52 protein-coding genes and 1 pseudogene (2 of these 53 running past the window's edge) are annotated in these 57,671 nt (G+C 72.1%); 40 read left to right on the plus strand and 13 right to left on the minus strand.

The window, feature by feature from the left end; genetic code table 11:
- The 6 genes from AC1WTP_RS23235 to AC1WTP_RS23260 all read left to right on the plus strand — a co-directional run.
- Window positions 1–187, plus strand: partial view of an MFS transporter gene (locus AC1WTP_RS23235; protein ID WP_481651385.1) — the final stretch only. It extends 1,154 nt beyond the left edge of the window; only the last 187 of its 1,341 coding nucleotides appear in the window; its start codon lies beyond the left edge, outside the window; the stop codon is at window positions 185–187.
- A 33-nt stretch (window positions 188–220) separates the two neighbouring features.
- The gene (locus AC1WTP_RS23240; RefSeq protein ID WP_481651386.1) at window positions 221–1,072 is read left to right on the plus strand and encodes a menaquinone biosynthetic enzyme MqnA/MqnD family protein; all 852 of its coding nucleotides are present in this window, start codon (window positions 221–223) and stop codon (window positions 1,070–1,072) included.
- Between the two features lie 97 nt (window positions 1,073–1,169).
- A complete protein-coding gene (locus AC1WTP_RS23245; RefSeq protein ID WP_481651387.1) occupies window positions 1,170–1,544 on the plus strand; it encodes a hypothetical protein in 375 nt (124 codons plus the stop codon).
- Between the two features lie 169 nt (window positions 1,545–1,713).
- Window positions 1,714–2,832 carry a hypothetical protein gene (locus AC1WTP_RS23250; protein WP_481651388.1) on the plus strand — a complete coding sequence of 373 codons (1,119 nt, stop codon included), beginning with the start codon at window positions 1,714–1,716 and terminating at the stop codon, window positions 2,830–2,832.
- Window positions 2,829–4,151, plus strand: coding sequence for a hypothetical protein (locus AC1WTP_RS23255; protein ID WP_481651389.1), 1,323 nt, complete (start codon window positions 2,829–2,831; stop codon window positions 4,149–4,151). Before AC1WTP_RS23250 ends, AC1WTP_RS23255 begins: the two co-directional genes overlap by 4 nt.
- A 227-nt stretch (window positions 4,152–4,378) precedes the next feature.
- The gene (locus AC1WTP_RS23260; protein WP_481651390.1) at window positions 4,379–4,753 is read left to right on the plus strand and encodes a hypothetical protein; all 375 of its coding nucleotides are present in this window, start codon (window positions 4,379–4,381) and stop codon (window positions 4,751–4,753) included.
- A 66-nt stretch (window positions 4,754–4,819) separates the two neighbouring features.
- Here the strand turns inward: AC1WTP_RS23260 and AC1WTP_RS23265 are convergent, their stop codons facing one another.
- Window positions 4,820–5,761 carry a serine hydrolase gene (locus AC1WTP_RS23265; RefSeq protein WP_481651391.1) on the minus strand — a complete coding sequence of 314 codons (942 nt, stop codon included), beginning with the start codon at window positions 5,759–5,761 and terminating at the stop codon, window positions 4,820–4,822.
- Window positions 5,761–6,750 (minus strand): hypothetical protein, encoded by a 990-nt coding sequence (locus AC1WTP_RS23270; RefSeq protein WP_481651392.1) that lies wholly within the window; start codon window positions 6,748–6,750, stop codon window positions 5,761–5,763. The genes AC1WTP_RS23265 and AC1WTP_RS23270 overlap by 1 nt, the downstream gene beginning before the upstream one ends.
- A 358-nt stretch (window positions 6,751–7,108) precedes the next feature.
- Between AC1WTP_RS23270 and paaA the strand changes: the two genes are divergently transcribed.
- The 26 genes from paaA to AC1WTP_RS23400 all read left to right on the plus strand — a co-directional run bounded on the left by paaA (window position 7,109) and on the right by AC1WTP_RS23400 (window position 34,347).
- A complete protein-coding gene (paaA, locus tag AC1WTP_RS23275) occupies window positions 7,109–8,179 on the plus strand; it encodes a 1,2-phenylacetyl-CoA epoxidase subunit PaaA (protein ID WP_481651393.1) in 1,071 nt (356 codons plus the stop codon).
- Complete coding sequence (gene paaB / locus AC1WTP_RS23280; protein WP_088997011.1) at window positions 8,176–8,463, plus strand: 1,2-phenylacetyl-CoA epoxidase subunit PaaB; 288 nt, start codon at window positions 8,176–8,178, stop codon at window positions 8,461–8,463. The genes paaA and paaB overlap by 4 nt, the downstream gene beginning before the upstream one ends.
- Before the next feature lie 76 nt (window positions 8,464–8,539).
- The gene (gene paaC / locus AC1WTP_RS23285; RefSeq protein WP_481651394.1) at window positions 8,540–9,265 is read left to right on the plus strand and encodes a 1,2-phenylacetyl-CoA epoxidase subunit PaaC; all 726 of its coding nucleotides are present in this window, start codon (window positions 8,540–8,542) and stop codon (window positions 9,263–9,265) included.
- A complete protein-coding gene (gene paaD, locus AC1WTP_RS23290) occupies window positions 9,262–9,738 on the plus strand; it encodes a 1,2-phenylacetyl-CoA epoxidase subunit PaaD (protein WP_481651395.1) in 477 nt (158 codons plus the stop codon). Before paaC ends, paaD begins: the two co-directional genes overlap by 4 nt.
- Complete coding sequence (paaE, locus tag AC1WTP_RS23295) at window positions 9,735–10,871, plus strand: 1,2-phenylacetyl-CoA epoxidase subunit PaaE (RefSeq protein WP_481651396.1); 1,137 nt, start codon at window positions 9,735–9,737, stop codon at window positions 10,869–10,871. The genes paaD and paaE overlap by 4 nt, the downstream gene beginning before the upstream one ends.
- A 171-nt stretch (window positions 10,872–11,042) precedes the next feature.
- On the plus strand, window positions 11,043–12,233 hold the full coding sequence (mqnC, locus tag AC1WTP_RS23300) for a cyclic dehypoxanthinyl futalosine synthase (RefSeq protein ID WP_481651397.1): 1,191 nt from the start codon (window positions 11,043–11,045) through the stop codon (window positions 12,231–12,233).
- A gap of 222 nt (window positions 12,234–12,455) precedes the next feature.
- Window positions 12,456–12,590, plus strand: a complete 135-nt coding sequence (locus tag AC1WTP_RS23305; RefSeq protein WP_481651398.1) for a hypothetical protein — start codon at window positions 12,456–12,458, stop codon at window positions 12,588–12,590.
- A gap of 206 nt (window positions 12,591–12,796) precedes the next feature.
- Window positions 12,797–13,993, plus strand: coding sequence for a cell wall anchor protein (locus tag AC1WTP_RS23310; protein ID WP_481651399.1), 1,197 nt, complete (start codon window positions 12,797–12,799; stop codon window positions 13,991–13,993).
- Window positions 13,994–14,133: 140 nt separating this feature from the next.
- Complete coding sequence (locus tag AC1WTP_RS23315; protein WP_481651400.1) at window positions 14,134–14,844, plus strand: demethylmenaquinone methyltransferase; 711 nt, start codon at window positions 14,134–14,136, stop codon at window positions 14,842–14,844.
- A gap of 226 nt (window positions 14,845–15,070) precedes the next feature.
- Complete coding sequence (locus AC1WTP_RS23320; RefSeq protein ID WP_481651401.1) at window positions 15,071–15,298, plus strand: hypothetical protein; 228 nt, start codon at window positions 15,071–15,073, stop codon at window positions 15,296–15,298.
- A gap of 170 nt (window positions 15,299–15,468) precedes the next feature.
- Entirely contained in the window at window positions 15,469–16,746 is a 1,278-nt protein-coding gene (locus AC1WTP_RS23325) for a geranylgeranyl reductase family protein (protein ID WP_481651402.1), read from the plus strand.
- Between the two features lie 138 nt (window positions 16,747–16,884).
- Window positions 16,885–17,250: an NADH-quinone oxidoreductase subunit A gene (locus AC1WTP_RS23330; RefSeq protein WP_111134310.1), complete on the plus strand. Its 366-nt coding sequence runs from the start codon at window positions 16,885–16,887 to the stop codon at window positions 17,248–17,250.
- 14 nt (window positions 17,251–17,264) lie between these two features.
- Window positions 17,265–17,945, plus strand: coding sequence for a NuoB/complex I 20 kDa subunit family protein (locus AC1WTP_RS23335; protein WP_481651403.1), 681 nt, complete (start codon window positions 17,265–17,267; stop codon window positions 17,943–17,945).
- A complete protein-coding gene (locus AC1WTP_RS23340; protein ID WP_481651404.1) occupies window positions 17,942–18,679 on the plus strand; it encodes an NADH-quinone oxidoreductase subunit C in 738 nt (245 codons plus the stop codon). Before AC1WTP_RS23335 ends, AC1WTP_RS23340 begins: the two co-directional genes overlap by 4 nt.
- Window positions 18,676–20,001, plus strand: a complete 1,326-nt coding sequence (locus AC1WTP_RS23345; protein WP_481651405.1) for an NADH-quinone oxidoreductase subunit D — start codon at window positions 18,676–18,678, stop codon at window positions 19,999–20,001. Before AC1WTP_RS23340 ends, AC1WTP_RS23345 begins: the two co-directional genes overlap by 4 nt.
- Window positions 19,998–21,128, plus strand: a complete 1,131-nt coding sequence (gene nuoE, locus AC1WTP_RS23350) for an NADH-quinone oxidoreductase subunit NuoE (RefSeq protein ID WP_481651406.1) — start codon at window positions 19,998–20,000, stop codon at window positions 21,126–21,128. The genes AC1WTP_RS23345 and nuoE overlap by 4 nt, the downstream gene beginning before the upstream one ends.
- Window positions 21,125–22,441 (plus strand): NADH-quinone oxidoreductase subunit NuoF, encoded by a 1,317-nt coding sequence (gene nuoF / locus AC1WTP_RS23355; protein ID WP_481651407.1) that lies wholly within the window; start codon window positions 21,125–21,127, stop codon window positions 22,439–22,441. The genes nuoE and nuoF overlap by 4 nt, the downstream gene beginning before the upstream one ends.
- Entirely contained in the window at window positions 22,441–24,921 is a 2,481-nt protein-coding gene (locus AC1WTP_RS23360; protein ID WP_481651408.1) for an NADH-quinone oxidoreductase subunit G, read from the plus strand. Before nuoF ends, AC1WTP_RS23360 begins: the two co-directional genes overlap by 1 nt.
- Complete coding sequence (gene nuoH / locus AC1WTP_RS23365; protein WP_481651409.1) at window positions 24,918–26,270, plus strand: NADH-quinone oxidoreductase subunit NuoH; 1,353 nt, start codon at window positions 24,918–24,920, stop codon at window positions 26,268–26,270. The genes AC1WTP_RS23360 and nuoH overlap by 4 nt, the downstream gene beginning before the upstream one ends.
- 1 nt (window position 26,271) lies before the next feature.
- Window positions 26,272–26,913 carry an NADH-quinone oxidoreductase subunit NuoI gene (nuoI, locus tag AC1WTP_RS23370; RefSeq protein WP_481651410.1) on the plus strand — a complete coding sequence of 214 codons (642 nt, stop codon included), beginning with the start codon at window positions 26,272–26,274 and terminating at the stop codon, window positions 26,911–26,913.
- Window positions 26,910–27,680, plus strand: coding sequence for an NADH-quinone oxidoreductase subunit J (locus AC1WTP_RS23375; RefSeq protein ID WP_481651411.1), 771 nt, complete (start codon window positions 26,910–26,912; stop codon window positions 27,678–27,680). The genes nuoI and AC1WTP_RS23375 overlap by 4 nt, the downstream gene beginning before the upstream one ends.
- Before the next feature lie 55 nt (window positions 27,681–27,735).
- Entirely contained in the window at window positions 27,736–28,053 is a 318-nt protein-coding gene (gene nuoK / locus AC1WTP_RS23380; RefSeq protein WP_481651412.1) for an NADH-quinone oxidoreductase subunit NuoK, read from the plus strand.
- Between the two features lie 11 nt (window positions 28,054–28,064).
- Window positions 28,065–30,023, plus strand: coding sequence for an NADH-quinone oxidoreductase subunit L (gene nuoL / locus AC1WTP_RS23385; protein WP_481651413.1), 1,959 nt, complete (start codon window positions 28,065–28,067; stop codon window positions 30,021–30,023).
- Window positions 30,024–30,087: 64 nt separating this feature from the next.
- Window positions 30,088–31,620, plus strand: a complete 1,533-nt coding sequence (locus AC1WTP_RS23390; RefSeq protein WP_481651414.1) for an NADH-quinone oxidoreductase subunit M — start codon at window positions 30,088–30,090, stop codon at window positions 31,618–31,620.
- Window positions 31,617–33,170, plus strand: coding sequence for an NADH-quinone oxidoreductase subunit NuoN (gene nuoN, locus AC1WTP_RS23395; protein ID WP_481651415.1), 1,554 nt, complete (start codon window positions 31,617–31,619; stop codon window positions 33,168–33,170). Before AC1WTP_RS23390 ends, nuoN begins: the two co-directional genes overlap by 4 nt.
- Before the next feature lie 91 nt (window positions 33,171–33,261).
- The gene (locus tag AC1WTP_RS23400) at window positions 33,262–34,347 is read left to right on the plus strand and encodes a polyprenyl synthetase family protein (RefSeq protein ID WP_481651416.1); all 1,086 of its coding nucleotides are present in this window, start codon (window positions 33,262–33,264) and stop codon (window positions 34,345–34,347) included.
- A gap of 134 nt (window positions 34,348–34,481) precedes the next feature.
- On the opposite strand, the gene AC1WTP_RS23405 is transcribed toward AC1WTP_RS23400, so the two are convergent.
- Entirely contained in the window at window positions 34,482–35,696 is a 1,215-nt protein-coding gene (locus tag AC1WTP_RS23405; RefSeq protein WP_481651417.1) for an MFS transporter, read from the minus strand.
- A gap of 153 nt (window positions 35,697–35,849) precedes the next feature.
- Here AC1WTP_RS23405 and AC1WTP_RS23410 point away from each other — a divergent pair, with 153 nt between their 5' ends.
- A complete protein-coding gene (locus AC1WTP_RS23410; RefSeq protein ID WP_481651418.1) occupies window positions 35,850–36,632 on the plus strand; it encodes an IclR family transcriptional regulator in 783 nt (260 codons plus the stop codon).
- A 112-nt stretch (window positions 36,633–36,744) separates the two neighbouring features.
- On the opposite strand, the gene AC1WTP_RS23415 is transcribed toward AC1WTP_RS23410, so the two are convergent.
- Window positions 36,745–38,871 carry a PhoX family protein gene (locus AC1WTP_RS23415; protein WP_481651419.1) on the minus strand — a complete coding sequence of 709 codons (2,127 nt, stop codon included), beginning with the start codon at window positions 38,869–38,871 and terminating at the stop codon, window positions 36,745–36,747.
- 224 nt (window positions 38,872–39,095) lie between these two features.
- On the opposite strand from AC1WTP_RS23415, the gene AC1WTP_RS23420 reads away from it, so the two are divergent.
- Window positions 39,096–39,611 carry a sigma-70 family RNA polymerase sigma factor gene (locus AC1WTP_RS23420; RefSeq protein ID WP_447135037.1) on the plus strand — a complete coding sequence of 172 codons (516 nt, stop codon included), beginning with the start codon at window positions 39,096–39,098 and terminating at the stop codon, window positions 39,609–39,611.
- The gene (locus AC1WTP_RS23425) at window positions 39,608–40,294 is read left to right on the plus strand and encodes an anti-sigma factor family protein (RefSeq protein WP_481651420.1); all 687 of its coding nucleotides are present in this window, start codon (window positions 39,608–39,610) and stop codon (window positions 40,292–40,294) included. The genes AC1WTP_RS23420 and AC1WTP_RS23425 overlap by 4 nt, the downstream gene beginning before the upstream one ends.
- A gap of 37 nt (window positions 40,295–40,331) precedes the next feature.
- Here AC1WTP_RS23425 and rarD read toward each other — a convergent pair whose 3' ends face one another.
- From rarD to eccE, 4 genes are all read right to left on the minus strand, one after another.
- A complete protein-coding gene (gene rarD, locus AC1WTP_RS23430; RefSeq protein WP_481651421.1) occupies window positions 40,332–41,267 on the minus strand; it encodes an EamA family transporter RarD in 936 nt (311 codons plus the stop codon).
- Entirely contained in the window at window positions 41,264–41,764 is a 501-nt protein-coding gene (locus AC1WTP_RS23435) for a GNAT family N-acetyltransferase (protein ID WP_481651422.1), read from the minus strand. The genes rarD and AC1WTP_RS23435 overlap by 4 nt, the downstream gene beginning before the upstream one ends.
- Window positions 41,765–42,009: 245 nt before the next feature.
- Window positions 42,010–42,396 carry a phage holin family protein gene (locus AC1WTP_RS23440; RefSeq protein WP_481651423.1) on the minus strand — a complete coding sequence of 129 codons (387 nt, stop codon included), beginning with the start codon at window positions 42,394–42,396 and terminating at the stop codon, window positions 42,010–42,012.
- A 67-nt stretch (window positions 42,397–42,463) separates the two neighbouring features.
- Window positions 42,464–44,404, minus strand: a complete 1,941-nt coding sequence (gene eccE, locus AC1WTP_RS23445) for a type VII secretion protein EccE (protein ID WP_481651424.1) — start codon at window positions 44,402–44,404, stop codon at window positions 42,464–42,466.
- 255 nt (window positions 44,405–44,659) lie between these two features.
- Between eccE and AC1WTP_RS23450 the strand changes: the two genes are divergently transcribed.
- Together AC1WTP_RS23450 and AC1WTP_RS23455 are read left to right on the plus strand one after the other, a co-directional pair.
- Window positions 44,660–44,980, plus strand: coding sequence for a WXG100 family type VII secretion target (locus AC1WTP_RS23450; protein WP_088997043.1), 321 nt, complete (start codon window positions 44,660–44,662; stop codon window positions 44,978–44,980).
- A 29-nt stretch (window positions 44,981–45,009) separates the two neighbouring features.
- Entirely contained in the window at window positions 45,010–45,303 is a 294-nt protein-coding gene (locus tag AC1WTP_RS23455; RefSeq protein ID WP_481651425.1) for a WXG100 family type VII secretion target, read from the plus strand.
- A 184-nt stretch (window positions 45,304–45,487) separates the two neighbouring features.
- On the opposite strand, the gene mycP is transcribed toward AC1WTP_RS23455, so the two are convergent.
- Window positions 45,488–46,786 (minus strand): type VII secretion-associated serine protease mycosin, encoded by a 1,299-nt coding sequence (gene mycP / locus AC1WTP_RS23460; protein WP_481651426.1) that lies wholly within the window; start codon window positions 46,784–46,786, stop codon window positions 45,488–45,490.
- Window positions 46,787–46,938: 152 nt separating this feature from the next.
- On the opposite strand from mycP, the gene AC1WTP_RS23465 reads away from it, so the two are divergent.
- Both AC1WTP_RS23465 and AC1WTP_RS23470 read left to right on the plus strand, forming a co-directional pair.
- Window positions 46,939–50,196 carry an SseB family protein gene (locus tag AC1WTP_RS23465; RefSeq protein ID WP_481651427.1) on the plus strand — a complete coding sequence of 1,086 codons (3,258 nt, stop codon included), beginning with the start codon at window positions 46,939–46,941 and terminating at the stop codon, window positions 50,194–50,196.
- Complete coding sequence (locus AC1WTP_RS23470; protein WP_481651428.1) at window positions 50,193–50,558, plus strand: hypothetical protein; 366 nt, start codon at window positions 50,193–50,195, stop codon at window positions 50,556–50,558. The genes AC1WTP_RS23465 and AC1WTP_RS23470 overlap by 4 nt, the downstream gene beginning before the upstream one ends.
- Window position 50,559: 1 nt before the next feature.
- Here AC1WTP_RS23470 and AC1WTP_RS23475 read toward each other — a convergent pair whose 3' ends face one another.
- The 4 genes from AC1WTP_RS23475 to AC1WTP_RS23490 all read right to left on the minus strand — a co-directional run bounded on the left by AC1WTP_RS23475 (window position 50,560) and on the right by AC1WTP_RS23490 (window position 57,237).
- Window positions 50,560–51,492, minus strand: a complete 933-nt coding sequence (locus AC1WTP_RS23475) for an alpha/beta fold hydrolase (RefSeq protein WP_481651429.1) — start codon at window positions 51,490–51,492, stop codon at window positions 50,560–50,562.
- A 76-nt stretch (window positions 51,493–51,568) separates the two neighbouring features.
- On the minus strand, window positions 51,569–52,069 hold the full coding sequence (locus AC1WTP_RS23480; protein ID WP_481651430.1) for a hypothetical protein: 501 nt from the start codon (window positions 52,067–52,069) through the stop codon (window positions 51,569–51,571).
- Window positions 52,070–52,194: 125 nt separating this feature from the next.
- Entirely contained in the window at window positions 52,195–54,585 is a 2,391-nt protein-coding gene (locus tag AC1WTP_RS23485) for an immune inhibitor A domain-containing protein (RefSeq protein ID WP_481651435.1), read from the minus strand.
- Window positions 54,586–54,906: 321 nt separating this feature from the next.
- Window positions 54,907–57,237 carry an immune inhibitor A domain-containing protein gene (locus tag AC1WTP_RS23490; RefSeq protein ID WP_481651431.1) on the minus strand — a complete coding sequence of 777 codons (2,331 nt, stop codon included), beginning with the start codon at window positions 57,235–57,237 and terminating at the stop codon, window positions 54,907–54,909.
- Between the two features lie 224 nt (window positions 57,238–57,461).
- Between AC1WTP_RS23490 and AC1WTP_RS23495 the strand changes: the two are divergent.
- Window positions 57,462–57,671, plus strand: a pseudogene (locus AC1WTP_RS23495) (transposase) (its annotated part continues 375 nt past the right edge of the window); the annotation flags it as partial.

A 57,671-nucleotide genomic window follows, 5' to 3' on the forward strand; every position in this document is an offset into this window, starting at 1 on the left:
GCTGGTGGTCGCCGCCATCGCGCTGCCCCTACGCCGGGCGCTCCGCGCGGCGGCTCCGCCGGCCGATCCGCAAGCGACCGGCGCAGGGCCCGCGCCGACCGGCGCGGGGACGGCCGGCGGGACCTTGGTTGGTACGGCGGCGGGCGGGGCGGATGCGGGGTTGGCCACTCCGGCGCCGACCCGCTGAGCTCCGGCCGGCGGGCCGGGATACGGTCGGGCCATGGTCGAGCATGTCGCGCGCCCCCGCGTCGGGCATATCCAGTTCCTGAACTGCCTGCCCATCTACTGGGGTCTGATGCGCTCCGGCGCGCTGATCGACGTCGACCTGCACAAGGACTCGCCGGACCGGTTGAGCGCCGCGCTGGTCGCCGGCGACCTGGACATCGGCCCGATCTCGCACGTCGAGTACCTGCGGCACGCCGACGACCTGCTGCTCCTGCCGGACCTGGCGGTGGGCAGCGACGGCCCGGTGCTCTCGGTGAACATCGTCTCCACCCGGCCGCTGGCCGAGCTGGACGGGGCCCGGGTCGCGCTCGGCTCGACCTCGCGGACCGGGGTGCTCCTGGCCCAGCTGCTGCTCGGCGAGCGGTACGGCGTCCGGCCGGAGTACTTCCGCTGCCCGCCGGACCTGACCCAGATGCTGCTGGAGGCCGACGCCGCGGTGCTGATCGGCGACGTGGCGCTGCGGGCACTCTACGAGGCGCCGAAGCGCGGGCTCGAGGTCACCGACCTCGGGCAGGCCTGGCGGGAGTGGACCGGGCTGCCGATGGTCTTCGCCGTCTGGGCGGTCCGCCGGGACTTCGCCGCCGCCCACCCGGGGCTGGTCAAGGAGGTGCACGAGGCGTTCCTGCGCTCGCGCGACCTCTGCCTGGCCGAGCTGGACCAGGTGGCCGAGGCGGGCGCCCGCTGGGAGACGTTCGACGCGGAGACGCTGGCCTCGTACTTCCGGGCGCTGGACTTCTCGCTCGGCGAGCGCCAGGTGGCCGGCCTGCGCGAGTTCGCCCGCCGGGCCGCGGCTCTCGGCGCGACCCCGGCCCTCCCCGCCGGCGGCCCCGCCTTCTTCTCAAGCTGACAGCTCAGGTCCGACGCGGCCCTCCGCTTCAGCTGGACGCCACGCATCTCTGGTAGCTCGGTAGGGTGCGTGCATGACGTTGGGTAGATCGGTCTCAATGCCGCTATTCGCGCTCGTGGCTGGCGTCGCGTTCGCTGCCGCCGTCGGCGGGGTGGTCACTCACGTCCTGCGCGGCGATGCTTCAGCCGCAACAGTCGTCCGAGGCACCGTGGTCGGAGTGAACGTGGCGGGAACGGCGATCGTCTTCCGTGAAGGTTCGGGCAGTACGTCCGGCGATGGCCGAAGCTACGACTTGCGGTCGCCAATCTGGATAGACCGCGACGGCGACATGCACGAAAGCGGGCACCCTGAGTGTGTGGAGCCGGGATCCAGCCGGCACCGACCAGCCGAACTTGGCCTCATCCACGTCGATGGCGCGCGGATCGGGGCGGGCGTTTTCCCCCATATCGTGTGGATCCGCTGCCTCGACTGACGGACGTCGATAAAAATTTCGAGGATGTAGGGGCAGGTCACGTCGACTTCTTCACCGTCTGTCACAAGTGCGGGGCAGCACGGAGCGGATGGCATCGTTACAGTCACATGCATCGTTGTCGCCAACTATCGCGATGCGGTTGGCATTCGTTCCGTAGACGGGGAGGAACATGTCTGAGCACGTCCATGCCTATGAAAGGGAGCGCCCAATCCGGCGCTCGCTCACGTTGGCGATTAGCGCCACGATCGTAGCCTCGGCATTGGTCGGATTCGGCAGTCCAGCGACTGCCGGGGCTCCGAAGGATGGCGACGTCAGAATCACCAAGTTCGACAGCAGTTCCTTGCTGGCCGCCCACAAGGACGCGAGCGCCGTGCAACGGTCGCGGACCAGCATCAACGACCGCGCGACGACGAGGATCAAGGAGCATCTGACGGAAGCGGCACGCGCCGGCCGTCTCGTGGACGAGCGGGCCGTCCACACCAGTTCCGTTCCGGATCCCTATGCCCCGGGTGCCGACATCACTCTGGTGTGGGATGGGCACAAGGCTCCGGAGAGCATGACCTACGCGCAGAAGGACTTCGGCGCGGAAGGAACCGCGGCGGCCGTCGGCATCCAGTACGGCGGGGGTGACTCCGCCCAGCTGCCGAGAGCGCGGAAATCGCAGCCGAAGGGCAGTTCCGGCTACGGTGCGGGCTTCGACGTGAAGAACATGTACAAGGAGGACAACGGGTGCACCACCACCTGGTTCGTCCCGGTGTACGCGCATGACCGCGACCACAAGATTGTCTCGTGCTATGAGGTCTGGGCGCAGGACAAGACGGTCCACTTCATCTACAACCGTTGGGCGTTGTGGACCCCTGCGCCCCTGAAGTTCGGTGGGAATGTCTACACCAACGACTTCTACGTTGCGGCCCGTCCCTGGAAGGGGCACGAATACAAGCTGGTCCGCCTGAACGATTGGGCGCCACGCTCGCCGAGCCGGGTCTGTGACAGCAACCAGAACTACACCCTCGGCGGTGGTTACGGCGGCGTGACCGGCAGCGTCACCTTCCCCATCAACGTCTGCCAGGACTACTGGCTGGACATCAACTCGAGCACTCGAAAGATCGGCATCGACTTCGACGGTAGCCGGACGGGTCAGATGTACATGGATGTCGCCGGCGACTACGACGCCGTCAACGCAACGGTGTTGCCGATCTGGGCAGACTACAACTGGGTCGAGGTCAGGCCGGGCTGCACCCAGGCGTGTACCACCGAGTACTGGGTGGCCAAGGACAGCGGCTGGTGAAGCGAGCCCACCCGACGGCCGGTGCTACCGGGAGGGCGTCGCGGTTCATCCGCGGCGCTCTCCGCCGCCCGGTCCTGACGACCGCCGTATGCCTGGCGCTGGCTGCCGCGGCCACGTTCATCGTGGTCCGGTCTGAAAGCAGTCCGGACGAACTGACTTCGGCAGCGAGCAGCGAGACGGCCGCGCCGCCGCTGGCGAAGACCTGTCAGGCGCGGCCCACGCGGGAGCCCTGCCGGGACATCACCATCGGCGGTCGAACCTGGCGGTACGCGCTGCTGGAGGCGCAGACCAAGACCACTGAGACCGTCGTCGTGGACTTCGGCGGACCAGGCCAGTCCGCACTGTCAGGCAGCGTGGGCCTGGCTGACTTCCGTGCCGCGTTCCCGGATCTGTCCAACCGTTTCAACCTCCTGGTGGTCGAGGAGCCTTGGGTCACCGAGGATCTGCCGGACGGGTGTGATGAAGCCCTGACCGCCTATTACCGCGCGCTGCGGGATTCAGTAGGAATCGACGACCGTGGGGCCGGGCTGGCGCGAGCGTGCGACATTGCTGGCGTGGGCCATCACTGGGGCTTCACTCCGGACACGTATCGCAGCCTGGTGAACGGAATACGACAACGAGATGGGCTGGATCTTCGGGGTTTCGTTGGCCGATCGTGGGCGTCTGCACGGCTGGGATATCTCGGTGCCGACGCAGTGGATTTCGCCGTTCTGGTAAGGCCCTACCCGGTTGGTGCGGATGTCACCCGCCTGGTGACTGAGCGTTTGCGACGAATCGGTGAGAGGAACCTTCCGTCGGCTCCGTTGGAGGCCGCGAGCATCGAGACGCGGTCACTGCCGGTAACCGAATTCGACCGGCGATCCGCCCTGGTCGAGTTGGGGTACGTGGATGACCGGTACTTCGCCGAGAACGTAGCGGCTGTGCGCCAGGGCACGGACAGGGAGGGGATTGGCACTCTGTCCGACCGGCTATGGGGGAGGTACGGGGTGGATTCGCTGTCGCCGGCAATTCTTGCTCAATTGCAGGAAATCTGTCCGGAGACCGGCGCGCTACCGGAACCGGGGCCGGCGACGGCCACGGTGGGAGGAGTTATCGCGGCCAGCTTTGCGCCGTGTCGTTCGATTGCGCCCAGGGATGCAGAACCCACCACCGCGCGCAGGACATGCATTGTGACCTCGCCCTCCGATTCAGTGGTGCCGGACACGCTCGTCAGGGCGGCGTTCGGACGGTCGAAGACGGTCCGGGAGGTGGTCGTGCGATCGCGATCTCACGGGTCCTTCGAAGGCCTCACGTCCTGCCTCAAGTCCGTCGATAAGTGATTGCGGGCAGTAAGGCGCGATAGCGGCCCCTGCGACCCACTGGGCCGCAACGAGTCGGTTGGTCGGCCGCATGCTGTGGCGACGATGGTGGCAGAAACGGAAATGCTCAATGGCGACGTTGCGTGACTGCAGGTACAGAGAGTCGCCCTCTGATCGCCGAGGCGAAAGCCTGCGACACTCGACATGAGATTGGAAACGAAATGATGAGACGAGTTTTCAGCGGCCTGGTGGTCGGTCTGTTCGGAGCTGCGGCGTCGATTGTGCTGTCGGCCGGGCCCGCGCAGGCGGCGACCTGCTACGGGGGAGCTGTGAGCTGGAAGACCGGAGCGTTTGGCCTGAGTAGCACGGCCACATTCGGGCCGTACTACACCAGTTCGCGCTGCGCGGACATCAACCTGCGCGTCACCAGCGCACCTGACGCCGACGTCCATTCGGCCTGCGTGCGGTGGGGGTCGCCGACCGCGCCGTGCAACTACAACACCATCGTGGCTGGCGGGTCGTGGCGGGTGATCGCGACGAACGTCAAGGACGGGACGAAGTTCTACTTCTCGATCTTCAACGGCAACGGCGGCAGCCCCGTTTCGGGGTTGGTCGCCTACTGACAGCGATCGTCAGCGGTGGTTGCCGGGCAGAGGTCGCTGGACCTTCACCCGGCGACCACCGCTCGATTACGTGGTGGACCGGAGGAGAGCTGTCGTGATCTTCTGGCAGTTCTTCATGCCGTAGTCGTAGCCCATGCCGATCGGGTAGCGGACCATCACGCCCATCGTCCAGGTGTCGCCGATGGCCAGGCAGTTGATGTGCATCTCCTGCTCTTTGGTCCGGTCGATCCACCCGTTCTTGATGGCGATGGACTTCCGCTCGGCGGCCGGGAACGCCTTGCGGATGCCGAAGTCACCGGCGCCGCGGACCTGCCGCATCTCGCTGAGCAGCCACTTGGTCCACTTCGGCCCGGCCGCCCGCCCGTCGGCGATGCAGTTGCCCAGCCGGGCGGTGTCCCGCGGCGACAGCTTGGTACGGCTCCAGCCGCCGTCGCTGGCCACGCTGCTGTCGGTCAGCTCGCACATCGAGAGCAGCCGCTTGATCGAGGCGGACCCGCCGATGGCGTTGTAGAACTGCTGCGCCCGGGTGTTGTCGCTGTCCCGGATGATCTTCGTGGCGTCGGCCAGCTTGGCGTCGCTCGGGGTCTGGCCCTTCTCGTCGGCCCGGCGCAGGTAGTCGGCGACGATCCAGGACTTGATCATCGAGGCGGTGGTGCTGGTCTCGTCCATGTTGTCCGAGCCGATGATCTCGCCGGTGCGCCGGTCCAGCACGCTCCAGGCGTACCAGCCCTCGATGTCCAGGTCGAGGTCCTTGGCCTCGAACGGCAGCGGCTCCAGCGTCTCGCTGGGGCTGGGCGTGGGCGACGGCCGCGAGCTGCGGTCGGTGGGCGTACCGGTGGAGCGATCGCCGGAGCCGCCGCCTTCGCCCCACCGGGCGGCGGCCCGGGACTCGAACGGCGAGCCGGGGAGCAGCCGCAGGGACACCAGCACCAGGCCGATCAGGATCACTGCGACGGCGATCAGCCTCAGTGGTGAGGCGTCCCGACGCTCGCCCCGGCGGCCGGCCATCAGAGCTTTCCGACCGGCTGCTGCGGCACCTTCAGCGCGGCGCCGGGCTGCGGGGTCACCAACTGGCTGGCGACGCTGGCGCAGACCTGCGCGCCGTACTTCAGCCCGCTCTTCACGGGGTAGCGCAGGAGCACGGCGAGGCTCCACCGGTCGGTCACCGCGAGGCAGCTGACGTGCCAGTTGCCGTCGTAGCTCAGCGGGGTCCAGCCGTTCTTCATGCTCACCGGACCCTGGCTGGTGATCGACTTGGGCAGGCCGTCGATGATCCCCCAGCGGCCGCCGCCGGACTTGGCCTTCTGGTCCTTCGCGGCGGTGGTGCCCCGGACCTTGCTCATCTCGTCCAGCACCCACTTGGTCCACTTCGGCCCGGCCGCCTTGCCGTCGGCGATGCAGTCACCGAGACGGACCGCGTCCCGCGGGGACATCCGGGTGAAGCTCCAGTAGCCCTCGTAGCCGGCGACGTCGCCACGCTTGGTGTCCGTCAAGCCGCAGATGCTGATCGCTCGCTTGATCACCGGGTTCGGCTGGCCGTCCGCGGACTTCCGGTAGGAGCCGCCCGCGGCGTAGTAGACCTTGTTCGCCGCGTCGTCGTTGCTGTCCCGGATCGCCACGCTGGCGGCCTTCTTCATCTCCGACGACGGCTCCTTGTCGCCGAGTTGGCGCAGGTAGTCGGAGACGATCCAGGCTTTGATCATCGACTCGGTGGAGCTGGTCGAGGCCATGTTCTTCGAGCCGGAGATCTTGCCGGTCTCCCGGTCCATCAGGGCCCACGAGAAGAACTCGCCCTTGAAGGTCACCGCGACCGGTCCCGCCGCGAGGGTCGGCGGGGGCGGTGGCGTCGGTTCGGGTGCCGCGACGCTGCCCGCGCCGCCTCCGCCGCCCCCGGCGTCGCCGTCACCGGCGAGCCGCGCGTACGCGGCGGGGACGAGCAGGACGCCACCGAGGAGGACCGCCACGAGGGCGAGCACCATGGTCACGCGGGATCGCATGAGTGGGTGAGCTCCAGATGTCAGGGCCGGGGGGAACCGGCTTGTTGCCCGGACGGATCGGCGGACGGCCGAGGCCGGGGGGACGGCCTCGCTGGCTGACGATCGTCGGCAGCCGATCGGTGTGACGGCGAAAGTCTACGTCCGGATCGGCGACGCGCCAGAACCCCACACCTGGCAACTTGCCATGAAGACGGGATATCAGACCGGTATGCGTTTTCTGGGGGGATTCATCTTTGCCGCGTGACCCAAGTCATAGTTTGAACCTCCACGGGGAGCGGTCGGCCGGTGACGAAGGGTGCCGGCAGAATCCTGTTACACCCTCTGGTTTCTTGAGTCGACAGCTGTAACACTTGACCTCATGTATGGCAACGACTTCCCCGCCGAGGACGCGCCCGGCGGCGGTGGCCTGCTCGGCGAGGTCGAGGCGGCCGAGGCGGCGCTGCGGGAGGCCGCCGAGCGCGGGCGCCGTGGCGGGCCCGCCCCCGACGAGGACCTGGCGGCGTACTTCGCCGCGGTCGTCGACGCCGACCAGAAGATCGAGCCACGCGACTGGATGCCCGAGGCGTACCGGAAGACGCTGATCCGGCAGATCGCCCAGCACGCCCACTCCGAGATCATCGGCATGCAGCCGGAGGGGAACTGGATCAGCCGGGCGCCGTCGCTCAAGCGCAAGGCGATCCTGCTCGCCAAGGTGCAGGACGAGGCCGGCCACGGCCTCTACCTCTACGCCGCCGCCGAGACCCTCGGGGCGAGCCGGGACGAGTTGGTCGAGCTGCTGCTGGACGGCCGGCAGAAGTACAGCTCGATCTTCAACTACCCGACCCTCACCTGGGCCGACGTCGGCGCCATCGGCTGGCTGGTGGACGGCGCGGCGATCGTCAACCAGGTGCCGCTGTGCCGCTGCTCCTACGGCCCGTACGCCCGGGCGATGATCCGGGTCTGCAAGGAGGAGTCGTTCCACCAGCGGCAGGGCTACGAGATCCTGCACACCCTGGCACACGGCACCCCGGCGCAGAAGGCGATGGCCCAGGACGCCGTCGACCGCTGGTGGTACCCGTCGCTGGCGATGTTCGGCCCGCCGGACACCGACTCCACCCACTCGGCGCAGTCCATGGCCTGGAAGATCAAGCGCTTCTCCAACGACGAGCTGCGCCAGCGCTTCGTCGACATGTGCGTGCAGCAGGCCGAGGTCCTCGGCCTGACCATCCCCGACCCGGACCTGCGCTGGAACGACGAGCGGCAGGCGTACGACTTCACCCAGCCGGACTACGCCGAGCTGATGCGGGTGATCTCCGGCGACGGGCCGTGCAACCGGGAGCGGATGGCGCACCGGCGGGCCGCGCACCGCGAGGGCGCGTGGGTCCGCGAGGCCGCCGCGGCGTACGCCGCCAAGCGCGCACAGCAGCAGAAGGAGAAGGTGGCCGCGTGAGCAAGGAACAAGCACCGCTCTGGGAGGTGTTCGTCCGGGCCCGGCGCGGGCTGTCCCACACCCACGTCGGCAGCCTGCACGCGCCCGACGCCGAGCTGGCCCTGCGCAACGCCCGGGACCTCTACACCCGCCGTCAGGAGGGGGTGTCGATCTGGGTGGTCCCGGCCGCCGCGATCACCGCGTCCAGCCCGGACGAGAAGGACGCCTTCTTCGACCCGGCCGCGGACAAGGTCTACCGCCACCCCACCTTCTACGAGGTGCCGGACGGGGTGGCCCACCTGTGAGCGAGCGCAGTGAGCGAACCATCCGGCTCAGCACCGGGGCGCGTCGCGCCGCCGCCGAGCGGAGCGAGGTGGCGGCGTGACCGGCCCGTTCGACTTCACCCTCGCCCTCGGCGACGACGCGCTGATCGCGGCGCAGCGGCTCGCCGAGTGGACCACCCGCGCGCCGGAGATGGAGGAGGACATCGCGCTGGCCAACATCGCCCTCGACCAGCTCGGCGCGGCCCGGCTGCTGCTCACGTACGCGGGCGAGCTGGAGGGCGCCGGCCGCGACGAGGACGCTTTGGCGTTCCGCCGCGACGACCGAGAGTTCCGCAACTGCCTCCTGGTCGAGCTGCCCAACGGCGACTTCGCGGTGACCATGGCGAAGCTGTTCTTCCTCGCCGCCTACCAGCTGCCGCTCTACACCGCGCTGGCCGGCTGCGCGGACGAGCGGTTGGCGGCGATCGGCGCCAAGGCGCGCAAGGAGTCGGCCTACCACCTGGACCACGGCTCGCTCTGGGTGAAGCGGCTCGGTGACGGCACCGAGGAGTCGCACCGCCGGATGCAGGACGCGGTGGACCAGGTCTGGCCGTACACTGCGGAGCTCTTCGCCCCGGACCCGGCGGCCCCGGTCGACCCGGCGACGCTGCGCGACCGGTTCGACGCCACCGTGACGGCCGTGCTCGACGAGGCGACGCTCACCCGGCCGGAGACCGCATGGGCGCCGGCCGGCGGGCGGGACGGCGTGCACACCGAGCACCTGTCGTACCTGCTCGCCGAGATGCAGGTGCTGCACCGCGCCCACCCCGGGGCGGCGTGGTGACCGATCCCAGGACGGCCGTGGCGGCGGTGGTGGACCCGGAGATCCGCGTGGTCACCATCGACGAGCTGGGCATCCTGCGGGCGGTCGACGAGGATCCGGCCACCGGCCGGGTGGTCGTCACCATCACCCCCACCTACACCGGCTGCCCGGCGATGGACGTCATCCGGGCCGACATCCGCCGGGCGCTGGCCGCCGCGGGCCATCCGGACGCCGAGGTCCGCACGGTCTACAGTCCGGCGTGGAGCACCGACTGGATCTCCGCGAGCGGGCGGGCCAAGCTCGCCGCCGCCGGTATCGCCCCGCCGGCTCCGGTGCGCGCGGCCGGCGTCGTGCCGCTCACCCTGGCGGTGCGCTGCCCGCGCTGCGGTTCCCCGGAGACCGAGCAGGTCAGCCGGTTCGGCTCCACCGCGTGCAAGGCGCTCTGGCGCTGCCGCTCCTGCTCCGAACCCTTCGACCACCTGAAGGCGCTGTGACAGTCACCATCACCCGCCCGGTCCGCCGCCGGCCGGTCTTCCACCCGCTGCCGGTCGCCGCCGTCGACCGGCTCACCGACGACGCCGTGGCGATCACCTTCGCCGTACCCGAGGAACTGCGGGAGACCTTCGCGTTCCGGGCCGGCCAGCACCTGACCGTGCGGCTTCCCGCCGGAGCCGGGCTCACCGGCTCGGCCGGTGCGGCCGGCGAGGACGTGCGCCGGTCGTACTCGATCTGCTCCACTCCGGACGACCTGGCCCGGCGCGGCCGGCTGCGGATCGGGGTGCGGGAGATCCCCGGCGGCGCCTTCTCCGCGTTCGCCTGCGGCGCGCTGCGCGACGGCGACACGGTCGAGGTGCTCCCGCCGCTGGGGCACTTCACCACCGCGTTCGCCCCGGACCGGGTCCGCCACTACGGCGCGGTGGTCGCCGGGTCGGGCATCACCCCGGTGCTCGCGCTGGTCGCGACCGCGCTCGCCGTCGAGCCGGCCAGCACCTTCACCCTGGTGTACGGCAACCGCACGGCTAACACGGTGATGTTCGCCGAGGAATTGGCCGACCTGAAGGACCGCTACCCGACCCGGCTGCACCTCGTGCACGTGCTCTCCCGGGAGCAGGGGGAGTCGGCGCTGCTCTCCGGCCGGATCGACGCCGAGCGGCTGGGTCGGCTGCTGGACACCGTGGTGCCCGGCGAGGCCATCGAGGAGTGGTTCCTCTGCGGCCCGTACGGCATGGTGGTGGACGCGAAGGCGGCGCTGACCGGGCGCGGCCTGCCCGAGTCGGCGGTGCACACCGAGCTGTTCCACGTCGACGCGCCGCCGGAGCCGCCGCGCCGCGCCGCCGACGAGTCGGGCAGCGGCACCGAGGTGACCATCCTGCTGGACGGCCGCTCGTCGAGCTTCACCATGGGCCGCCACGAGCGGGTGCTGGACGCGGCGCTCAAGGTGCGCGGCGAACTGCCGTACGCCTGCAAGGGCGGGGTCTGTTCGACGTGCAAGGCGAAGGTCGTCGACGGCGAGGTGACGATGGCCCGCAACTACGCCCTGGAGCCCGACGAGCTGGCCGCCGGCTACGTCCTCACCTGCCAATCCACCCCAACCACCGACAATCTCACCGTCGACTACGACGCATAGCCCCGTCCACCTCCCCTCGGCGATCTTGCAGTTGTGGTCCCGACTTATGCCGCTTATCGGACGGACAGCGGGCCGAAAGTGCAAGATCGCGGGAGGAAGGGGCGTGGGATGGGTGACAGGGGGCGGGGCACCCGGGGGTGGGGGTGCGCGGGGGGACGTAGGCTCGGGGGCGTGACGGTGAGCCGGGAGATCGACGACATCCTGCAGCGCGGCGCGGACGGCGGGCGGATCACGCCCGAGGAGGCCCTGCTGCTCTACACCGACGCGCCCTTCCACGCGCTGGGCGAGGCGGCCGACGCGGTACGCCGGCGGCGCTACCCGGACGACATCGTCACGTACCTGATCGACCGCAACATCAACTACACCAACGTCTGCGTCACCGCGTGCAAGTTCTGCGCGTTCTACCGCGCGCCGAAGCACAAGGAGGGCTGGACCCACCCGACCGAGGAGATCCTGCGCCGCTGCGGCGAGGCGGTCGAGCTGGGCGCCACCCAGGTCATGCTCCAGGGCGGGCACCACCCGGACTACGGCGTGGAGTACTACGAGGAGCTCTTCTCCGCGGTCAAGCAGGCGTACCCGCAGCTCGCCATCCACTCGATCGGCCCGAGCGAGATCCTGCACATGGCCAAGGTTTCCGGCGTCAGCCTGGACGAGGCGATCGCCCGGATCAAGGTGGCCGGGCTGGACTCGATCGCCGGAGCCGGCGCGGAGATGCTGCCCGAGCGGCCCCGCAAGGCGATCGCCCCGCTCAAGGAATCCGGCGAGCGCTGGCTGGAGGTCATGGAACTGGCCCACCGGCAGGGCCTGGAGTCGACCGCCACGATGATGATGGGCACCGGCGAGACGAACGCCGAGCGGATCGAGCACCTGCGGATGATCCGCGACGTGCAGGACCGCACCGGCGGCTTCCGGGCGTTCATCCCGTGGACGTACCAGCCGGAGAACAACCACCTCAAGGGTCGGACCCAGGCCACCACCCTGGAGTACCTGCGACTGGTCGCGGTGTCCCGGCTCTTCTTCGAGACCGTGCCGCACCTGCAGGCGTCCTGGCTGACCACCGGCAAGGACGTCGGCCAGCTCGCCCTGCACATGGGCGTCGACGACCTCGGCTCGATCATGCTGGAGGAGAACGTCATCTCCTCGGCGGGTGCCCGGCACCGCTCCAACCTGCACGAGCTGATCGGCATGATCCGGTCGGCGGACCGGATCCCGGCCCAGCGGGACACCCTCTACCACCGGCTGGCGGTGCACTGGACCCCGGCCGACGACCCGACCGACGAGCGGGTGGTATCGCACTTCTCCTCGATCGCGATGCCGGGCGGCGGCGCCGGGAAGTCCCTGCCGCTGGTCGAGGTCAACTGACCCTGGCCGGTTGGTCCTGTTCCGGGCTTTCCGGTGGGGTCGGTCGGCGCGGTCCGGGTTTCGGGCGGACAGGCAGGACACGACGGCCCGGCGTGGGGGGTGGCGACGGTAGTCGTCGATCGCTAGCATCCGCTCGGCGCGAGGCGATGTGGATGACAGCGACAACACCGACGGCGTCGCGGTGATCGTGGCGGCCCGCACGGCGGCGGTGGCGGGCTGCGGGTGACCGGCCCGCAGGCCGGCCTGATCGGCGGGATCGGCCTGGCCGTGCCGGCCGCCGGTGGTGTGATGTTCCTGGTCGCGCGGCGACGCCGGGTCGTCCTGGTGACGCCGGGCGACGAGCGGCCGGCGGCCTGAACGCCGTCCTCCATCGGCCCGCGCGGGCCGTTCACATAACGCACGGCGGTGCGGGCGGGACGGGTGACCAACCCGCCCGCACCGTCCATGCCGTCCGGGCCGGACGGATGAAAACCGGCGGGCGGAACTGGCGTGCCGCATCGACCTTCGATAACGTCCGCTCGGTTCCGCAACCATCAGTTTCTTTCCCTAACCCCGGGGGATCGATGACACCGTTCCACCGTTCCGCGCTGGCGCGCGCCGGCGTCGCAGCCCTGCTCGCCGTCGGCGGCGTGACCGTCGCGGCGGCCCCGGCCCAGGCCGCCGACCAGGCGGAGCTCCAGCTGATCCCGCTGAGCTACGAGCTGGCCAAGGGCGTCAAGGAGGCCAAGGCCAAGCCGTTCAAGTTCCAGGTCGTCAACACCACCGCCGTCGACGCCGAGGACGTCCGCGTCACGGTGGACACCAAGGGCCTCAACCCCAAGAAGCCGAAGGTCGGCGTGGTCGTGCCCGAGGGTTGCGAGGTCGACGGCACGACCTTCAGCTGCCTGCTCGGCGATCTGACCGGCGGCACCACCGAGGACTTCGGCATCCCGATCTTCTCCACGGGCGGCCGGGGCGCGGCGGGCACGCTGGTCGTCACGATCAGCGCGGCCAACGCGAAGGGCGACAGCGTCGAGCACGACATCACCGTCGCCAAGCCCGGCTACGACCTCACCACCTGGGTGCAGGACGTCTACGCCGACGTGCAGGTCGACGGCGACGAGGCCGGCGAGAGCGGGCTCAAGCCCGTCCGCCCCGGAGACACCGCACCGCTGGACTGGGCGGTCTACAACGGCGGCAGCCGCAAGGCGACCGGAATCGCGTACGGCATCACCCTGCCGGCCGACGTCACCTTCGCCGAGCTGCCCGAGGGCTGTGTCGAGCAGACGCTGGGCGGCTTCGCCCATGCGTACTGCGAGGACTCCGGCGCGGTGTTGAAGCCGGGCCAGTTCTACACCGCGGACGTGCGGGTCAGGGTCGGCGCAGGCGTCACCGAGCCGGTGCTGCGCCCCGGCTTTCTCTTCGCCGCCGGCCTGGACGCCGCCGAGGGCACGCCGGAGGAGACGCCGCGGATCGCCAGCGGAGCGCAGCGCAAGGCGTTCACCGAGACCGACGACGGCGACAACACCGCCCAGTTCGACGTCTTCGTCGACCTGAGCGCCCAGCCCACTCCGACGCCGACCCCGAGCGGCGAGCCGACGGTGACCCCGAACCCTGGCACCGGCGGCGGTGGCGGCGGCCTGCCGGTGACCGGTGTGCAGGCCGGCCTGATCGGCGGGATCGGCGCGGCCGTCCTGCTGGTCGGTGGCGCGCTGCTGCTGATCTCCCGGCGGCGCCGGGTGGTCCTGGTGGCCCCGGGCGACGAGACGTCGACCGACTGACGGGTGACACGCGGCGGGCGGGGTGGGTGACCACCCCGCCCGTTCGCATGTCCGGGGGGCGGCCGGGCGCACGCCCGCCCGGCCGGGACCGCGGCCGACCCAGCGGTCCGGTGCGGGCGCCCGGCTGGCAGAGTGGAGGGGTGAGCCGTACCCCCCAGGGCCAGCGCGCCAGCCTGGACAAGCAGCCGCACGAGGTCGCCGCGATGTTCGACGGCGTGGCCGCGCGGTACGACCTGACCAACACGGTCCTCTCCTTCGGCCAGGACCGGTCCTGGCGCCGGTCCACCCGGGCCGCGCTCGGCCTGCGCCCCGGCGAGCGGGTGCTGGACGTCGGCGCGGGCACCGGCGTCTCGACGGAGGAGCTGGCCCAGTCCGGGGCGTACGCGGTCGGGGCCGACCTGTCGCTCGGCATGCTCCACGCCGGCAAGCGTCGCCGCCCCCTGGTGCCGCTGGTGGCCGGGGACGCGCTGCGACTGCCCTTCGCCGACGCCAGCTTCGACGCGGTGACCATCTCCTTCGCGCTACGCAACGTGGTCGACACCGACGCGGCGCTCCGTGAGCTGGCCCGGGTGACCAGGCCGGGCGGGCGGCTGGTGGTCTGCGAGTTCAGCCGGCCGGTGAATCCCGCCTTCCGCACGGTCTATTTGTCGTACCTGATGCGGTCACTGCCCGCGGTTGCCCGTCGGGTCTCCAGCAACCCGGACGCCTACGTCTACCTGGCCGAGTCGATCCAGGCCTGGCCCGACCAGGCGGCGCTGGCGGCGCGGATCGGCGGAGCAGGCTGGGGCAGGGTGGCCTGGCGCAACCTGACCGGTGGGGTCGTCGCGCTGCACCGCGGGATCCGCCCCTGACCGTGGCGGCACCACGGTTGCCGGTGACCCGTGCCGGTCCGCGAGGGAACCGGTGAGACGCCTTTGCTCTGCGTCAACCACCGCAGCGGTTCGGGCGGTCGACCGTTGCGCCGGTTGAAGCAGAGCAAAGGGCGTGCACCAGGGCCCGGCGACCCGGACCCTGGGGCCGTACCACCTGGTTCGTGAATATCCGTCTTTGGTCCATTTTGTTCCGTAGGCTCCCGCTATGAGATCTGAGCAGCCGGACGAGGTGGCGGCCACCGACGACGACGCGGCCGAACTCATCGCGCAGCTCAAGGAGTTGGCCGGCGCGGATCCCGCCGACGTCCGTCAGGTGGTGGCCGAGGTCCTCGCCGCGCTCGATCGGGCCGCCGGCGGCGCGCTGCGCGAGCACCTGCCGGAGACGATCCGGGTCGACGCCGGCCTGGACTCGGCGAGCCCCGCCCGGCGCTGACGACCGCACCCGAGGCGCCGACCGGCGGGCGTTCCGCCGCTGGTGAGCGCCCCACGACCGGGTTTCCGGCAAGTTAGGTACCCCTCAGCGGGCGCCGGTGTAACCCCGGTCATAGACTCCTCCCGTCTGGGCTTGTGAAGCATTTCACGAGCATGCGGGAGGAGGCGCGGATGACCGCGGTGGAGCACGACGCCGACGTCATCGTCGTGGGCGCCGGTCCCGGTGGGTCGGCGACCGCGTACCACCTGGCTCGGCACGGCGTACGGGTGCTGCTGCTGGAGAAGACCGAGTTCCCGCGGGAGAAGGTCTGCGGCGACGGGCTGACCCCGCGCGCGGTGCGGCAGCTGGTCCGGATGGGTGTGGACACCTCCGAAGAGGCCGGCTGGCTGCACAACCGGGGGCTGCGGGTGATCGGCGGCGGGATCCGGCTGGAGTTGGACTGGCCCGATCTGGCGAGCTTCCCCAACTACGGCCTGGTGCGCACCCGACTCGACTTCGACGATCTGCTCGCCCAGCGTGCGGTAGCCGCCGGCGCGAAGCTGCGGACCAGCGTGAACGTCACCGGCCCGGTGCTCGACCCGGACGGCCGGGTGATCGGTGTGGAGGCCGAGGTGGGCCCGGACAAGGCCCCGGCCACCTTCCACGCGCCGCTGGTCGTCGCGGCCGACGGCGTCTCCGGCCGGTTCCCGCTCGCCCTCGGGCTGGCCAAGCGGGAGGACCGGCCGATCGGGGTCGCCGTGCGGCGCTACTACCGCTGCGCGGCCAAGCACGACGACAACTACCTGGAGTCCTGGCTGGAGTTGCGCAGCAAGGACAGCGGCGACAACCTGCTGCCCGGGTACGGCTGGATCTTCGGCCTGGGTGACGGCCGGGTCAACGTCGGCCTCGGGGTGCTCAACTCCTCGTCCGCGTTCGGCAAGACCAACTACCGCCGCCTGCTGACCGACTGGCTGGCGAACACCCCGGCGGACTGGGGCATGACCGACGAGTCCAACGCGGAGGGTCCGATCCTCGGCGCGGCCCTGCCGATGGGCTTCAACCGGGTGCCGCACTACACCCGCGGGGTGATGCTGGTCGGCGACTCCGGCGGCATGGTCAACCCGTTCAACGGCGAGGGCATCGCGTACGCGATGGAGTCCGGCGAGCTGGCCGCGGAGATCGCGGTGCAGGCCCTGGCCCGACCGGCCGGCGCCGAGCGGGAGCGGGCGCTGAACGCGTACCCGACCGAGCTCAAGGCGCGGTTCGGTGGCTACTACCGGCTCGGCGGCATCTTCGTGAAGCTGATCGGCCGTCCGGAGATCATGCGGATGGCCACCCGGCACGGCATGCCGCACCCGATGCTGATGCGCTTCGTACTCAAGCTGCTGGCCAACCTGACCGACCCGCGCGGCGGGGACGCGATGGACCGGGTCATCAACGCGATGACGAAGGTGGCGCCAGCCGTGTGACCGCCGGGTCCACGGTCGGTGACGACGGCGGACCCGGCGCACAGAGATCGGCCCCCCGGCGAAGGTTGCCGGATGGGACGTGAATAGTGTGATTTTCGTCAAGCACCGAGGGCAGGGAAGGACGAGCAGGAGAAAACGATGTCGCTCTCGCCTTACGCACCGATCATCGGGCTGTTCGCCCTCGCCGCGGGGTTCGCGCTGTTCTCCGTGGCGGCCGCCCGCTTCGCCGGCCCCCGCCGCTACAACAAGGCCAAACTCGAGGCGTACGAGTGCGGCATCGAGCCCAGCCCCCAGCCGGTCGGCGGCGGGCGGTTCCCGATCAAGTTCTACCTGACGGCGATGCTCTTCATCGTCTTCGACATCGAGATCATCTTCCTCTATCCCTGGGCGGTCTCGTTCGACGCCCTGCCGATCTTCGGCTTCGTGGAGATGGTCCTGTTCATCGTCGCGGTCTTCGTCGCGTACGCCTACGTGTGGCGGCGTGGCGGCCTGGACTGGGACTGAGGGAGGAACCTCAGATGGGTATCGAGGAGAAGCTTCCCGCCGGTGTCCTGCTCACCTCGGTGGAGAAGCTGGTCAACTGGTCGCGGAAGTCGTCGGTCTGGGGTGCCACCTTCGGTCTGGCGTGCTGCGCGATCGAGATGATGGCGGCCGGCGGCCCGCACTACGACATGGGCCGCTGGGGCATGGAGGTGTTCCGCGCCTCGCCCCGGCAGGCCGACCTGATGATCGTGGCCGGCCGGCTGAGCCAGAAGATGGCCCCGGTGCTGCGCCAGATCTACGACCAGATGGCCGAGCCCCGCTGGGTCATCTCGATGGGCGTCTGCGCCAGCAGCGGCGGCATGTTCAACAACTACGCCATCGTGCAGGGCGTCGACCACATCGTCCCGGTCGACATGTACCTTCCCGGCTGCCCGCCCCGGCCCGAGATGCTCATCGACGCGGTGCTCAAGCTGCGCGAGAAGATCATGTACGAGCCGCTCGGCCCGAACGGCCGCAAGATGCTCGAGGCACGCCAGGCCCGCGGTGACGTTCCGGTCGTCCCCTACGGCGCGATGCCGTCGTCGTACCGCAGCGACAAGGCCCGGCGGGCCGAGTGGACGAAGGCCGTCCGCGAGGGCCGCGAGGAGCAGCTGCGGATCGAGAACTGGATGAAGGCCCAGAACCACCTGCACCAGCACGGGGGTGTCCAGAAGTGACCGCACCCAACGACAGGATCGACGGCGGCGGCGTGCCCGTGCCGACCACGCCGGCCGGCGCCAGCAGCACCGCGCCCGCCGAGTACCCGCCGGCCAGCCCGGCCGGTCGCGGCATGTTCGGCAACCAGGGCACCGGCGACGTCTCCGGCTTCGGCGGCCTGGTCCGCCCGCGCCGGGCCGTGGAGGACTCGCCCCGGCCGTACGGCGGCTACTTCGACGAGGTGTGCGACGCGCTGGAGGAGGCCTACCCGGCCTTCGGCGACGCGATCGAGAAGGTCGTGGTCGACCGGGGCGAGCTGACCCTGCACGTCCGCCCCGAGCGGATCGCCGAGGTCTGCCAGGTGATGCGCGACGACCTCGCGCTCCGCTTCGAGCTCTGCTCGTCGGTGTCCGGGGTGGACTACCTCGGCGCCGACTCCCGGCGGCTGCACGTGGTCTACCAGCTCACCTCGATGACCTACCGCCGCCTGGTGCGGCTGGAGGCCGCGGTCTCCGTCGAGGAACCGCACCTGCCCAGCGTCACGTCGGTCTACCCGACGGCCGACTGGCAGGAGCGGGAGGCGTACGACATGTTCGGCATCGTCTTCGACGGCCACCCCAACCTGACCCGGATCCTGATGCCGGACGACTGGGAGGGCCACCCGCAGCGCAAGGACTACCCGCTCGGCGGCGTGCCGGTGGAGTACAAGGGCGCCGAGATCCCGCCGCCGGACCGGAGGAGGTCGTACCAGTGACCACGTCCAACTACGCGACCGAGCGTGAGACCGCCGAGGGCAAGGTCTTCACCGTCACCGGTGGGGACTGGGACAGCGTGGTCTCCGGTACCGACCCGATCAACGACGAGCGGATCGTCGTCAACATGGGTCCGCAGCACCCGTCGACGCACGGGGTGCTCCGGCTGATCCTCGAACTCGAGGGTGAGACGGTCCGCGAGGCCCGTTCGGTGATCGGCTACCTGCACACCGGCATCGAGAAGAACCTCGAGTACCGCAACTGGGTCCAGGGCAGCACCTTCGTGACCCGGATGGACTACCTCGCCCCGCTGTTCAACGAGACGGCGTACGCGCTGGCGGTGGAGCGGCTGCTCGGCATCTCCGATCAGGTCACCGAGCGGGCGAACACCATCCGGGTGCTGATGATGGAGCTGAACCGGATCTCGTCGCACCTGGTCTGGCTGGCCACCACCGGCATGGAGCTGGGCGCGATCAACATGATGCTGTACGGCTTCCGGGAGCGGGAGCACATCCTCGAGATCTTCGAGATGATCACCGGCCTGCGGATGAACCACGCGTACGTCCGGCCGGGCGGCGTGGCGCAGGACGTGCCGGACGAGGCGATCGTCAAGATCCGCGAGTTCCTCAAGCTGATGCCGAAGAAGCTCAAGGAGTACGAGGACCTCCTCTCCGGCCAGCCGATCTGGATCGAGCGCACCAGGAACGTTGCGGTGCTCGACGTGACCGGTTGCATCGCGCTCGGCGTCACCGGGCCGGTGCTGCGCTCCGCCGGGCTGGCCTGGGACCTGCGCAAGACCATGCCGTACTGCGGCTACGAGACGTACGAGTTCGACGTCCCGACGCACACCGACGGCGACGTGTGGGGCCGCTACCTGGTCCGGCTGGCCGAGATCCGCGAGTCGCTCAAGCTGGTCGAGCAGGCGCTGGACCGGCTCAAGCCCGGCCCGGTGATGGTGGCCGACAAGAAGATCGCCTGGCCGGCGCAGCTGGCCATCGGGGTCGACGGCATGGGCAACTCGCTGGAGCACGTGGCCAAGATCATGGGTCAGTCGATGGAGTCGCTGATCCACCACTTCAAGCTCGTCACCGAGGGCTTCCGGGTGCCGCCGGGCCAGGTCTACGTCGGCATCGAGTCGCCCCGCGGCGAGTTGGGCGTGCACGCGGTCTCCGACGGTGGCACCCGGCCCTACCGGGTGCACTACCGGGAGCCGAGCTTCGTCAACCTCCAGGCCCTTCCGGCGATGGCCGAGGGCGGCCTGATCGCCGACGTGATCGCCGGCGGCGCCTCGCTGGACCCCGTGATGGGTGGTTGTGACCGATGAGTGTTTTCACCGAAGAGACCCGGCAGCGGGCGCGGGAGATCATCGCCCGCTACCCGGCGGACCGGTCGCGTTCGGCGCTGCTGCCGCTGCTGCACCTGGTGCAGTCCGAGGAGGGCTACGTCTCCCCGGCCGGCGTGGAGTTCTGCGCCGAGGTGCTGGGGCTGAACAAGGCCCAGGTGGGCGCGGTGGCCACCTTCTACACCATGTACAAGCGCCGGCCGACCGGCGACTACCTGGTGAGCGTCTGCACCAACACCCTGTGCAACGTGCTCGGCGGCCAGGAGGTCTACGACACCCTCGCCGAGCACCTCGGCGTCGGGCACGACGAGACCACCGCCGACGGGAAGATCACCCTGGAGCACGCCGAGTGCCTGGCGGCCTGCGACTACGGCCCGGTGATGACCGTCAACTACGACTTCTTCGACAAGGTGGACCCGCAGGCCGCGGTCGGGGTGGTCGACGAGCTGCGCGCCGGCGGCCGGCCGATGCCGACCCGGGGCGCCCGGCTCTGCACGCTCAAGGAGATGGCGGTGCAGCTGGCCGGCTTCGCCGACGAGCGCGAGGGCGCGGTCGCCGACGGCGGACCGGGCGAGCCGACCCTGCGCGGCCTGCGGCTGGCCCAGGAGCACGGCATCTCGGTGGCGGGCTTCGACCCGAACACCCCGATCCGGAGCAAGGCGGAGGCCGACGCGGCCGCGGCGAAGGCGAAGGCCGAGGCGGCCAAGGCCGAGCAGCCGGCGCCCGCCGCGGCGCCCGTGACGACCGCGCCGGTGAAGGGTGGCGACGGCGCGTCCGCCCCGACCGGTACGGCCGGCAACGCGGGCGCCGGCGAGCCGGCCCGGCCGGAGCAGGCGACCGGCAGCACCGCCCCGGACGTCAAGGGGCCGGACGACAAGTCGCCGGAGGTGCGGGCGGCCGAGACCCGGCAGCCGGACGCGGCGACCGCCGTGCCGGACGCCCCCGGCACCAAGGTTCCGGTGGACACCGCGCCCCCGGCCCCGCGCGACGCGCAGGAGGCCGAGGTCGCCGGCGCGGCGGCCAACCCGCCCGCCGGTGACGGCAAGCCCGCCGGCGACGAGGCCGGGGCGCAGGAGCGCAACCTCAAGGAAGCGGAGGCTCAGAAGTGACGACGCCTCGACGGGAGACCCTGGCGAAGCTCACTCCCGTGCTCACCAAGCGCTGGCTCTCGCCGGACGCCTGGCGGATCGGCACCTACGAGAAGCTGGACGGCTACGCGGCGCTGCGCAAGGCGCTCAAGGCCCACCCGGACGACCTGATCCAGCTGGTCAAGGACTCCGGCCTGCGCGGGCGCGGCGGCGCCGGCTTCCCGACCGGTCTCAAGTGGGGGTTCATCCCGCAGGGCGACGGCAAGCCGCACTACCTGGTGGTGAACGCCGACGAGGGCGAGCCGGGCACCTGCAAGGACCTGCCGCTGATGACCCACGACCCGCACTCGCTGGTCGAGGGCGTGATCATCGCGTCGTACGCGATCCGGGCCAACCGCGCCTACATCTACATCCGGGGCGAGGCGGTGCACGCCGCGCGCCGGCTGCGCAACGCGGTGCGCGAGGCGTACGCCAAGGGCTACCTCGGGAAGAACATCCTCGGCACGAAGTTCGACCTGGAGCTGGTGGTGCACTCCGGCGCCGGGGCGTACATCTGCGGCGAGGAGACCGCGCTGCTGGACTCGCTGGAGGGCTTCCGCGGCCAGCCTCGGCTGCGCCCGCCCTTCCCGGCCACCCACGGCCTGTACGCCAGCCCGACGGTGGTGAACAACGTCGGCACCATCGCGAGCGTGCCGTACATCGTGCTGGGCGGCGCCGACTGGTGGAAGACGATGGGCACGGAGAAGTCCTCCGGGCCGATGATCTACTCGCTCTCCGGCCGGATCGCCAACCCGGGCCAGTACGAGTGCTCGATGGGCATCACCCTGCGCGAGCTGCTGGAGCTGGCCGGCGGGATGCAGCCCGGGCACAACCTGAAGTTCTGGACCCCGGGCGGCTCGTCGACGCCGCTGCTCACCGCCGAGCACCTGGACGTGCCGCTGGACTTCGAGTCGGTGGCGGCGGCCGGGTCCATCCTCGGCACCACGGCCACCCAGATCTTCTCCGACCAGGACTGCCCGGTCTACGCGACCTACCGGTGGCTGGAGTTCTACCACCACGAGTCGTGCGGCAAGTGCACGCCGTGCCGGGAGGGCAACTACTGGATGGTCCGGGTCTACCGGCGGATCCTCTCCGGTCAGGGCACCCACGAGGACCTGGACACCCTGCTGGACACCTGCGACAACATCCTCGGCCGCTCGTTCTGCGGTCTGGGTGACGGCGCGACCAGCCCGGTGACCTCGTCGCTGAAGTACTTCAAGCAGGACTACCTCGACTACATCGAGGGGCGCACGGCGCCGAAGCTGTCCGACAAGCAGTTGGTGGGAGCCCATTAATGACTGACGTCGTCAAGGCCCCGGAAACCGTCACGCTCACCATCGACGGCGTCGAGGTCACCGCCCCCAAGGGTGCGCTGCTGATCCGCGTCGCCGAGCAGCTGGGCATCGAGATCCCCCGGTTCTGCGACCATCCGCTGCTGGCCCCGGCCGGCGCGTGCCGGCAGTGCCTGGTCGAGGTGGAGGGGCAGCGCAAGCCGGTCGCCTCGTGCACCCAGACCGTCGCCGACGGCATGGTGGTCCGCACCCAGCTCAGCTCTCCGGTCGCCAAGAAGGCGCAGGAGGGGGTGATGGAGCTGCTGCTGCTCAACCACCCGCTCGACTGCCCGATGTGCGACAAGGGCGGCGAGTGCCCGCTGCAGAACCAGGCGATGTCCACCGGCCGCGCCGACTCCCGCTTCCACGAGCACAAGCGGGAGTACGAGAAGCCGCTGGAGATCAGCACCCAGGTGCTGCTGGACCGCGAGCGCTGCGTGCTCTGCCAGCGGTGCACCCGGTTCTCCGAGGAGATCGCCGGCGACAAGTTCATCGACCTGATGAACCGGTCGTCCGCCGAGGAGATCAACATCTACCGGGACGACGCGTACGGGGTGGAGGACGGGGACGGCGACGTGCCGTTCAACTCGTACTTCTCCGGCAACACCGTGCAGATCTGCCCGGTCGGCGCGCTGACCGGCGCCCAGTACCGGTTCCGAGCCCGCCCGTTCGACCTGGTCTCCAGCCCGAGCGTCTGCGAGCACTGCTCGGCCGGCTGCGCCCAGCGCACCGACTGGCGGCGGGGCAAGGTGCTGCGCCGGCTGGCCGGCGACGACCCGGCCGTCAACGAGGAGTGGAACTGCGACAAGGGGCGGTGGGGCTTCCAGTACACCCGCGCCTTCGACCGGCTCACCACCCCGCTGGTCCGCGACGAGGGCACCGGTGAGCTGCGCGAGGCGTCCTGGAGCGAGGCGCTGAGCGTCGCCGCCGAGGGGCTGCGCGCCGCCCGGGACGGCGGTCAGGGCACCGCGGTGCTCACCGGCGGCCGGCTGACCGTCGAGGACGCCTACGCGTACGCGAAGTTCGCCCGGGTCGCGCTGAACACCAACGACATCGACTTCCGGGCCCGGCCGGCCTCCCGCGAGGAGGCCGAGTTCCTGGCCAGCACGGTGGCCGGGCGCACCGACGTCAGCTACGCGGACGTGGAGAACGCGCCCGCCGTGGTGCTGGTCGGCCTGGAGCCGGAGGAGGAGTGCCCGATCCTCTTCCTGCGGCTGCGCAAGGCGTACCTGAAGAAGAAGCTGACGGTCTACGCGATCGCGCCGTTCGCCACCCGCGGCCTGGAGAAGCTCGGCGCCAAGCTGGCCCGGGTGGTGCCGGGCGAGGAGGCCAGTGTGCTCGCCGAGCACGCCACGGTGGCCGAGGCGCTGAGCGCCGAGGGCGCCATCCTGATCGTCGGCGAGCGGCTCGCCGAGGTGCCGGGTGGCCTCTCCGCGGCGGCCGACGTCGCCCGGCGTACCGGCGCCCGGCTGGCCTGGGTGCCGCGGCGCGCGGGTGACCGCGGCGCGGTCGACGCGGGCTGCCTGCCCAACCTGCTCCCCGGGGGGCGCCTGGTCACCGAGCCGGCCGCCCGGGCCGAGCTGGGCGAGGCGTGGGACATCGCGGCCGGGGTGATCCCCAGCCAGGCCGGCCGGGACACCGACGGCATCATCGCGGCCGCGGCCGCCGGTCAGCTCGGCGCGCTGGTGGTGGCCGGCGTCGACCCGGCCGACCTGGCCGACCCGCGGCTGGCCGAGCAGGCGCTGGACACGGTGCCGTTCCTGGTCAGCCTGGAGCTGCGCAACAGCGCGGTGGCCCGCCGGGCGGACGTGGTCTTCCCGGTCGCCCCGGTGGACGAGAAGGCCGGCAGCTTCCTGGACTGGGAGGGCCGGCTGCGCACCTTCGAGGCGGTGCTGCAGACCGCCGCGATGAGCGACGGCCGGGTGCTGGACGCGCTGGCCGCGCAGCTCGACGTGCGGCTCGGCACCGGCGACGTGCCGAGCGTCCGGCGCGAGCTGGGCGGGCTGCCGCCGACCCGGACCGAGCGGCCCGCCGCCCCGGCGGTCGAGCCGGCCACGGTGCCGCAGCCCGGCGCCGGCGAGGCGGTGCTGGCCACCTGGCACCAGCTGATCGACCTGGGCAGCCTCACCGACGGCGACGAGCATCTGACCGGCACCGCCCGCCCGCCGGTGGTCCGGCTCGGCAAGGGCACCGCGGAGGCGCTCGGCGTCGCCGACGGCGACCCGGTGACGGTGGGCACCGACCGGGGGGCGCTGACCCTGCCGGCGGAGATCACCGAGATGCCGGACGGCGTTGTCTGGCTGCCCACCAACTCACCCGGTTCGACCGTCCGGCGCAGCCTCGGCGCGTCGTCCGGCGCGGTCGTCCGGGTCAGCGCCGCGATCGCCGCCGACGCGGCCGGCCGTCCGGGCCCGCTCCTCAACGCAGGGGGTGCAATCCAGTGAACGCGGTCTACCTGGCCCAGGACCCGACGCTGGCCGACTTCGGCCGGGACCCGTGGTGGCTGGTCCTCATCAAGGTCGTCTTCGCCTTCGTCTTCGCCGTGCTCGCCACGCTGCTCGGGGTCTGGTTCGAGCGGCGCGTCGTGGGCCGGATGGCGGTGCGGCCCGGCCCCAACCAGGTCGGCCCGTTCGGCCTGCTGCAGACCCTCGCCGACGGTCTCAAGATGGCCTTCAAGGAGGACATCCTGCCGAAGGCGGCCGACAAGGTCGTCTACTTCTTCGCGCCGACCATCTCGGTGATCTGCGCGGTCACCGCGCTGTCGGTGGTGCCGTTCGGCCCGATGGTGAGCATCTTCGGCCACTGGACGCCGTTGCAGGTCACCGACGTGTCGGTGGCGGTGCTGGTGCTGCTGGCCTGCTCCTCGATGGGCATCTACGGCATCGTGCTCGGCGGTTGGGCCTCCGGCTCGACCTACCCGCTGCTCGGCGGCCTGCGCTCCAGCGCCCAGATGATCTCGTACGAGGTCGCCATGGGGCTGAGCATCGTGGCGGTGTTCATGACCGCCGGCACGATGTCGACCAGCGGGATCGTCGCCGCCCAGCGGGACGCCACCCAGCTGACCGTCTTCGGCACCGAGCTCCCGGCGCCCGGCTGGTACGCGATCCTGCTGCTGCCGAGCTTCGTCATCTTCTTCATCGCCACCGTCGGTGAGACCAACCGGGCGCCGTTCGACCTGCCCGAGGCCGAGTCCGAGCTGGTGGCGGGCTTCATGACCGAGTACAGCTCGCTGAAGTTCGCGCTCTTCATGCTCAGCGAGTACGTCTCGATGGTGACCATGTCCGCGGTCACCACCACGCTCTTCCTCGGCGGCTGGCGGGCGCCGTGGCCGATCACCCTCTGGGAGGGCGCCAACTCCGGTTGGTGGCCGATGCTGTGGTTCTTCGGCAAGGTGATCGCGCTCGTCTTCGTCTTCGTCTGGCTGCGGGGCACCCTGCCCCGGCTGCGCTACGACCAGTTCATGCGGTTCGGCTGGAAGGTGCTGCTGCCGATCAACCTGGTCTGGATCCTGGTGCTCGCCGGGCTGCGCTCGATCGAGGACTGGGACACCCGCGGCAAGCTGATCGCGGTCGGCATCCCGGCCGGCATCCTGCTGCTCGCCACGCTCTTCTGGCCGAGCCGCAAGCCGGAGCCGGAGCCGACGCTCCAGGAACAGGTCAACAGCCGGCCGCACGGCAGCTTCCCGCTGCCGCCGATGGACCTGCAGGTACCACCGAGCCCGCGCACCAGGCGCGTGGTCGCCGAGCGGGAGCCGGCCAACATCGCCGCCGGCTCGGACTCCAGGGAGGTGTGACGTGGGCGCGATCACCGGAACGTTCAAGGGCTTCGGGGTCACCTTCTCGCACATGTTCAGGAAGGTCGTCACCACCGACTACCCGTTCAAGCCGCCGGTGTCGGCGCCGCGCTACCACGGGCGGCACATCCTGAACCGGCACCCGGACGGGCTGGAGAAGTGCATCGGGTGCGAGCTGTGCGCCTGGGCCTGCCCGGCGGACGCGATCTACGTCGAGGGCGGCGACAACACCGACGAGCAGCGCTTCTCGCCGGGTGAGCGGTACGCCAGCGTCTACCAGATCAACTACGCCCGGTGCATCTTCTGCGGCCTGTGCATCGAGGCCTGCCCGACCCGTTCGCTCACCATGAGCAACGAGTACGAGCTGGCCCGGGACAACCGGCAGGACCTCATCTTCACCAAGGAGCAGCTGCTGGCGCCGCTGCTGCCGGGCATGGAGCAGCCGCCGCACCCGATGCGGCTGGGGGACAGCGAGAAGGACTACTACGTCGGCGCGCTGGAGAACCCGGGCACCTCGGCCGGCGCCGAGCGCTCCCCGATGGGCCCCGGGCGGTACCGGCTGGAGGAGCACCCCGGGGTGACCTTCCCCGGCGCCGAGCAGCACGCCCAGCGGGCCGCCGCGGGCAAGGGAGACGGAGCATGACCACGCAGACGGTGCTCGCCGCGGCGGGCTCGGTGTCCACCGGCGAGGCGGTCACCTTCTGGATCCTCGCCCCGCTGGCACTGGTCGGCGGGATCGGGATGGTCGCCGCCCGCAACGCCGTGCACTCGGCGCTCTGGCTGGTGCTGACCATGCTCTGTCTCGGCGTGTTCTACGTGCTCCAGGCCGGGCCGTTCATCGGCATGGTGCAGATCATCGTCTACACCGGCGCGATCATGATGCTGTTCCTCTTCGTGCTGATGCTGGTCGGCCGGGACGCGTCGGACTCGTTGATCGAGACGCTGCGCGGGCAGCGGACCGCGGCGCTGCTGCTGGCGCTCGGCTTCGCCGGCCTGGCCGGCACCGGCCTCTACCGGGGGCTGGACGGGGTCACCGCGGTCGGTCTGGCCGAGCCGAACGCCGAGGGGAACGTGCAGGGCATCGCCCGGCTGCTGTTCACCAAGTACGTCTTCGCCTTCGAGCTCACCTCGGCGCTGCTGATCACCGCCGCGGTCGGCGCGATGGTGCTGGCCCACGTCGAGCGGCGCAAGCAGGACAGGCTCGACCAGCCGGCGACCATGCGGGCCCGCTTCGCCCCGGGCAACTACCCGGGCCCGAAGCCCGGCCCCGGCGTCTTCGCCACCTCCTCCTCGGTGGCCACCCCGGCCCGGCTGCCGGACGGCCGGCTCACCGAGCGGAGCACTCCGGAGATCCTGCCGGTGCGCGAGATGACCGCCGACGAGACCGCGCTGAAGGGGACGGACCGGTGAGCGCGAGGAGTGAGCTTGCGAGCCCCGCGGCCGCGAACGAAAGGTGGGCCCGGTAATGGACCAGTTCTTCTCGGTCGAACCGAACTACTACCTGGTGCTCGCCGCGGTGTTGTTCACCATCGGCGCCGCCGGGGTGCTCGTCCGGCGCAACGCCATCGTGTTGTTCATGTGCGTCGAGCTGATGCTCAACGCGGCCAACCTGACGCTGGTCACCTTCAGCCGGATCAACGGTGACCTCAACGGCCAGATCATGGCGTTCTTCGTGATGGTGGTGGCGGCCGCCGAGGTCGTGGTCGGGCTGGCGATCATCATGTCGATCTTCCGGACCCGGCGCTCCGCGAGCGTCGACGACGCCAACCTGCTGAAGTACTGAGGGGTCCTGCGGTGGGAACGATTCTGACGAACGCCCCGGCCGAGCCGGCGGGCACCGTCGCGTACGCGACGGCCGACGGGCTGCTGGGCAGCGTCTGGCTGCTGGTGGCCATCCCGCTGGTCAGCGCGGCGATCCTGCTGCTGCTCGGCCGGCGGGCGGACCGCTGGGGGCACTGGCTCGGCGTGGCGGCCATCGGCGCCGCCTTCGTGCTCGGCCTGACCTACTTCTTCCAGCTGCGCGGGCTGGAGAACAAGTCGGTCGAGCTGAGTCTCTGGGACTTCATCACGGTCGGCGACCTGCGGGTGGACTTCGGTCTGCTCTTCGACCCGCTGGCCGCGGTCTTCGTGCTGCTGATCACCGGGGTGGGTTTCCTGATCCACCTCTACGCGGTCGAGTACATGGCCCACGACGCGGGCCGGCGGCGCTTCTTCGGGTACTTCAACCTGTTCGTCGCCGCCATGCTGCTGCTGGTGCTCGGCAACAACTACGTGATGCTCTACTTCGGCTGGGAGGGCGTCGGCCTGGCGTCGTACCTGCTGATCTCCTTCTGGTACGAGCGGCCGAGCGCCGCCACCGCCGGTAAGAAGGCGTTCCTGATGAACCGGGTCGGCGACGCCGGCCTGGCGATCGGCATCTTCATCATGTTCGCCACCCTCGGCACCACCCAGTACGACGAGGTCTTCAGCGGCGTCGGCGCGCTCGGCGCGACCACGGTGCTGGTGCTCGGCCTGCTGCTGCTGCTCGGCGCGACCGGCAAGTCCGGCCAGTTCCCGCTGCAGGCGTGGCTGCCGGACGCGATGGAGGGCCCGACCCCGGTCTCGGCGCTCATCCACGCCGCCACCATGGTCACCGCGGGCGTCTACCTGATCGCCCGGTCCAACCCGATCTTCTCGGCGAACTCCACCCTCCAACTGGTGGTGGTGAGCGTCGGCGCGCTGACCCTGCTGATCGGCTGCGTCATCGGCGCGGCCAAGGACGACATCAAGCGGGTGCTGGCCTGGTCGACGGTGAGCCAGATCGGCTACATGTTCCTCGGCGTCGGGCTCGGCGGTGCGGCGTACGCGCTGGCGATCGTGCACCTGCTCGCGCACGGCTTCTTCAAGGCGAACATGTTCCTCGGCGCCGGCTCGGTCATGCACGGCATGAACGACCAGGTCGACATCCGCCGCTTCGGCGGGCTGTCGAAGTACATGAAGGTCACCTGGATCACCTTCATGATGGGCTGGCTCGCCATCATCGGCATGTTCCCGTTCTCCGGCTTCTTCTCCAAGGAGCCGATCATCGTGGCCGCGTTCGAGCGGGAGGACTGGACGGCCTGGCTCTTCGGCATGGCCGCGCTGCTCGGCGCCGGGCTGACCGCGTTCTACATGACCCGGCTCTTCGTGCTCACCTTCCACGGGCCGAAGCGCTGGACCGAGGACATCGAGCACCCGCACGAGTCGCCGGCGCTGATGACCGTCCCGCTGATCCTGCTCGCCGCGGGCTCGGTCGGGGCCGGCTTCCTGCTCGCCACCTCCGTGCCCGACTGGCTGGAGGCGACCGCCGGGCTCGGCGGCCAGGAGGCGGCGCACCACGCGGTGCTCTCGCACACCGTGATCACCGTGCTCTCGCTGCTGGTCACCGTGCTCGGCGCCGGGCTGGCCTGGTTCCTGTTCCGGGCCGGCACGGCCACCGCGCCGCAGCCGGCCGGGGTGCTGGTCACCGCCGCCCGGGGCAACCTGTACACCGACGCCTTCAACGAGGCGGTTTTCGAGAAGCCGGGCATCTTCCTCACCCGGGCGCTGGTCTTCCTCGACAACCGGGGCGTGGACGGGCTGGTCAACGGCCTCGCCGCGGCGGTCGGCGGCGGCTCAGGCCGGCTCCGGCGGCTGCAGACCGGCTTCGTCCGGTCGTACGCCACCTCCATCCTGACCGGCGCGCTGCTGGTGCTGGCGGCGTTCCTGGCCGTCGAGGCGGGGTGGCTGGCGTGATCGACCTCTTCCAGGCGGCCGTCGTCGGCGGACCGCGCAGTGACGACGGAGGTAAGGCCGCATAATGTCCGACTTCCCGTTCCTCTCGGTGCTCACCGTGGCGCCGCTGGTCGGCGCCCTGGTGGTGGCCCTGGTGCCGCGGACGCGGCCGGAGTTGGCCAAGCAGGTCGCGCTCGGCTGGTCGCTGCTGGTGCTGGTGCTGTCGGTGGTCATGTGGGTCACCTTCTCCGTCGGCGGTGAGCGGTTCCAGTTCCGCGAGTCCTACCCGTGGATCCCGAACTGGGGCGTCAACTTCACCTTCGCCGCCGACGGCATCGCGCTGGTGATGCTGATGCTGATCGCGGTGCTGGTGCCGCTGGTGATCCTGGCGTCCTGGCACGACGCCGAGTCGTCGAAGCGGTCGGTGCCGGTCTACTTTGCGCTGCTGCTCGTCCTCGAGTGCACGATGATCGGCGTCTTCGCCGCCGCCGACGTCTTCCTGTTCTACGTGTTCTTCGAGGTCATGCTGGTGCCGATGTACTTCCTGATCGGCAGCTACGGTGGCCACCAGCGGCAGTACGCGGCGGTGAAGTTCTTCCTCTACTCGCTCGTCGGCGGTCTGTTCATGCTCGCCGCGGTGATCGGCCTCTGGGTGGTCGGCGGGAAGACCTTCGACTGGCAGGCGCTGTCCCAGGTGGACATCTCCACCGGCACCGAGCGCTGGCTCTTCCTCGGCTTCTTCCTGGCGTTCGCGATCAAGGCGCCGTTCTTCCCGTTCCACACCTGGCTGCCGGACGCCGGTGGGGCGGCGCCCGCGGGCGCCGCCGCACTGCTCGTCGGCGTGCTGGACAAGGTCGGCACGTTCGGCATCCTGCGCTACTGCCTGCCGCTCTTCCCGGACGCGGCCAAGTGGTTCGCCCCGTGGGCGCTGGCGCTGGGGCTGATCGGCATCATCTACGCCGCGCTGCTGGCGGTCGGCCAGAACGACCTGAAGCGGCTGGTGTCGTACACCTCGATCGCGCACTTCGGCTTCATCGGGGTCGGCATCTTCGCCTTCACCACCCAGGCGGGCACCGGCGCCGTGCTCTACATGGTCAACCACGGGCTCGCCACCGGCCTGCTCTTCCTGGTGGTCGGCATGCTGATCGCCCGCCGGGGCTCGGCGCTGGTCAGCGACTTCGGCGGCGCCGGCAAGCTGGTGCCGCTGCTGGCCGGGGTGCTCTTCTTCGCCGGTCTCGCCTCGCTGGCGCTGCCCGGCACCGCCCCGTTCATCTCCGAGTTCCTGGTGCTGATCGGCACCTTCACGGTGAACAAGCCGGTCGCGGTCATCGCCACGCTCGGCATCATCCTGGCCGCGGCGTACGTGCTCTGGATGGTGCAGCGCACCACGCAGGGCACGCTCAACCCGGCGCTGACCGAGGTCGAGGGCATGCGGCGCGACCTCAACCTGCGCGAGAAGGTCGTGGTCGCACCCCTGATCGCGCTGATCGTGCTGCTCGGGTTCTATCCGAAGCCGGTCACCGACGTGATCAACCCCGCCGTCCAGGCGACCATGGACGACATCGGCAGGACCGACCCTGCGCCCTCGGTCGGCACCGTCCAGGAGGCCGCAAAGTGAGTGAACTCAAACTCCCCTCGATCGACTACGCGGCGCTCGCGCCGAGCCTGATCATGCTGGGCGCCGCGTTGCTCGGCGTGCTGGTCGAGGCGTTCGTGCCCCGGCGGCTGCGGCACCTGGTGCAGTTGTCGCTGGCGCTGCTGGCGGTGCTCGGCGCGCTCACCATGGTGGTGCTGAACGCCGACGACCGGCTGATCACCATCGGCGGGGCGATCGCGGTCGACGGGCCGACGCTCTTCCTCCAGGGCGCGATCCTGGTGCTCGCCGCGATGGCGCTGCTGCTCATCGGCGAGCGTTCGGTGGAGCGGGGCGGGGCGTTCGTCGCCCAGGCCGCGTTCCCCGCGGAGTCGGCCGACGACCGGCGGCAGGCCGAGGGCTCGAACGGCGCCACCGAGGTCTACCCGCTGACCACGTTCGCGATCGGCGGCATGCTGATCTTCGTGGCGGCGAACGACCTGCTGACCATGTTCATCGCGCTCGAGGTCTTCTCGCTGCCGCTCTATCTGCTCTGCGCGCTGGCCCGCCGTCGGCGGCTGCTGAGCCAGGAGGCCGCGCTGAAGTACTTCATGCTCGGCGCGTACGCCTCGGCCTTCTTCCTGTTCGGGGTGGCCCTGGTCTACGGCTTCACCGCGGGCATCCCGAACGGCTCGGCCGGGGTCGACTTCGCCACCGTCAACGCGGCCGTGGCCGAGTCCACCGCCAGCCCGCTGCTGCTCTTCGCCGGCATGGCGCTGCTGAGCATCGGTCTGCTGTTCAAGGCGGCGGCGGCTCCGTTCCACGTCTGGACGCCGGACGTCTACCAGGGCGCACCGACCCCGGTCACCGGTTTCATGGCCGCCTGCACCAAGGTCGCCGCGTTCGGCGCGCTGCTGCGGGTGTTCCACGTCGCCTTCGACGGGGCCCGCTGGGACTTCACCCCGGTCCTCGGCGCGGTCGCCGTGCTGACCATGCTGGTCGGCGCGGTGCTCGCGGTCACCCAGACCGACATCAAGCGGCTGCTCGCCTACTCGTCGATCGCGAACGCCGGATACCTCCTGGTCGGCGTGCTGGCGCCGAGCCGGGACGGGCTCTCCGGCACGATGTTCTACCTGGTCGCGTACGGCTTCTCGGTGCTCGCCGCGTTCGCCGTGGTGACGCTGGTGCGGGACGCCGACGGGGAGGCCACCCACCTGTCCCGCTGGGCCGGGCTGGGCAAGCGCTCGCCGTTCTACGCCGGGGTCTTCACCTTCATCCTGCTCGCCTTCGCCGGCATCCCGCTGACCAGCGGCTTCACCAGCAAGTTCGCGGTCTTCGGGCCGGCGCTCGACGGCGGGCAGGCGTGGCTGGTGATCGCCGGCGTGCTGACCAGCATGGTGCTGGCCTTCCCGTACCTGCGGGTCGTGGTGATGATGTGGCTCTCCGAGCCGGGCGAGTCCACCCCGACGGTCACCGTGCCGGGCGGGCTCACCTCGGCGGCGCTGATGATCGGCGTGATCGCCACCCTGGTCCTCGGGGTCGCCCCGGCGCCGCTGCTCGACCTCGCCACGGGTGCCGCCGAGTTCGTGCGCTGAACCGACGTCCGGGCCGACGGGGGCCGGTCCGCCGCGGCGGGCCGGCCCCCGGTCCGTATCCCCAGTCCGGAGCAGGTCGAGGGGGTGTGGCATGGTGGATAGCGTGGTGATTCCGGCTGGCGAGCGTTCAGGTGCCACCGGCTCCGGCGGCCGCCGGAGCCGGGTGAGCACGAGTCAGTTCGGCGCGCTCGGCCTCTATCTCGCCGATCCCCGCGTCGAGGCGTCCGTGCTGGGCCTGCTGGAGGCCGTCGAGGTCGAACTGCGGGCCAGCGTGGCCAGCGCCGACCCGTTCGTCACCGAGGCCGCCCGGCACCTGGTGGAGGCCGGCGGCAAGCGGTTCCGGCCGCTGCTGGTGGCGCTGGGCGCCCAGTTCGGCGATCCGGCCGGGCCGCAGGTCGTACCGGCCGCGGTGGTGATGGAGCTCACCCACCTGGCGACGCTCTACCACGACGACGTGATGGACGAGGCCGCCGTGCGCCGGGGTGCGCCGAGCGCCAACTCGCGGTGGACCAACTCGGTCGCCATCCTGGTCGGTGACTACCTCTTCGCCCGCGCCGCCGACATCGCGGCCGACCTGGGCACCGAGGCGGTACGCCTGCAGGCGCGCACCTTCGCCCGGCTGGTGCACGGGCAGATCGCCGAGACGGTCGGCCCCCGCCCGGGTGACGACCCGGTGGCCCACTACCTGAACGTGATCGCCGACAAGACCGGTTCCCTGATCGCCACCTCGGCCCGGTTCGGCGGCATGTTCGGCGGTGCCTCCCCTGAGCACATCGAGGCGCTGGCCGGCTACGGCGAGACCATCGGCGTCGCCTTCCAGCTCTCCGACGACCTGCTCGACATCGCCTCCGAGTCGGTGCAGTCGGGCAAGACCCCCGGCACCGACCTGCGCGAGGGCGTGCCGACCCTGCCGGTGCTCTACGCGCTGGCCTCCGACGACGCCGACGCCGCCTCGGTGCGGCTGCGGGAGATCCTGGCCGCCGGCCCGGTCACCGACGACGACCTGCACGCGGAGGCGCTCGGCCTGCTGCGCGAGAGCCCGGCCCTCAAGCGCGCCCGGGAGACCGTCCGCAGCTACGCCGAGGACGCCCGCGGCCAGCTCACCCCGCTGCCCGCCAACCCGGCCCGCCGCGCCCTCGAGTCCCTCTGCGACTACATCGCCGACCGCACCAGCTAACCAACCCCCACCCCGGCCCCCGGCCCCCCGCCCCAGCGACGTTGATCATGAAGTCTGCGTCACTGGCGGCGGCGTGTCGTGACGCGAACGTCATGATCAACGCCGTTGGGGGCGTTAGGCCCCGGCCGGGGGTGTTACGCCTGCTGGGGGCGGCGTTCAGGGCGGGGAGGTGGGGGGTTAGGGAAGAGGCGGGTGGCGGTGAGCATGAGGGTGGCGGCGAGGAGCATCGCCGTGGCGGCGACGGTCCACATGGCCGGGTAGCCGGCGTAGGCGGCCACCGTGCCGAGGGCGAGGGGGCCGAGGCAGCCACCGGCGTACACCCCGGTCTGGGTGATCGAGGTGGCGGCGGCCGGCGCCTGCGGGTGCAGCCGGACCACCGCGAAGTTCATCAGGCCCGGCCAGGCCCAGCCCAGCCCGAAGCCGAGCACCACGCCGACCACCAGCGGCCCGGAGCCGGCCAGCGCGAGCAGGCCGAGCCCGCCGGCCCCGATCACCAGCATGCCGGCGATGACAGCCAGGTGGCCGCTGGCGCGGCGGTCGGCGAGCCAGCCGGCGCCGACCCGGGCGGCGACGCAGACCGCGCTGCCCAGGGTCAGGGTCAGGCCGGCCGCCCCGGGCGCCAGCCCGCGGTCGACGGAGGAGTCCACCACGAAGGTGCCGAGCGCGTTCGCGGCCGCCGCGGCGAGCGTCGCGGCCACCCCGACGACCACCAGGGCCCAGGTGGCCCGGCCGGCGCGGGCGACGGCCCGCTGCGCCGGCCGGGGCTCCCGGGCGGGTACGGCGGGCAGGGCGGCCAGCGCGGCGCCGGCGGCCGCCACGAACGCCCAGCGCCAACCGGCGGTCAGCGCCACGGTCGGCACCGCCACGCCGGCCAGCAGCGTGGAGACCGGGATGGCCGCCTGCTTCACCCCGAACGACAGCCCCTGCCGGCGGGGCGGCACGTGCCGGGCCAGCGCGGCGTTGCTGGCCAGCTGACCGAGGGCGTTCGCGGTGCCGCCGAGCGCGAGCAGCCCGACCAGCACCGGGTACGAGCGGGCCAGCGCCGCCACGGCGAGCAGGCAGCCGGCGGAGAGCAGGATGCCGGCGCGGGCCACCACGGCCGGCCCGTAGCGCTCGGCGAGGGCGCCGGAGGGCACCGAGGCCAGCGCGCCCACCCCGAAGTAGACCGACACGGCCAGGCCCAGGCCGGCGGGGGAGAAGCCGAGGTCCTCGCCGAGCTGCACGGCGAGCCCGCCGACCAGGAAGACCGGCAGGACGCAGGCGATGGTGACGGCGACCGCGCCGGCCGCGGCCCGGACGGGACGGGTCGGCGCGGTGCCGGGGGCGGGATGCAGCGCGGTGTCGGCCATGATTGGCAAACGTACGTGAGCCCAGCTCACACCACGCTTCGTGTCGGTCGGGGCACTACTGGTCGATGACGATCTGGCATCCTCCACCCGAACAGGCATTTCGCACCTGGCCGGTTTTTCATATGGTGTAAGTCCCCGGCGGCGGAGGTGGTTGTGCGCGACCCCCTGGCGGAACCCTCGGACCTGATCCGGAGCGTGTCCCGCGCGCTACGAGTGCTCGAGTCGGTCGGCCGTGCCCCCAAGGGGCTGACCGTGAAGCAGATCGCCCGGCGCTGCGAGCTGACCGTGGCGACGACCTATCACCTCGTCCGCACCCTGGCCTACGAGGGCTACGTGATCCGTCGCGAGGACGGCACGTACATCGTCGGCCTGGAGGTCGCGGACCGCTACCGCGAGTTGGTGACGGCCTTCCGCGGGCCGCCGGCGGTCGGGGAGAGCCTGCGCCGGGCCGCCGTGGACACCGGTTACAGCCACTACCTGGGCCGGTTCGTCGGCGGCCAGGTGGCGATCACCGCGGTGGCCGAGGGCCCGCGCACGCCCTACCTGGAGGACCTGGTCCCGGGCTTCGACGAGGGCGCGCACGCCACCGCGCTGGGCAAGGCGCTGCTCGCCACGCTCACCGCCGAGCAGCGCTTCCGCTACCTGCGCGAGTACGGCATGCGGCCGTTCACCAGCGCCACGTTGACCAGCGTGGAGGCGTTCGAGGCCGACCTGGCCGCCGGTGACCGGCGCGGCATGCAGCTGGAGCTGGGGCAGTTCCGGCAGGGCGTGGCCTGCGCGGCGGTGCTGGTCGCCCCGGACAAGGACATGGAACGTCGGGTGGTGCTGGCCTGCGCGCTGCCGGCCAGCGAGATGATGACCTCCGCCCGGGTGGTCCGCGCCAAGCTGCTCACCACGGCCCGGGCCATCGCCGACGGCATCGCCGCCGAGAGCTGACCGGGAAGGCCCCGCGGCCGACATGGGCGTGGCTCGTAACGGCGCGAGGCCCTCCCCCGGGCTGGGAGAGGGCCCCGCGCGGCGGTCCGTTGCCGGGACCGCCCGAGTGACGTCAGCTGCCGACCGGCCCCCCGTCCAGCCGCCAGGTGACCACCACGCCCGGCTTGGCGAAGTCGCCGTCCGGCCAGGTCGAGGCCGGCTTCTCCACGGACGCCCCGGTGATCTCGCCCGGGTGCTGCACGGCCACGAAGACCGACCGGTTGTCCCCGGTGATGAACGGACCGCAGGCCTCCGCGCCGAGCGGCACGGTGAGGAACTGCTTGAGGTGCCCGCGCTCCGGCCCCTCCACCGGGCTGGCGAAGAGGCCGTCGTTGCTGCCCAGCGCGTTGCCGTCGGTGGAGATCCAGAGGTTGCCGGTGGCGTCGAAGGCGACGTTGTCCGGGCAGGAGATCGGGGAGACCCTGGTCTTGTCGTACCCGGCGAAGTAGGTCGACGGGTCGCCCGGGTCGCCCGCCACGATCGGCAGCGACCAGGCGAAGGTCTCGGCGGAGTTGTCGCCCCGGTCCTCGACCAGCTCCAGCACGTGGCCGTGCTTGTTGGCGGTACGCGGGTTCGCCTCGTCCGCCTTCGGGTTGCTGCCGACCCCGCGGTTGGTGTTGTTGGTCAGCGCCACGTACACCTTGCCGGTGAGCTGGCTCGGCTCGACGTCCTCCGGCCGGTCCATCTTGGTCGCGCCGACCCTGTCACCGGCCAGCCGGGTGAAGGTGAGCACGTCGGCGGCGGTCATCCCGTCGACGTACGAGCGGTTGCCGCTGACCAGCTTGATCCAGCGGCCCCGGCCGTTGAACGCCCCGTCGGCCGGGAGCTTGCCGGAGCCGTCGATCTCGCCGGCGCTGGTCGGGTCGAGCTTGGCGACGTAGAGGGTGCCGGACTCCAGCAGGGTGAGGTTGTGCTTGCGGGCGACCCAGGAGTTGCCCGCCATGAACTTCTGGTCGGAGACGAACTTGTACAGGTAGTCGAACCGCTCGTCGTCACCCATGTACGCGACCGCGTGCCCGCTCCTGGCGATGATCACGTTCGCGCCCTCGTGCTTGAACCGGCCCAGCGCGGTGTGCTTGCGCGGGCGGCTCTCCGGGTCGAACGGGTCGATCTCCACGATCCAGCCGAACCGGTGCGCCTCGTTCGGGTGCTTCGCCAGGTCGAACCGCTCGTCGGCGCGCTCCCACTTGCGGCTGCCGCTCGGGTAGCGGGCGGTGGTGGTGATGCCGTACCGCTCCAGCTTCGGCTTCAGCTCGGCCGGCACGCCGTCGCCGCCGACGAAGTACTGGTTGAAGTTCTCCTCGCCGGAGAGCACCGTGCCCCACGGGGTGACCCCGCCGGCGCAGTTGTTCAGGGTGCCGACCACGGTCCGGCCCTTCGGGTCGGCGGCGGTCTTCAGCCAGGCCGAGCCGGCGGCCGGGCCGGTCAGCTCGAACTTCGTGCCCGACGCGGTGACCCGCCGGTTGTACGGCCGCCGGCCGCCCTCGACCGGCCGCCACTGCCCGGTGCCGGCCACCCGCTCCAGCTCCACCACGGACATGCCGTGCGCGGCCATCGCGATCCGCAGCTGCTCCACGCTCAGCGCGTCCTGGCTGGTGAAGCCGGGGAACATCAGGTCCTCGTTGGTGTACTCGTGGTTGACCACGAGCAGCGCCCGCCGGCCCTGCTTGTCCAGCGGCAGCACCCCGACGAAGTCGTTGTTGTAGCCGAACTGCTTCGCCTGCTTGGCGGCGGTCTGGTCGTGCACGTCGAACTCGGGCGCGCCGGGCAGCACCGGGTCGCCCCAGCGGATCACCACCGCGTGGTCGTACCCGTTCGGCACCACCAGCGTGTCGAGCTTGTTCGCCGGGATCGGCGTGAAGGTCAGCGCGCCGCTGCCCACGCCCTGGCCGGGACGGCCGAACCCGGCGGCCTCGGGGACCACCGGGGTGGCCGGGGCCGCCGCGGCGGGCGCGGCGCCGGCCAGCGCGCCGGCCGCGGCGCCGCCGAAGCCGAGGACCAGCGCACCGACGGCGCCGGCCCGGACCACGCCGCGGCGGGACACCTCGGCGTTCACCACATCGCCGAAGTACGTGTTGTCGGAGGTGTTCGGCACCGGGTGGTCGCAGGCGTTGCCGCACCGGTACAGACAGGTCATGGCGTCACGGCCGCCGTGGCGGGTGGCGCCCAGCAGCGGGAGCAGCCGGGGACGGTCGCTCATGGGGAGGAGCCTCCTGAAAGGGGTCGATGCACGCCGGGAACAGCTCGTGCGTACCCGGCGGACGCTAGGAGGGCGCGGTGAGCGGTCGCCGGCCGCGGCGTGAACCGGGCATGAACACCTTGCCGGGAAGACCGCGATGACCTGCGGCTGAACCGATCGGCGTGACCGCACGTAATACCGAGCGAACGCACCGCCGGACTCGCGCCGAGAGCGAGGAGACCGCCATCACCGACCATGACGCCCAACTGCTCCGCGCGTTGCACGACGAGCACGCGGAGGCGCTGTACGCGCACGCCCTGCGGCTGGTCAACGGTGACCGGCAGCGGGCCGAGGATCTGGTGCAGGAGACCCTGCTGCGGGCCTGGCGCCACCCGGAGTCGCTGGACCCCCGGCGCGGCTCGGTCCGGGCCTGGCTCTTCACCACCGCGCGCAACCTGGCCATCGACGCCTGGCGGCGCCGGGCCACCCGGGTCGGCGAGGTCTACACCGACGAGCTGCCCGAGCCGCCGGAGACCGTCGACGAAGCGGAGCGCGCGGTGGAGGCCTGGACCGTGGCCGAGGCGTTGAACCGGCTCAGCCCCACTCATCGGGAGGTGCTGGTCGAGTGCTTCTACCAGGGTCGCTCGGTGGCCGAGGCGGCCTCTCGGCTGGGCGTGCCACCCGGCACGGTGAAGTCCCGGACGCACTACGCCCTGCGCTCACTACGGTTGGTCCTGGCCGAGATGGGGGTGACGGGATGACCCGGTGCGAGTTCGCGCACGACGACGGCGCGTACGTGCTGGGTGCGCTGGCTCCCGCCGAGCGGGCGGCCTACGAGCGGCACCTCGCCGGCTGCGCCGCCTGTCAGCAGGCGGTCGCCGAGATCGCCGTGCTGCCCGGCCTGCTCGGCCGGCTCGACCCGGCCGGCCTGGAACAGTTCCTGCCGCCGCCGGCGGAGACCACCCGGATGCCCGAGCTGCTCGCGGCCGCCCGGGAGCGCCGGCGCCGCGAGCGGTCGGCCACCCGCCGGCGGTACGCGGTCACCACGCTCGCGGCCGCCGCGCTGGCCCTGGTGGCCGGCTTCGGCACGGCCGCCCTGCTGCCCCGGGCCGAGCCGGGCCGCGACGTGCAGATGGTCGCCATGCAGCCGGTCGCCGGCACGGTGCCGGTGCACGCGGAGATCGCGCTGACCGGCACCGGGTGGGGCACCGAGGTGACCATGCGCTGCGGGTACGAGGCGCGGGCCGGCTACGGCAAGGCGTACACGTTCCGGCTGGTGGCGCACGGACCGGACGGGGCCACCGAGCAGATCGGCTCCTGGCTCGCCGCACCCGGCGACGACCTGCGGATCAGCGGCGCGACAAGGTTCACCGGCGCGGAGCTGGTGCGGCTGGAGCTGCTCCGGGCCGACGGCACCCCGGTGCTCGCCTACGACGTCCGCTGAGTGCGCCCGAGCGGCTCGCCGCCCGGCGGCGGGCCGCTCAGCGGGCGGCGGGCACGGCGGCCGCGGCCGCCCGGCGGGTGGCGGCCTGGGCCGCGCGGGTACGCCGGGACTGGCGCACCGCGTCCGCGGTGAAGACCACCAGCGCGACCCAGACCAGCGCGAAGCCGGCGAGCCGGGCCGGCGGCATCGGCTCGTGGAAGATCAGCACGCCGCAGCCGAGCTGGAGGATCGGCGCCAGGTACTGGATCATGCCCAGGCTGGTCAGCGGCAGCCGGTTGGCGGCGCCGGCGAAGAGCAGCAGCGGGATCGCGGTGGCCGCGCCGGCCAGCACCAGCAGCACGGTGTGCCCGGCCGAGACGTGGCCGAACGCGGCGTCCCCGGCCGCGGTGAGCCAACCCAGGTACGCCAGCGCGGGCAGCGCCAGCACCGCCGACTCCACGAAGAGCCCCTCCGCGGCGGGCAGCCCGAGGCGCTTCTTGACCAGGCCGTACCCGCCGAAGCTCAGGGCCAGGGTCAGCGCCAGGTACGGCAGCCGGCCGTAGTCCACGGTCAGCACGGCCACCGCCAGCGCGCCGATGCCCAGCGCCACCCACTGGGCGGGGCGCAGCCGCTCGCGCAGCACCGTCACTCCGAGCAGCACCACGACCAGCGGGTTGATGAAGTAGCCGAGCGCGGTCTCCACCACCCGGTCGGAGTTCACGCCGTAGATGTAGGTGCCCCAGTTGACCGCGATCAGCGTGGCGGCGACGCCGATCCCGGCCAGCGCCCGGGGCCGGCGCAGCAGCGCCCGCAGGAAGCCGATGTTGCGCATCGCGGCCAGCAGCAGCGCGACGAAGACCACCGACCAGACGATCCGGTGCGCGAGGATCTCCAGCGGCCCGGCCGGGCGCAGCAGCTTGAGGTAGAGCGGGAAGAACCCCCACAGCAGGTACGCACCGATGCCGTAGAGATATCCGAGGCGGAGCGGCGTCACGCCTCCACCGTAAGGGGTGAACCGCCGTTTTGCTCCTTGCCGGTGACCTGGCTCACCGGCAGCTCACGCCGGTCGAGCTGCATCCACCGGTGCGGATCGGGCACCGGGGTGAAGCCGACCTTCGCGTAGACCCCGTGCGCGTCGGCGGTGGCCAGCAGGATCCGGCGTACGCCGAGCGCGTCCAGGTGGTCGCGGACCGCCTCGGCCAGCCAGCTGCCCAGGCCCCGGCCGCGTTCGGCCCGGTCCACGTAGACGTCGCAGAGCCAGGCGAAGGTGGCCCGGTCGGTGACCGCCCGGGCCACCGCGACCTGCCGCCCGTCGCCCGGACGGTAGACGCCGAACGGCACCGAGCCGGCGAACGCCCGGGCCACCGTCTCCCGGTCCCGCCCCAGCGCCCAGTACGCGTCGGTGGAGAGCCAGTGGTGCACCCGGTCCAGGTCGATGCGCCGCGGATCGGTGCTGAGCAGGTAGCCGTCGTCACGGGTCAGGGTGAACACGCCGCGAGACTAGTCCCGCCACCCGGCCGGCGCGCCGGCCAATTCCCGCCTACTGGTCCCGCTCGGCGCCGCGCCGGCCGGCTTCGTGGACCGGCGGCCCGTGCCCCGGCTGAGGCCACTCCTTGCAGGAGGTAGTGGCCTCAGCCGGGGCCGGAGGCCACTACTTCACTGAAGGTGTGCGATCAGGACCGGGACGCCGGTCCACCGGGCGGCCCGAAGGGTGTGGGCCGTGGCCGGTGAACTCGTCAGTCGCGGTCGAGCAGGGCGCCGAGGATCCAGGTCACGATGCCCACGAAGAGCGCGCCGAGCACGGCGGCCGGCCAGAAGCCGTCCACGTGGAACGGCAGCCCGGCCTGGTCGGCGATCCAGCTGGTGAGCAGGAACAGCAGCCCGTTCACCACGAGCGCGATCAGCCCGAGGGTCAGCAGGTAGAAACCGCAGCCGACGGTCTTGATGATCGGCTGGAGCACCGCGTTGACCACGCCGAAGATGACCGCCACCAGGATCAGGGTGGTGACCGTCTCGGTGGCGGAGTCGGCATCCAGCGTGATGCCCGGAATGACCAGCGTGGCCAACCAGAAGGCCAGCGCCGTGACGGCCAGGCGGATCAGCAGACCCTTCAGAAAACCCATGGCGGGGATCGTGCCACGGACCGGGCACCGGCGGAACCCGGAAGATCTACCAATCGGGACTACGGGGTCAGCGGCGGGACGGCCGGCCGATCAGCTGCGACTCGATCGGGGTGGGCGACAGCAGCGCCCAGCGCAGCGCCCGCCGGTTCACCACCGCCACCATGTCGTCCCGGATCCGGGTCAGCCACTCGGCGGACGCGCCGAGGCCCAGCGCCCCGCCGGCCAGCACGGCCTCCGGCGGGCTGAGCGGTTGCAGCACCGCCAGGTCGGCCCGGCCCAGCGCGTCGGCGTCCGCCGGGGTCAGCTCGTCCCGGACCAGCAGGGTGGCCCGCCAGGGCGGCCCGGGTTCCGGCCCGGTGGGCAGCGGACCGGCGTCCACCACCACCAGTTGCGGGCGCAGCGGGGTGCCGGGCTCGCCGCCGACCGGCCGGCCCGGCGGGAGCAGCGGGATCGCCCCCGCCGGCGTGCCGACCCCCCGGACGAACGGCTCCCAGCCGCGCGGGCGGGCGGTCTGCACCGCGACCCGGGCACCGAGCGCCAGCGCCCGCAGCACCACCAGCTGTGCGGCGCGGACCCCGCCGACCAGCATCACCCGGGTGCTCTCCGGCCGGAACAGCCGGACGGTCACCGCGCCCCCGCGCCGGTTGCTGCCGATCATCAGCCCCGCCTCGCCGAACGGCAGCTCCAGCGCCTCCGGCCTCGGGCCGCCGGGCACGCCGGCGCCGGCCGCCGCGAGGGGCAGCGTGGCGGCCAGCCCGTCGAGCTGGGCGCCGTCGAGCCGCTGGAGGTCGCCGCCGGCGCCGGTCACCAGCCGGTCCAGGGTCTGGGCGGCCACGGCGAGCTCCGCCGGGCCGGCGGCGGCCAGCCGTACGGCCAGCTCGGTCGGCGCCCCGGCCGGGTCGGTGTGCGGACCCGGCCCGGCGCAGAGCGACACCGTGGTCGCGGTGGCCGGCAGCGCGAGCAGCCGGGGAACCAGCCGGCGCCCGGCCTCCACCCGCGGGTCGGGCCAGCGGCGCAGCCGGAAGCTGGCCTGGAGCAGGCCGCCCGAGCGCAGCACCGGCCAGGACTCCTGTGCCGGCCGGCCGTCGTGATGGGCCAGCTCGGCCAGGACGCGCAGCGCCGCGTGCTCGCCGAGCGGGCGTGCGGTGACCGGCCCCAGCCGGCGCAGCAGGCGACGCACGGCGCCGGCCAGGGCGCGCCGCAGCTCCACTTCGGACCAGCCGTCGACCCGGAGCACCCGGACGGCGAGCACGGCCCGCTCCCGCCCGGGCAGCCGCCCGTCGGTGAGCTGGTGGTAGGAGGTGGCGACGATCCCGCCGCCAGCGCCGACGGCCGGCGCGGGCGCCCCGGTGAGCAGCAGCTGCACCCGCACCGGCGGGCCGTCCGGCGGGACCGCCGCGAGCAGCGACGCCGGGGCGGGCAGCTGCCGCGGACCGTCGCCGAGCAGGTCGGCCGGGTCGCCGAGTTCCAGCACGGCGACCAGGCCGGTCGCGTCGTCGACCAGGGCGGCGGGACCGCCGGCCAGTTCCGCCGAGCGCACCACGGCCGTCGGGTCGACCAGGTCGAGCAGCGTGGCCGGGTCGGCCGACCCGGGCAGCCCGCGCCGGCGGGTCAGGTAGCCGAGCGCGGTGGTCAGCCACTCGAACAGCCAGCGACCCCGGATCCGCAGCCAGGCGGCCGGTAGCAGCAGCGCGGCCAGCGCGACGGCGGCCAGCACCGGGCCCGGTCCCCGGCCGGCGGCGGCGGCGAGCACCGCCACCGCGACCTGCGCGGCGACGACCTGACCGGCCCGTACGCCGGTGGCCGGCCGGCGCCCGGCGGGGATCCACTGTGCCGGGAGGGCCGCCCGGCGGGGCGGTGACGGGCCGGCTGCCCGCGGCGGGTCGGCGACCAGCCCGGCGGCCGTGGCGGGCGGCGCACCGACGCCGCGCCCGGTGGCGGCGACGTCCGGCGTGGCACCGCCGACCGGGGCCGCCCGGTGCGGGCTCGCGCTGGTGGTGGCCGGCACCCCGCCTCCTCCCGATCACTCGCCGCGACGACGTTGCCGCCCATGGTAAGGGCGGGGGCGGGCGCGGCGGGACCCGTGGGTTGTCCACAGGGGAGGCGAGCGGGGTAGCAGAACCGCGACCGGGCCGCTACCGTCAGCGACGAGTTCCGCTGACCCGCGCCCGCCGTGCTCGTGTCCCGGGCGGCGCGAGCGGCGCGTCCTGAGGGCGGGCGCGCCGACGGCCAGCCACGACCGACGAGACGAGGTGACGTCCGGGTGTCCCAGACCCAGGCAGAAGCCGCGGTGATGCAGCAGACCGCCGCGAAGTTCGAGCAGGTGGACCAGTCGTTGCAGACCATGCTGAGCAGCCTGATGGCCGAGCTGGAGGTGTTGCAGCAGGCCTGGCGGGGCGCCGGCGGGCGGTCCTTCGAGCAGGTCAAGCAGCAGTGGGCGCAGGACCAGGCGACCCTGCAGCGGGCGCTGCGGGAGACCGCCTCCGCCATCCGCACCGCCGGCCAGCAGTACGACGTCGCGGACACCGAGGCCGCCGGCCGGGTGTCCACCACCAACCGCGGCGGCATCCAGCTGCCGCTGTAGACCCGGATCCCGGGGGAGGGAGCCATCCGATGGACCACGGTGTGCTGGTCGTCAACTTCGCCGCGCTGCAACAGGCCAGCGCGGACATCCAGAAGGCGCTGAACACGCTCGACTCGCAGGTCGGGCAGCTGGAACGGGACGCCGCCCCGCTGGTGGCGAGCTGGAGCGGCGAGGCCCGCCAGGCGTACGAGCAGCGGCAGGCCCGGTGGCGCTCCGCCTCACAGGACCTGCAGGCGATGCTGCGCGACATCAAGCTCGCGGTGGACGACTCCGCGACCGACTACCTCGACACCGAGAAGAAGAACGTCGGCCTGTTCCAGTGACGCGTCGGGTGGCGCCGGCCGGAGCGGCCGGCGCCACCCGACCACCGCTCGGCCTTACGTCGCGCTGCGGCCCGCCGTAGCCAGCGCCCGCCTTGGCCGGCGCCGGACGAGGCGATGCGGGGTCAGACCGGGCCGCCCGTAGCCGGCGTCCGCCCCAGCCGGGGCCGGACGGGGCGGTGCGGGGTCAGGCCGGGTCGGCGGGGCGCCACCGCCGGCGGGCGCCGCGCGGGAGCACCAGGGCCGACAGCGCCGCCACGGCGACCACCGCCGCGGCCAGCGTGGCCACCAGCAGGGCCCGGTCCTGGGCCGTGGCCCGCCGCGCCCGCGCGGCCAGTGCGGCCGGGTCGGGCCGGTCGTCGGCGAGCGCGGTGGCCGGGCGCGACCGCTCGGCGACCCCGCCGCCGGTCTCGGTGACCGCGCGGTACGGGTTGAGCACCCCCGCGCCGTACCCGCCGCCCCGGCCGTCACCGGGCGCCGGATCGGCGGTGGCGAGGATCCGCTGCGCCACCTCGGCGGCGGTCAGCTCGGGCCGGTACTGCCGGAGCAGGGCGGCGGTGGCCGCCACGAAGGGCGCGGCATAGCTGGTCCCCTCGGCCCGGTGGTGGCCCCGGCCCGGCGCGGCCATCAGCACGTCGCTGCCCGGAGCGACCAGGTCGACGTACGGGCCGGTCTGGGAGAAGGCGGAGCGCCGCCCGTCCACCCCGATCGCGCCCACCCCGAGCACCCCGTCGTACGCGGCCGGGTACGGCCGCGGGTCGCCGCTGTCGTGCAGGTTCCCGGCGGCGGCCACCACGACCACGTCCCGGGCCACCGCGTAGTCGACCGCGGCGCGCACCGCCGGGTTGTCCGCGTAGAGCACGACGGAGAGGTTGAGCACATCGGCGTCGTGGTCGACGGCCCAGCGGATGGCCCGGGCGAAGTCCTCGGCGCTGACCGTACGCCCCGACTCCCGCCCCTCGACCACCTGCTGCTCGCTGACCCGGACCGGGAGGATCCGGGCGCCCGGCGCCAGCCCGTGGAACGCGATCCCGGACCGGGGCTCGGCGGCGATGATGCTCGCCACGCCGGTGCCGTGCCCGGCGCAGTCGCTGGTGCCGTCCCCACCCGGGTCGAGCAGGTCGGTGCCGTCGAGCACCCGGCCGGCGAGCTGCGGATGACGGCGGTCCACCCCGGAGTCGACCACCGCCACCGTCACCCCCGCCCCGGTGGCCAGCGGCGACAGCCGCTCCGGGGCGTACCGCTGCTGGGGCCAGGGTGGCGCGGACACGGGCCGGACCGGGGCGAGCGGGGTGGCGCAGTCCGGCGCGGCGGCCCGGACGAGGCTCGGCCCGGCGATGACGACAGCGGCCCGGGCGAGGCCCGGTCCGGCGGTGGCGACAGCTTCCGGTGTGGCGGCCCGGGCGGGACCGGGAGCGGCCGGCGCGGCGGCGGCCAGGACGGCCGTGACCGCCGCGAGGAGCGGACGCGCGGGGGACCGGAACATCGACCGCCTCCGTATCGTGTCGACTCCGGAACGGGATGTTAGCGCCTTCGGCGAGAACCGGCGCACCGCCGTCGGCCAGCCATTGTGATCTTGTTACTACCTTGTAGGTTGTACGCGATGCCTATGGCCTGTGCGCGGGAGGAGGGGTGGCCGTGACCGGATGGGAGCCGGCCACCGAGGCCGAGGCCGCGTTGCGGGACGCGTTGCGCGCCAGCGACCAGCAGCGTTACTTCCGGATCCTGGCCCGCACCGACCTGCTGTTGCCGGTGCCCGCACCGGCGCAGGCCGGTCAGGCTTCGGGCTGGGGCACCTGGACCACGGCCGGCCGCACCCACGTGCTGGCCTTCACCTCCGCCGCGGCCATGCGCGCCTGCCTCGGCGAACACGCCGGCGCCAGCCGGCTCACCAGCTACGCCGACCTGGCCGGCGGCTGGCCCAACCACGAGTGGTGGCTGGCCGTCAACCCCGGCCTGCCGATCGAGGGCTACCTACCGGCCTGGTACGTCTCGCAGCTCTCCCGGGGCGACGTCCGGCTGCCCGGCCGCACCATGGGAGCCCGCGCCCGACTGGAGCGCGCGGAGACCGTCGCCCGGGTCCGGGCCGCCGGCCCGGAGAATCCCGCCTCCGGCGCCCCGGCGCCCGCCGATCGCCCGCCGGCTCCCGGCAACGGCGTTCCGCCCCACCCCGCGGCGCCCACCGTGCCACTGCCTCCTCGGGTGGCGGCCCCCGCCGGCCCGGTCGGATCGGCGCCGGACCGCCGTTCGGTCGAGGCGCTCCGCCCGTCCCTCCCGCCGTCGTACCCGGCCGATCCGGCCGGGCGGGACACCGACGACTCCGGGCGGGCGGACCACTCCGCCCCTTCGGCGTTCCCGCCGTCCGGCGGAGACGACCCGGCCGCCCGCTCCCGCCCGGGCGTCCCGCCGGCCGGGGCGTCGTCCGAGCCCGGTCGGCCCGCGCCGGCGAACGGTCGGCCCACCGGGGACGCCCCCGCCCGACCGCGCCCACGCTCCTTCTTCGAACCGGCGTCCGGTCGCGGCTCGGCCCACCGGGACCTCCCGGTCCGTCCCGCTGACCGGTCGGTGCCGCCGTCGCGCTTCGCGCGGGGCGGCCAGCCGTTCCCGCGCCGCCGTCCGGCCGGCGAGCCGGTCCCCGAGGGGCCGACCGTGGCGTTCCCGGCCGCTCCGCCGCACACCCCGGCGGGTCCGCCGCCCGGCGGCGGGTCGGCGCAGTGGCCGCCGCCCCCGGAGGAGGTCACCCGGGCCATCCCGGTCGCGACCGAACGGGCGTACCCGGGCCCGGCGCCGGGCGGGGAGACGACGCAGGCCCTGCCGCGGCGGCGGCCCGCCCCGGCACCGGCCGACCCGGTGGACGACCTGCCCCCGTCGGTCGCCGAGCCGGTCTCCGGGCCGCCCCTGCCGAGGCGGGGGTTCACGCCGATCGTCATCGAGGGCACCATCGTCGAGTCCCGCGACCTCGACGAGCCGCTCGACGCCGGCCCGCCCGTCTCGGGGCCACCCGGACCCGACGTCGCCGGCGAACCCCTTCCCGGGTCGTCGCCTGACGCCCGACCGGCGGCCCCGCCTACCGCCGAACCCGCCGGACCGCCCGCCTGGTCGGCGGAAACACCCGCCGCCGGATCGGCCAGGACGCCCGCATGGTCCGCGGAAGCGGTCGACGCCGGGCCGGCCGGACCGCCGGCCTGGTCGGCGGAGGCGGCCGGCGCCGGGCCGGCCGGACCGCCTGCCTGGTCGGCGGAGGCGGCCGATGTCGGGCCGGCCGGACGGCCCGCCCGGTCGGCGAACGGGGCCGAAGCGGGTGGCTGGCCCGCGCCGGGGAAGCAGTCCGAGCCGGCCGGCGGAACCGGGCCTGAGTGGCCCGGCGGCGATCGGCCGGGGCCGGGCGTCCCGTCGGCGTCGACCGACCAGCGGACCGCCGGTTGGCTTCCGACCCCGTCCGCGTCGACCGACCAGCAGGCCGCTGGTCGGGTTCCGGCCCAGCCGGCGTCGACCGACCCGCAGGCCGCCGGATGGCTTTCGAGCGGGTCGGGTTCCACCGAGCAGCGGGCCGGCAGCGGGGTCCCGCCGTCCTCGGCCGAGCAGCCCGTTTCCGGGTGGATCCCGGCGCAGCCGGCGTCGGCCGAGCGGTCCGGCCCCACGTGGCTCGCCTCGTCGGAGGTGGCGGTAGCACCCCGGGCCGGGACCGCGCCCGAGGCCCCTGGGGCAGGGCCGGCGCACGCCCCCGCCCCGGCGGAGAACGCGTCCGATCTCGCGGACACCGGGCCGCTGTGGACGGTGCCCGGCTTCGACGCCGGCCCGCAGACCGGCGGCGCCCAAGCCGCCGTCCCGCAGCCCGCCGGCCCCGAGGCCGGCGCGCACACCGCCGGGCCCGACGCCGGCTGGCCGGGCGAGTCCGTTGCGGCACCAGCCGCCGGGCCGGCCCCGGCCGAGTTCGAGCCGGCGAACGCGGTCGAGGAGGACCTGCTCGACGCAGCCGGGGCGGGCAGCACCGACACCTTCCTCTCCACGCTGCTGCTGGCCCGGGTACTGCTGCCGGTGTCGCCCGAGTCGGTGCCGGGCAGCCGGCCCGGCGAGCCGGGCTTCGTCTGGCGTACGGAGGAGCTGGACGGCGAGACCTTCGTGGTGGTCTACACCTCGCCGGAGCGGCTCGCCGATCACACCGACGCGTCGGTCGAGACGGTGCGGGTCCGGTTCGTGCAGCTGATCCGGCGCTGGCCGGACGAGGCATGGTCGTTCGCGGTGAACCCGGGCACCCCGGTCGGCGCCAAGCTGCCCGGCGAGCAGATCGTCGGGCTGGCCAACTGGGCCGCCGAGGTGGGCCTCGGTGACGACGAGAGCGAGCCCGAGGCGCCGATGGCCCCGGCGCCCGCCGAGCGCACCCGGTACACCCCACCGGCCGCCGACCCGGCGCGGCCGGTCGTGATGCAGAAGGCCGTCGCCCCCAGCCAGCTCGCGTACTACCTGGAGCGCGGCTACGACCGGGTCTCCGGGTTCGTGCACCGGGCCGGCGAGCTGGCCCACCTGACCACCCCGGCCCAGCTGTTCGAGGCCCTCGGCCTGGGCTATCCCGACTCGCCGTTCGCGCGGGAGGCCGAGGAGATCTACGTGCTGCGCTGGCCGGCGCACCGGCCCAGCCTCTACCGGATCCCCTACGGCGGGCAGAACGAGGCCGCCATGCGGGCCATGGAAGGCTGGGTCATCGAGCGGTCGCCCTTCCGGGGCAACGGCTTCGCCCCGGGCGAGAGCAGCGACGTGGTGGCGGAGTTCAAGGTGGACAGCGCCCGGTTGCCGCACGGCGCGCAGCTGTGGCGGATCGGTGCGGACGGCACCGAGCAGATGGTCGCCGTGCTCGACACCGACGCGCTGCTCTGGCGACCGGTCGGTGCGCCGTGACCCGGGACGGCTACGTGGCCCGGTGGCGGGGGCGGGAGTACCAGGCCAGTCCGGACGGCGACGACATCCGGCTCTACCAGCCGGAACCGGGCGAGGGCTTCGAGGAGGTACGCCCCGGCCGGTACGTGCGGGTGGTCCCGGCGACCGAGGTGGCGGACCTGGCGTACGTGCGGACCACCTGCACCTGGCAGGGTCAGCCGTTCATCGTGCTCGGCGAGCACGACGGCTGGCTGCGGGTCGAGTACACCGGCGGGCGCTGGCCGGTCGCCAGGGCGATGGGCCTGGAGGTGTTCGACTTCGGCGTGTACCAGGGCTGGGCGCCCGCCGCCGAGGTCGCCGACCTGCGCGAGCAGCGGGTCTGAGTCAGGACTTCGCCCAGCGCAGGATCTCGCCGAGCACCACGTCCCGGGCCTCCACGTGCGGGAAATGCCCCACGTCGTCGAGCAGCCGCCACTCGTACGGCGCGACCACGTACCGGCCGGAGCCCTGTGCGGTGCGCGGCAGCGACGCCCGGTCGAGCGCGCCGTGCAGTTGCAGGGTCGGGGTGATCAGCGGCTTCTGCATCAACCTGACGAACCGGTAGCCGTGCAGGCGGAGCACCGAGCGGAACGCCCAGCGGTAGCCCTCCAGCGCGCAGAAGGCGGCCTGCGGGATCCGCATCGCCTCCCGGCACCGCTGGGCGTACGCCGCGAAGCCCGGCCCGGACACCCACCGCGGTCCGCCCCAGCGGCGCAGCATCTCCTCCACCGCCGCCGCGCCGTCCCGGGTGAGCAGGTGCTCGTAGCGGGGCAACTGGAACTTCAGGGCCGGTGTGGAGGCGGCGAACTGCCCGCGCGGATCGGCGAAGATGGCGGCCCGCAGCCGCAGCGGGTGCGGTGCGCCGAGCACCACCAGCCGCCGGACCAGTCCCGGGTGGAACGACGCCACGGTCCAGCCGATCAGGCCGCCGGCGCCGGTGCCGACCACGGTGGCCGACCGTTCGCCGAGCGCGCGGATCAGCCCGGCGATGTCGGCGGCCAGGGTGTAGCCGTCGTACCCCCGGGGTGGCTTGTCGCTCGCGCCGTAGCCGCGCAGGTCGACGGCGACGGCGCGGAACCCGGCGTCGGCGACCGCCGGCAGCATCTCGTGCCAGGCCCACCAGTGCTCGGGGAAGCCGTGCAGGAAGAGCACCATCGGCCCGGCGCCGGCCTCGACGACGTGGAACCGGCTGCCGTTCGCCCCGACGAACCGGTGCGTCCACGGCCCCTCGGTGAGGACGCAGGACTCGTCGACGGGCCCGTCGTGCTGCTCGGTCATGGCAGACAGCCTAGGACCCCCGTGCCGGCCGGCCCGCCCGCCGGCCGGGCGGGTGGCCGGGATCGCTCGTCCCGGGTCACGCCACCGGGCTGATCGTGACGATGCTGGCCGGGGTGCCGGGGCCGCAGTCGGCCGTCGGGTCGGCGGGGCCGATGGTGACCCGGACCCAGCTGCCGGTGGCGAAGCTGCCCTTGCCGACGCCGTGCAGCGCGTACTCCCGGCCGTCGTCGGTGACCAGGCCGTAGCAGGGCCCGGCGCCGCCCCGGGTGATCCGGCCGGCCACGATGTTCGCCTTGCGCAGGTCGGTGGGCTGGCTGGGCGGTGCGGTCGGCGGGCCCATGGTGGGTGGCCGGGTCGACGAGAGCGGCGGCTCGCCGCGTCCGGAGGGCGCCGCGGCGGTGGGACCGGTGGAGGGCGTCGGGTCGGCGTCGGTGGGCGACGTCGGCGCGGGCCCCGATCCACTGGCGGACGGCGTGGGTTCGGTGGGCACGGTGGCCTCCTCCTGAGAGCCGGCGCAGCCGGTCAGGGCGAGGGCGGCGGCCAGGCTCGCGACGGTGGCATGGGTTGCACGGCGCACGAAGGATCGGACGCGCCGGCGGAGCTGCCGGTTCCCGCCGTGGCGGCCCCGGAAACCGCCGCCGGAAAGGGCGATGCCCGGGCAGGTGACCTGCCCGGGCATCGCGGGGTGTACCGATCAGCGGATCAGGAGAAGCGGACCTTCACCGAGGTGCCGTTCTGCTCCAGAACGCGGATCTTCGTGCCGGTGGCCGGGAGCTTGACGCCGTGGTTCGGCAGCTCCGCGTACCAGTACTTCTGGGTGTCGTCGAACAGCGGCTGCGCCGCCTGGCCGCGGATGTACTGCGGCTGGCTGTTGAGGTGCAGCGTGAACGAGTCGGCCTTCTTCAGGCTGAACGGCGCGTCGTAAACCTGGACGCGGGCCCGCCAGGGCTGCCCCGTCAGGTTGTAGATCGGCCGCGGGTGCGCGTCGATGTAGAGGTTGCGACCCTCACCCGGGTGCGCGAACGTGTCGTTGTCCGCCCACCGGAGGTTCCAGTAGGAGATCAGCAGACCCTCCTGGTACGCGTAGTGGTCCACGTAGTCCGGGCGGGTGTTCGCGTAGCCGAAGAAGTACGGACCGGTCTTGAGGTACTTGTCGTACGAGACGTAGGACCGGTTGCCGGCGATGTAGTAGTTGTCGAAGAGCCGGGTGTAGGTCTCCTCGACGATGCTCCAGCCGTTGAGGGCCCAGTCGCCCGCGCCGGCCTCGGCGCCGTCGGAGAGAACCGTCTGCCCGTCGGCGGTCACGGTGATCGCGTCACCGTAGAAGCCGCCCTCGGCGACACCACCGTCGGTCTGGTAGCGCAGCCGGAACTGCGCGACCTTGCCCGCCGCCACGTCGAGCGGGATGTTGATGTCCACCCACTCGCCGTTGCTGCTGCCGTCCAGGGCCGGACGTCCGGGCGAGATCTCCGGGAGCGGCTGGCCGTTGACGGTGCCGTGCTGCGGGGCCCAGGTCTGGCCGTTGTCGGTCGAGACCTCGAAGAACAGGTAGTCGTACCCGGCCTCGATGTCGTAGCGGCCCTTCATCGACAGCGACGCCGACGACTTCCCGGTGAGGTCCACCGTGCGGGTCATCGTGTTGTTGAGGTCGTCGTCGTTGCCCGAGAAGAACTGCTTGGTGCCCTCGAACGGCGCGCCGTTGTTGAACGTGTACTCCCGCTGCGGGAGCACCACCACGGCGGCCTGCGGCTTGTCGGAGTTGTACTCCTGCGGGCCGAGGGTCATGGTGCGCTTCTGGCCCGCGACGATGACCTCGTAGTCGAGCCAGCCGAGCTGGAGCTTGTTCCAGGCGCCCAGGTCGCCACCGCGCTCGCCGATGCCGCCGTCGTTCTTGCCACCGAGCCGGCTCTGGGCCATCAGGGTCCAGTGCTCGTTGTTGTTGTCCCCACCGCTGAGCACGTTGTAGTCGTCCGGCAGACCGAGGTCGTGCCCGTACTCGTGGTAGAAGACGCTCCGGCCGCCGTTCTCCGGCTGGATGGTGTAGTCACCGATCCAGATGCCGGTGTTGCCGATCTGGGTGCCGCCGGCCGGGAAGTTCGCCGGACCGGTCGAGCCCTGGTCGGACGCGAAGGCGTACCAGCGGTGGCTCCAGATGGCGTCCTCGCCCTGGTACGGGTCACCGTCGGCCTCGTCGCCGCCGGAGTGGACGATCTGGAAGTGGTCGATGTAGCCGTCCGACTCGTTGAAGTTGCCGTCCGAGTCGTGGTCGTACCGGTCCCACTGGTCCATCGCCTTGACGTCCGCGGCGATCTGGGCGTCGGTGCGGCCGGCGGCCTTCTGGCCGGCGACCCACTGGTTGGCGGCGTCGCGGACCAGCGCCCAGGTGTTGGTGCAGACGTTGTCGTCGCACGGGAAGCCACCGGAGCGGCCGTAGCGGGCCTCGTTGTAACGGACCTTGACCCAGTCCGTCACCGTGCCCTCGACGCTGTAGCGACCCGAGGACTGCGCCTCGTAGTACTGCTTCAGCGACTCGTCACCGGGCGCGGTGCCGAAGTAGAGCTTGCGGTAGTGGTCCGCGTTGTAGTCCGGCTGCCAGACGGTGGAGTTGTCCACCGCGCGGTTGGGGGCCGGGATCTCGTTGTGCAGCGGCCCGTCGAACCGGGTCGGACCCGGCGTGCCCGGGTCGGTGTCCTGGTCCGGGTAGCTCGGGTGCCGCTCGTTGCCGAACTCGGCCAGGATCACGAAGATCCGGTCGGTCCGCTCGCGGGAGAGCTCGACGTACTGGTCCTCGGTCTGGGCGGTGCCGGCCCGGGCGGAGCGGGCGGTAGCCCCCTCGGCCTGGGTCTTGCCGACCTTGACCACCGTGCTGCCGTTGATCCGCTCTGCCTTCGCCCTGCCGGAGAGGACCTCGCTGAGGCCCTCCTGGCGCAGCGCGCGGCGCTTGTCCTCGAGCGGGTTCGGCAGGTCGTGGTCGACATGGGCGGGCTCGGCAACCGACGGAGCGGCCGTCGGCAGTTTCGGCTGCGGCGCGGCGCTGGCGGATGTGGTGAACGCCAGCCCCGACGCTGTCAGCCCAAGCCCGAGCAGACCCACTGCGACTTTGCGCACGTGGTACCTCCGGTGTGAGGGAACCGGCCCTACGGGGGTATGGGCCGGTGGAAATCGATCCCACTAGTGGGACCAATGGTGAACATAGACACTGGTGGGACCGGTGGGAAGATGCGTGCGTCGATTTGTTGCAAGATTTTGTTGGGAATGCTTTTCACTGTCACACCCCGGATCTTCATCAACCATGGTGGGCTGGGCGGATGGATGGCGAAGGGTGTCAAGTGAGACCTTTCGATCAATTGTTTGCGTACGCAAAAAAGGGGGCCGGTGGCGTCACCGCCACCGGCCCCACAGATAACGCTGTTGTCAGTTGCTGACCCGGACCACCATGTCGTCGGTCGGGTTGGTGCCCTGCTGGACGATCTGGATCCGGGTGCCGCTACCGGCCACCTTCACCGAGTTCCAGTTGTTCTCCGCCGACCAGTACCGGTTGGCCCGGGTGTCGTCGAACACGGGGTTCGGCGCCAGCTCCGGCAGGGTGGTCGCCACCCCGTTCAGGTGGAACGTCTGGGCCGGCTTGGCGTACAGGCTGAACGTCGAGTCGAACCCGTTGCGCCGGTTGGTGATCGTGCCCTGACCCTTGACCCTGATCGAAGCCGGCCGGACGTCGACCGGCAGGTTCAGGCCGAAGCCCGGGTGCACCGAGGTGTTGTTGTCGCCGTACGCGTAGTTCACGTACCAGACCAGCATGCCGGGCTGGTTCGAGAACCGCTCCACGAAGTTCGGCCGGGTGTTGTTGAAGCCGAAGTTGTACCCGCCGGTCCGCAGGGTGTCGTCGTACCCGACGTAGCTCCGGTTCTCCGCCATGTAGAACCGCGGGTACGTGTCGGTGACCGAGCCGGTCATCCGGGTGAAGCCCTTCGCGGTCCACTCCGCGGCCAGCGTCTCGGCGTCGTCGGTCCAGACGGTGGCACCGTCGGCGACCAGCGAGACGTTGTCCAGGAACGCGCCGGCGAGGTGCACGCCGCCGTCGGTCTGGTAGCGGTAGCGGAACTGCACGGTCTGCCCGGCGTACGCCGACAGGTCGTAGCTGAGGTCCACCCAGTTGCCGCTGGTGGAGCCGTCGACCCCGGTCTCCCCGGCGTCGATCGACGAGTTGCCCAGCGGGGTCCAGGTGGCGCCACCGTTGGTCGACACCTCGGCGTAGAGGTAGTCGTAGTCCTCTTCTATGTCGTACCAGGCCTTGGCGGCGATCGACGCGGCGGTCTTACCGGTCAGGTCCAGCTGACGGGTCAGCGTGGTGTTCAGGTCGTCGGCGCTGCCGCCCCACCACTCGTACGACCCGCCGAACGGCGTGTTGTAGCTCGTGGTCTGGGTCTGCGCGGGCAGGTTGACCACGACCGCCTGGGCCTTCGGCCCGTCGCTGTCGCCGGCCGGCCCGAGCGTCACCTGGGTAGTGCCGCTGTCCTCCTCGACCACCGAGTAGTTCAGCCAGCCAAGGAAGAGCTTCGACCACGGGTCCATGTAGCCCGGGGTCGACCCGATGTCGTCGGTGCCGTGGCTCAGCCACGAACCCGAGGACATCAGGCTCCAGAAGCCGACGCCGTTGTCGCCACCGGCGGTGTCGTAGAGGTCCGGCAGACCGAGGTCGTGGCCGTACTCGTGGGCGAAGACGCCCAGTCCGCCGTTCTCCGGCTCCGTGGTGTAGTCCCGGATCCACATGCCGGTGTCGCCGATCTGCACGCCGCCGGCCTTGTTGCCCTCCGGGCCGGCGCTGCCGGCCAGGTTCGGGAACGCGGCCCAGCGGTGCGACCAGATGGCATCCTCGCCCTGGGCGCCGCCGCCGGCCTCCTCGCCCTCGCCCGCGTGCACCGCCTGGAAGTGGTCGATGTAGCCGTCGGCCTCGTTGAAGTCGCCGTCACCGTCGAAGTCGTACCGGTCCCAGATGTCGAACTGGGCCAGGTACTCCTTGATCTGCGCCGGGGTCTTGCCGGCGGCGACCTGGGACTCGTACCAGGCGGTGGCGCTGTCCTTGACGAAGTTCCAGTACCCGTCGGCCTCGGAGATGTTGTCGTTCGGGTTGTCCGGGTCGTCGTTGTGCCCATAACGAGCTTCGTTGTAGGGCACGGTGACCCAGTCGCTCACGTCGCCGCTGACGGTGTATCGGCCGCCGGACTGCTTGAGGTAGAAGTCCCGCATCGACTCGCCCGGGCCGTACATCATGTCCAGGTAGTGGGCCCGATCGAAGTTGGACCGCCACAGGGTGCTGTTGTCGTCGGTGGCGCTGCCGTCCCAGTTGCGGTCCGGCTCGGGGATCTGGTTGACCCTCGGGCCGGGCGACCCGCCAGCACGCGGGTCGGTACGGTCGCCGAATTGCACCAGCATCGTGAAGATCGGGTCGGTTTTCGGCGCCTGCTGGTACTCGACGAAGAGGTCGTCCTTGACCTGGATGACCTTCGAACCATTGCGCGTCTGCAGTTTGGCCTTGCCGGAGAGCAGGTCGGCGATCGCCTGCTTCCGGACCTCCCGCCGCTGATCCGCCATGGGATCGGGGAGGTTGTCCTTGCCGTGCTTCGCCTTGTCGGAACCGGGGGTCGGGCCCGCGACCGGTGCGCCGGAGGCCGGCGCCGACACGACTCCCGCCGCCAGCAGCGCGGCCGTGGCAGTGGCCAGGCCGGCTGTGACTCGTCTCCTCAAAGGTCCTCCTCCTTTGTGGATGTGTTACATGGCAGGCGTGACCTACGTCTGCGCTGTCATGTCATGCGCTCCACACCCTGGCAGAGCGATTGGCGGTTGTCACGGGGCAATCAGGATGGGAAAAGGTTGTACGCGGGGCCCGAACGCCATCAAATCGGGCTTAATTGGTCCAGCAATGTGAGGTCGATTCGCGTTGCGTTTGGCCACGATCACCCAGATGGACCCCCGCCTTGGGCGGGGCCTCTGGTCCGAGGGTGCAGCATAGGCGATCCTGGAGGTGCAGTCTCGCTGCGGCGGGCCAGCGGGACTGCGCAAGGCCGGCCGCCGCAACGTGCTGTCCATCGCCAAACCCCACGCCCTAAACGCGACGACGTGGCTGGTGAGGTCGAGAGGATGTTCGATGCACGCCCTCTCGCCGCAGTCCTGACCTCGAT

Source organism: Micromonospora sp. R311 (assembly GCF_056780015.1).

Coding starts and splice junctions, on each gene's coding strand:
- AC1WTP_RS23425 (WP_481651420.1), top strand. CDS start 39,608: ATGACCCGGTGCGAGTTCGCGCACGACGACGGCGCGTACGTGCTGGGT.
- AC1WTP_RS23310 (WP_481651399.1), top strand. CDS start 12,797: ATGACACCGTTCCACCGTTCCGCGCTGGCGCGCGCCGGCGTCGCAGCC.
- AC1WTP_RS23375 (WP_481651411.1), top strand. CDS start 26,910: ATGACCACGCAGACGGTGCTCGCCGCGGCGGGCTCGGTGTCCACCGGC.
- nuoK (WP_481651412.1), top strand. CDS start 27,736: ATGGACCAGTTCTTCTCGGTCGAACCGAACTACTACCTGGTGCTCGCC.
- AC1WTP_RS23270 (WP_481651392.1), bottom strand. CDS start 6,750: ATGCGATCCCGCGTGACCATGGTGCTCGCCCTCGTGGCGGTCCTCCTC.
- AC1WTP_RS23240 (WP_481651386.1), top strand. CDS start 221: ATGGTCGAGCATGTCGCGCGCCCCCGCGTCGGGCATATCCAGTTCCTG.
- AC1WTP_RS23245 (WP_481651387.1), top strand. CDS start 1,170: ATGCCGCTATTCGCGCTCGTGGCTGGCGTCGCGTTCGCTGCCGCCGTC.
- AC1WTP_RS23400 (WP_481651416.1), top strand. CDS start 33,262: ATGGTGGATAGCGTGGTGATTCCGGCTGGCGAGCGTTCAGGTGCCACC.
- AC1WTP_RS23475 (WP_481651429.1), bottom strand. CDS start 51,492: ATGACCGAGCAGCACGACGGGCCCGTCGACGAGTCCTGCGTCCTCACC.
- AC1WTP_RS23390 (WP_481651414.1), top strand. CDS start 30,088: ATGTCCGACTTCCCGTTCCTCTCGGTGCTCACCGTGGCGCCGCTGGTC.
- AC1WTP_RS23360 (WP_481651408.1), top strand. CDS start 22,441: ATGACTGACGTCGTCAAGGCCCCGGAAACCGTCACGCTCACCATCGAC.
- paaA (WP_481651393.1), top strand. CDS start 7,109: ATGTATGGCAACGACTTCCCCGCCGAGGACGCGCCCGGCGGCGGTGGC.
- AC1WTP_RS23320 (WP_481651401.1), top strand. CDS start 15,071: ATGAGATCTGAGCAGCCGGACGAGGTGGCGGCCACCGACGACGACGCG.
- mycP (WP_481651426.1), bottom strand. CDS start 46,786: ATGTTCCGGTCCCCCGCGCGTCCGCTCCTCGCGGCGGTCACGGCCGTC.
- AC1WTP_RS23335 (WP_481651403.1), top strand. CDS start 17,265: ATGGGTATCGAGGAGAAGCTTCCCGCCGGTGTCCTGCTCACCTCGGTG.
- AC1WTP_RS23415 (WP_481651419.1), bottom strand. CDS start 38,871: ATGAGCGACCGTCCCCGGCTGCTCCCGCTGCTGGGCGCCACCCGCCAC.
- AC1WTP_RS23325 (WP_481651402.1), top strand. CDS start 15,469: ATGACCGCGGTGGAGCACGACGCCGACGTCATCGTCGTGGGCGCCGGT.
- AC1WTP_RS23250 (WP_481651388.1), top strand. CDS start 1,714: ATGTCTGAGCACGTCCATGCCTATGAAAGGGAGCGCCCAATCCGGCGC.
- AC1WTP_RS23265 (WP_481651391.1), bottom strand. CDS start 5,761: ATGGCCGGCCGCCGGGGCGAGCGTCGGGACGCCTCACCACTGAGGCTG.
- AC1WTP_RS23455 (WP_481651425.1), top strand. CDS start 45,010: ATGGACCACGGTGTGCTGGTCGTCAACTTCGCCGCGCTGCAACAGGCC.
- AC1WTP_RS23440 (WP_481651423.1), bottom strand. CDS start 42,396: ATGGGTTTTCTGAAGGGTCTGCTGATCCGCCTGGCCGTCACGGCGCTG.
- AC1WTP_RS23330 (WP_111134310.1), top strand. CDS start 16,885: ATGTCGCTCTCGCCTTACGCACCGATCATCGGGCTGTTCGCCCTCGCC.
- AC1WTP_RS23405 (WP_481651417.1), bottom strand. CDS start 35,696: ATGGCCGACACCGCGCTGCATCCCGCCCCCGGCACCGCGCCGACCCGT.
- nuoE (WP_481651406.1), top strand. CDS start 19,998: ATGAGTGTTTTCACCGAAGAGACCCGGCAGCGGGCGCGGGAGATCATC.